46 protein-coding genes and 2 pseudogenes (2 of these 48 only partly in view) are annotated in these 57671 nt (G+C 72.1%); 28 read left to right on the forward strand and 20 right to left on the reverse strand.

The window, feature by feature from the left end; all coding sequences use genetic code 11:
* Nucleotides 1-360, forward strand: the 3' portion of a protein-coding gene (locus H293_RS0113130; RefSeq protein WP_020118348.1) for a TetR/AcrR family transcriptional regulator. It extends 225 nt beyond the left edge of the window; only the last 360 of its 585 coding nucleotides appear in the window; its start codon lies off the left edge, out of view; its stop codon occupies nt 358-360.
* Between the two features lie 5 nt (nt 361-365).
* Entirely contained in the window at nt 366-1562 is a 1197-nt protein-coding gene (locus H293_RS0113135) for a GDSL-type esterase/lipase family protein (protein ID WP_020118349.1), read from the forward strand.
* Between the two features lie 40 nt (nt 1563-1602).
* On the opposite strand, the gene H293_RS0113140 is transcribed toward H293_RS0113135, so the two are convergent.
* The gene (locus H293_RS0113140; RefSeq protein ID WP_028807807.1) at nt 1603-2406 is read right to left on the reverse strand and encodes a LysR family substrate-binding domain-containing protein; all 804 of its coding nucleotides are present in this window, start codon (nt 2404-2406) and stop codon (nt 1603-1605) included.
* A 58-nt stretch (nt 2407-2464) separates the two neighbouring features.
* Between H293_RS0113140 and H293_RS0113145 the strand changes: the two genes are divergently transcribed.
* Both H293_RS0113145 and H293_RS0113150 read left to right on the forward strand, forming a co-directional pair.
* The gene (locus tag H293_RS0113145; RefSeq protein WP_020118351.1) at nt 2465-2848 is read left to right on the forward strand and encodes a DUF5997 family protein; all 384 of its coding nucleotides are present in this window, start codon (nt 2465-2467) and stop codon (nt 2846-2848) included.
* A gap of 119 nt (nt 2849-2967) precedes the next feature.
* The gene (locus H293_RS0113150) at nt 2968-5139 is read left to right on the forward strand and encodes a TerD family protein (protein ID WP_020118352.1); all 2172 of its coding nucleotides are present in this window, start codon (nt 2968-2970) and stop codon (nt 5137-5139) included.
* A 229-nt stretch (nt 5140-5368) separates the two neighbouring features.
* Here the strand turns inward: H293_RS0113150 and H293_RS0113155 are convergent, their stop codons facing one another.
* Nucleotides 5369-6238, reverse strand: a complete 870-nt coding sequence (locus tag H293_RS0113155) for a fructosamine kinase family protein (RefSeq protein WP_020118353.1) — start codon at nt 6236-6238, stop codon at nt 5369-5371.
* Nucleotides 6239-6747: 509 nt separating this feature from the next.
* Between H293_RS0113155 and H293_RS0113160 the strand changes: the two genes are divergently transcribed.
* From H293_RS0113160 to H293_RS0113170, 4 genes and pseudogenes are all read left to right on the forward strand, one after another.
* A complete protein-coding gene (locus H293_RS0113160; protein WP_020118354.1) occupies nt 6748-7791 on the forward strand; it encodes an NAD-dependent epimerase/dehydratase family protein in 1044 nt (347 codons plus the stop codon).
* A 128-nt stretch (nt 7792-7919) separates the two neighbouring features.
* A complete protein-coding gene (locus H293_RS61390) occupies nt 7920-9815 on the forward strand; it encodes an NlpC/P60 family protein (protein WP_020118355.1) in 1896 nt (631 codons plus the stop codon).
* A 64-nt stretch (nt 9816-9879) separates the two neighbouring features.
* A pseudogene (locus H293_RS60070) lies at nt 9880-10089 on the forward strand (hypothetical protein); the annotation flags it as partial.
* A gap of 270 nt (nt 10090-10359) precedes the next feature.
* Entirely contained in the window at nt 10360-11130 is a 771-nt protein-coding gene (locus tag H293_RS0113170) for a helix-turn-helix transcriptional regulator (protein ID WP_028807808.1), read from the forward strand.
* On the opposite strand, the gene H293_RS0113175 is transcribed toward H293_RS0113170, so the two are convergent.
* From H293_RS0113175 to H293_RS0113200, 6 genes are all read right to left on the reverse strand, one after another.
* The gene (locus H293_RS0113175; protein WP_020118357.1) at nt 11105-12580 is read right to left on the reverse strand and encodes an MFS transporter; all 1476 of its coding nucleotides are present in this window, start codon (nt 12578-12580) and stop codon (nt 11105-11107) included. The two genes, H293_RS0113170 and H293_RS0113175, sit on opposite strands and share 26 nt — an antisense overlap.
* A gap of 107 nt (nt 12581-12687) precedes the next feature.
* The gene (locus tag H293_RS0113180) at nt 12688-14133 is read right to left on the reverse strand and encodes an alpha-amylase family protein (RefSeq protein ID WP_020118358.1); all 1446 of its coding nucleotides are present in this window, start codon (nt 14131-14133) and stop codon (nt 12688-12690) included.
* Between the two features lie 65 nt (nt 14134-14198).
* Complete coding sequence (locus tag H293_RS0113185; RefSeq protein WP_020118359.1) at nt 14199-17576, reverse strand: pyruvate carboxylase; 3378 nt, start codon at nt 17574-17576, stop codon at nt 14199-14201.
* 141 nt (nt 17577-17717) lie between these two features.
* Nucleotides 17718-18506, reverse strand: a complete 789-nt coding sequence (locus H293_RS0113190) for a DUF427 domain-containing protein (protein WP_020118360.1) — start codon at nt 18504-18506, stop codon at nt 17718-17720.
* Nucleotides 18507-18554: 48 nt separating this feature from the next.
* Nucleotides 18555-19751, reverse strand: coding sequence for a cysteine desulfurase-like protein (locus H293_RS0113195; RefSeq protein ID WP_020118361.1), 1197 nt, complete (start codon nt 19749-19751; stop codon nt 18555-18557).
* A gap of 43 nt (nt 19752-19794) precedes the next feature.
* On the reverse strand, nt 19795-20163 hold the full coding sequence (locus tag H293_RS0113200) for a MerR family transcriptional regulator (RefSeq protein WP_028807809.1): 369 nt from the start codon (nt 20161-20163) through the stop codon (nt 19795-19797).
* A 100-nt stretch (nt 20164-20263) separates the two neighbouring features.
* Here H293_RS0113200 and H293_RS0113205 point away from each other — a divergent pair, with 100 nt between their 5' ends.
* The 3 genes from H293_RS0113205 (at nt 20264) to H293_RS0113215 (ending at nt 23441) form a co-directional block, all read left to right on the forward strand.
* On the forward strand, nt 20264-21337 hold the full coding sequence (locus tag H293_RS0113205; RefSeq protein ID WP_020118363.1) for an alkene reductase: 1074 nt from the start codon (nt 20264-20266) through the stop codon (nt 21335-21337).
* Between the two features lie 74 nt (nt 21338-21411).
* Entirely contained in the window at nt 21412-22671 is a 1260-nt protein-coding gene (locus tag H293_RS0113210; protein ID WP_020118364.1) for a glycosyltransferase family 4 protein, read from the forward strand.
* Entirely contained in the window at nt 22668-23441 is a 774-nt protein-coding gene (locus tag H293_RS0113215; protein ID WP_020118365.1) for a hypothetical protein, read from the forward strand. The genes H293_RS0113210 and H293_RS0113215 overlap by 4 nt, the downstream gene beginning before the upstream one ends.
* A 19-nt stretch (nt 23442-23460) precedes the next feature.
* On the opposite strand, the gene H293_RS0113220 is transcribed toward H293_RS0113215, so the two are convergent.
* A complete protein-coding gene (locus H293_RS0113220; protein WP_020118366.1) occupies nt 23461-24618 on the reverse strand; it encodes a cytochrome P450 in 1158 nt (385 codons plus the stop codon).
* Nucleotides 24619-24739: 121 nt separating this feature from the next.
* Here H293_RS0113220 and H293_RS0113225 point away from each other — a divergent pair, with 121 nt between their 5' ends.
* From H293_RS0113225 to H293_RS0113240, 4 genes are all read left to right on the forward strand, one after another.
* On the forward strand, nt 24740-26110 hold the full coding sequence (locus tag H293_RS0113225; protein ID WP_020118367.1) for a hypothetical protein: 1371 nt from the start codon (nt 24740-24742) through the stop codon (nt 26108-26110).
* Nucleotides 26111-26159: 49 nt separating this feature from the next.
* Nucleotides 26160-27380 carry an AAA family ATPase gene (locus tag H293_RS0113230; protein WP_020118368.1) on the forward strand — a complete coding sequence of 407 codons (1221 nt, stop codon included), beginning with the start codon at nt 26160-26162 and terminating at the stop codon, nt 27378-27380.
* Between the two features lie 2 nt (nt 27381-27382).
* The gene (locus H293_RS0113235; protein ID WP_397895342.1) at nt 27383-28693 is read left to right on the forward strand and encodes a vWA domain-containing protein; all 1311 of its coding nucleotides are present in this window, start codon (nt 27383-27385) and stop codon (nt 28691-28693) included.
* 101 nt (nt 28694-28794) lie between these two features.
* Nucleotides 28795-29694 carry an amidohydrolase family protein gene (locus H293_RS0113240; RefSeq protein WP_028807811.1) on the forward strand — a complete coding sequence of 300 codons (900 nt, stop codon included), beginning with the start codon at nt 28795-28797 and terminating at the stop codon, nt 29692-29694.
* On the opposite strand, the gene H293_RS58410 is transcribed toward H293_RS0113240, so the two are convergent.
* Nucleotides 29678-29917 (reverse strand): GNAT family N-acetyltransferase, encoded by a 240-nt coding sequence (locus H293_RS58410; RefSeq protein ID WP_158694413.1) that lies wholly within the window; start codon nt 29915-29917, stop codon nt 29678-29680. The two genes, H293_RS0113240 and H293_RS58410, sit on opposite strands and share 17 nt — an antisense overlap.
* Here H293_RS58410 and H293_RS0113250 point away from each other — a divergent pair.
* Both H293_RS0113250 and H293_RS49440 read left to right on the forward strand, forming a co-directional pair.
* The gene (locus H293_RS0113250; RefSeq protein WP_020118371.1) at nt 29912-30439 is read left to right on the forward strand and encodes a CGNR zinc finger domain-containing protein; all 528 of its coding nucleotides are present in this window, start codon (nt 29912-29914) and stop codon (nt 30437-30439) included. The two genes, H293_RS58410 and H293_RS0113250, sit on opposite strands and share 6 nt — an antisense overlap.
* 114 nt (nt 30440-30553) lie before the next feature.
* Nucleotides 30554-30946 (forward strand): annotated as a pseudogene (locus H293_RS49440) (metal ABC transporter permease); the annotation flags it as partial.
* 9 nt (nt 30947-30955) lie between these two features.
* Here the strand turns inward: H293_RS49440 and H293_RS0113260 are convergent.
* The gene (locus tag H293_RS0113260) at nt 30956-31732 is read right to left on the reverse strand and encodes an AraC family transcriptional regulator (RefSeq protein WP_020118373.1); all 777 of its coding nucleotides are present in this window, start codon (nt 31730-31732) and stop codon (nt 30956-30958) included.
* 70 nt (nt 31733-31802) lie between these two features.
* Here H293_RS0113260 and H293_RS0113265 point away from each other — a divergent pair, with 70 nt between their 5' ends.
* The 5 genes from H293_RS0113265 (at nt 31803) to H293_RS0113285 (ending at nt 35918) form a co-directional block, all read left to right on the forward strand.
* Entirely contained in the window at nt 31803-32624 is an 822-nt protein-coding gene (locus tag H293_RS0113265; protein ID WP_020118374.1) for a phytanoyl-CoA dioxygenase family protein, read from the forward strand.
* Nucleotides 32625-32626: 2 nt separating this feature from the next.
* Nucleotides 32627-32908, forward strand: coding sequence for a hypothetical protein (locus H293_RS0113270; protein ID WP_199790159.1), 282 nt, complete (start codon nt 32627-32629; stop codon nt 32906-32908).
* 92 nt (nt 32909-33000) lie between these two features.
* On the forward strand, nt 33001-34755 hold the full coding sequence (locus H293_RS0113275; protein ID WP_020118376.1) for a SpoIIE family protein phosphatase: 1755 nt from the start codon (nt 33001-33003) through the stop codon (nt 34753-34755).
* Between the two features lie 219 nt (nt 34756-34974).
* Nucleotides 34975-35349, forward strand: a complete 375-nt coding sequence (locus H293_RS0113280) for a roadblock/LC7 domain-containing protein (protein WP_028807812.1) — start codon at nt 34975-34977, stop codon at nt 35347-35349.
* Nucleotides 35350-35504: 155 nt separating this feature from the next.
* The gene (locus H293_RS0113285; RefSeq protein ID WP_020118378.1) at nt 35505-35918 is read left to right on the forward strand and encodes an ArsR/SmtB family transcription factor; all 414 of its coding nucleotides are present in this window, start codon (nt 35505-35507) and stop codon (nt 35916-35918) included.
* On the opposite strand, the gene H293_RS0113290 is transcribed toward H293_RS0113285, so the two are convergent.
* The 3 genes from H293_RS0113290 to H293_RS0113300 are packed head-to-tail and all read right to left on the reverse strand — an operon-like array spanning nt 35884 to nt 38578.
* Complete coding sequence (locus H293_RS0113290) at nt 35884-36429, reverse strand: hypothetical protein (protein ID WP_020118379.1); 546 nt, start codon at nt 36427-36429, stop codon at nt 35884-35886. The genes H293_RS0113285 and H293_RS0113290 overlap by 35 nt on opposite strands.
* On the reverse strand, nt 36426-37886 hold the full coding sequence (locus H293_RS0113295; protein ID WP_106968305.1) for a sensor histidine kinase: 1461 nt from the start codon (nt 37884-37886) through the stop codon (nt 36426-36428). The genes H293_RS0113290 and H293_RS0113295 overlap by 4 nt, the downstream gene beginning before the upstream one ends.
* Nucleotides 37883-38578, reverse strand: coding sequence for a response regulator transcription factor (locus H293_RS0113300; protein ID WP_020118381.1), 696 nt, complete (start codon nt 38576-38578; stop codon nt 37883-37885). Before H293_RS0113300 ends, H293_RS0113295 begins: the two co-directional genes overlap by 4 nt.
* Before the next feature lie 98 nt (nt 38579-38676).
* Between H293_RS0113300 and H293_RS0113305 the strand changes: the two genes are divergently transcribed.
* Both H293_RS0113305 and H293_RS0113310 read left to right on the forward strand, forming a co-directional pair.
* Nucleotides 38677-39531 (forward strand): DUF3152 domain-containing protein, encoded by an 855-nt coding sequence (locus tag H293_RS0113305; RefSeq protein ID WP_106968306.1) that lies wholly within the window; start codon nt 38677-38679, stop codon nt 39529-39531.
* Between the two features lie 64 nt (nt 39532-39595).
* Entirely contained in the window at nt 39596-42955 is a 3360-nt protein-coding gene (locus H293_RS0113310; RefSeq protein ID WP_020118383.1) for a S8 family serine peptidase, read from the forward strand.
* A gap of 81 nt (nt 42956-43036) precedes the next feature.
* Here the strand turns inward: H293_RS0113310 and H293_RS0113315 are convergent, their stop codons facing one another.
* Entirely contained in the window at nt 43037-43468 is a 432-nt protein-coding gene (locus H293_RS0113315) for an ArsI/CadI family heavy metal resistance metalloenzyme (protein WP_020118384.1), read from the reverse strand.
* 89 nt (nt 43469-43557) lie between these two features.
* Here H293_RS0113315 and H293_RS0113320 point away from each other — a divergent pair, with 89 nt between their 5' ends.
* From H293_RS0113320 to H293_RS0113330, 3 genes are all read left to right on the forward strand, one after another.
* Nucleotides 43558-43935, forward strand: a complete 378-nt coding sequence (locus tag H293_RS0113320; RefSeq protein ID WP_028807814.1) for an ArsR/SmtB family transcription factor — start codon at nt 43558-43560, stop codon at nt 43933-43935.
* Between the two features lie 411 nt (nt 43936-44346).
* On the forward strand, nt 44347-45246 hold the full coding sequence (locus tag H293_RS0113325; protein WP_028807815.1) for a S1 family peptidase: 900 nt from the start codon (nt 44347-44349) through the stop codon (nt 45244-45246).
* Between the two features lie 122 nt (nt 45247-45368).
* Nucleotides 45369-47867: a SpoIIE family protein phosphatase gene (locus H293_RS0113330; protein WP_259294464.1), complete on the forward strand. Its 2499-nt coding sequence runs from the start codon at nt 45369-45371 to the stop codon at nt 47865-47867.
* A 19-nt stretch (nt 47868-47886) separates the two neighbouring features.
* On the opposite strand, the gene H293_RS0113335 is transcribed toward H293_RS0113330, so the two are convergent.
* The 5 genes from H293_RS0113335 to H293_RS0113355 form a co-directional block, all read right to left on the reverse strand.
* On the reverse strand, nt 47887-49047 hold the full coding sequence (locus tag H293_RS0113335) for a substrate-binding domain-containing protein (RefSeq protein WP_020118388.1): 1161 nt from the start codon (nt 49045-49047) through the stop codon (nt 47887-47889).
* Between the two features lie 56 nt (nt 49048-49103).
* Nucleotides 49104-50210, reverse strand: a complete 1107-nt coding sequence (locus tag H293_RS0113340; RefSeq protein WP_020118389.1) for an ABC transporter permease — start codon at nt 50208-50210, stop codon at nt 49104-49106.
* Nucleotides 50207-51754, reverse strand: a complete 1548-nt coding sequence (locus H293_RS0113345) for a sugar ABC transporter ATP-binding protein (protein WP_028807816.1) — start codon at nt 51752-51754, stop codon at nt 50207-50209. Before H293_RS0113345 ends, H293_RS0113340 begins: the two co-directional genes overlap by 4 nt.
* 135 nt (nt 51755-51889) lie before the next feature.
* Entirely contained in the window at nt 51890-54766 is a 2877-nt protein-coding gene (locus H293_RS0113350) for a SpoIIE family protein phosphatase (protein ID WP_020118391.1), read from the reverse strand.
* Between the two features lie 129 nt (nt 54767-54895).
* Nucleotides 54896-55864 carry a cyclase family protein gene (locus H293_RS0113355; RefSeq protein ID WP_028807817.1) on the reverse strand — a complete coding sequence of 323 codons (969 nt, stop codon included), beginning with the start codon at nt 55862-55864 and terminating at the stop codon, nt 54896-54898.
* A gap of 1267 nt (nt 55865-57131) precedes the next feature.
* Between H293_RS0113355 and H293_RS0113360 the strand changes: the two genes are divergently transcribed.
* Nucleotides 57132-57671: the 5' portion of a beta-ketoacyl-[acyl-carrier-protein] synthase family protein gene (locus H293_RS0113360; protein WP_028807818.1), read on the forward strand. It continues 645 nt past the right edge of the window; 540 of the gene's 1185 nt are visible here — the first part of the coding sequence; its start codon is at nt 57132-57134; its stop codon lies off the right edge, out of view.

Below are 57671 nucleotides of genomic sequence, written 5' to 3' on the forward strand. Positions count from 1 at the left end.
CGGGCCGGCAAGGACGCCCTGACCGCCTTCGCGAACGTCTACCGCGACTACGCCCACGCCCACCCGGGCCGGGCCGCGGCCGCCCGGATGAGGCTCGACCCCGAGACCGCGGCCGCCAGCGCGGGCCTGCGGCTGGCGCAGATGATGCGCGCCATCCTGCGCGGCTACGACCTGCCGGAACCCGATCAGACCCATGCCGTACGGCTGCTGGGCAGCACCTTCCACGGCTACGCGAGCCTGGAGGGGGCAGGCGGGTTCAGCCACAGCTCTCCCGACTCCGGGGAGTCCTGGACACGGATCCTGGACGCCCTCGACACGCTGTTGCGCAACTGGCCCGCCCCTGACCGCCCGACAGGCTGAGGAACATGCACGACTGGATCACCACCCCCGTCACCGCCGACCTGCTGCGCGGCGCCCTCGACGTGGAGCACACCGAGCGCGGGGTCCTGCCGCACCGGCTGCCGGCCCGGGCACGCGCCCAGAACACCGACGACCAGCTCGCCATGGCCGAGTCCCAGCCCTCCGGCGTACGGCTGGTCTTCCGCACCCGGGCCACCGCGGTGGAGCTGGACACCCTGCCGACCAAGCGGGCCTACGTCGGTGCGCCGCCCCGGCCCGACGGGATGTACGACCTGGTCGTCGACGGCCGCCCGGCCGGCCAGGGCAGTGTGCGCGACGGCAACGTCATCACCGTCGACATGACCGCGGGGACGTCCGAGCTCCGGCCGGGACCTCCCGGGACCGTCCGTTTCGACGGGCTGTCCGGCGAGGTCAAGGACGTCGAGATATGGCTGCCGCACAACGAGACCATCGAGCTGATCGCCCTGCGCACCGACGCGCCCGTCGAGCCCGCGCCCCACGGTGACCGCCGCGTCTGGCTGCACCACGGCAGCTCCATCAGCCACGGCTCCGACGCGGCGAGCCCGACGGGCATCTGGCCCGCGGTCGCCGCGACACTGGGCGGTGTGGAGCTGATCAACCTGGGTCTCGCCGGGAGCGCGCTCCTCGACCCGTTCACCGCGCGGGCGCTGCGGGACTCCCCCGCCGACCTCATCAGCGTCAAGATCGGCATCAACATCGTCAACCACGACCTGATGCGGCTGCGCGCCTTCGGTCCGGCCGTCCACGGCTTCCTCGACACGATCCGCGAGGGCCAACCGGACACGCCCCTGCTGGTCGTGTCGCCCATCCTGTGCCCGATGCACGAGGACACCCCGGGGCCCTGCTTCCCGGACGTGGGTGAGCTCGGTGAGGGCCGGCTGCGGTTCAGGACGCTGGGTGACCCGGCGGAACGCGCGAGCGGGAAGCTGACCCTTCAGGTGATCCGGGAGGAACTGGCCAGGATCGTGAAGCAGCGGGCCGCCGAGGATCCGCACCTGCACTACCTCGACGGGCGCGAGCTGTACGGCGAGGACGACTCGGCGGAGTCGCCGCTGCCGGACGACCTGCATCCGGACGCGGCGACGCATCGACGGATGGGGGAACGGTTCGCGAGGATCGCTTTCGGAACGGACGGTGTGTTCGCCGACGACTCCGAAGACGCGGGCGGGTCCAGCGGCTGAGCCGGCACGCCGCGTATGCCGGCCATGAGGGCTCCGGGCGCTACCCCCTGCGCTTGGGCTTGCCCCGTCGAGCCCCCGCGCCCTTGGAGCCGCCGGACCCACCGGACCGGCCGGACCCCCCACGGACCCCCTTGCCCGCGCCGGAAGTTCCCCGCGCCGTGCCCTTCCCGGCGCCCGCCGGCTTGCGTCCGCCGCCCTTCTCGGGCCGTTGGCCGCGCTCCGGCTCGGCCTTGGTGCGGCCCCGCGAGCTGTTGACGGTCCGCCCCCGGACGATGCCGATGAAGTCCTCGACCATGTCCGTCGTCGCGTCCTCCCGCCAGGCCAGGGCGATCTCGGACTGTGGGGCGTCGGTGAGCGGGCGGTAGGTGAGGTCGCGGCGGTGGTGGAGACGGGCCAGGGACTGGGGGACGACGAGGACGCCGATATTCGCCGCCACGAGCTCGATCGCGTCCGCCGTGGTGGCCGGGCGTTCGAAGGCCGGTTCGCCGGGCGGCCGTTCCCAGCCGATGACGTCGTCGAGGGGGTGGACGACGACCTCGTCCGCCAGGTCCTCCACGGTCACTTCCTCCACCGCGGTCATCACGTGGTCCTTGGGGACCACGACGACCGAGGTCTCGGCGTAGAGGGGGATCGCGCTGAACACCGTACGGTCGACCGGCAGCCGTACCAGACCGGCGTCCGCACCGCCGTCGCGCAACACGTCGGAGGCCTCCGCGGGAGCCACCTGGACGAGCTCCAGGCGGATGCCGGGGAAGCGCTCGGTCCAGATCCGCACCCACTTGGCGGGCGTCACCCCGGGAACGTACGCGAGCCGGAAGGAGGGGGGTTCTGGCGAGTCTGTCACGCGGCAAGGTTACCCACTGTGGTCGGAGGCCTCGTGCGCGGCCGATACTCTGGACTCCATGACGTCGCACCAGAACACCCAGACGATGAAGCCCGCGACCGCGGCGAAGAAACTGGGTGTGTACCTCCCCGCCACCCCCGCAGAGTTCCAGGAGGGTGTCGTCACGCGCGCCGAGCTGAACGAGCTCCAGGCGAACCCGCCCCAGTGGTTGCAGGACCTGCGACGCACCGGCCCGCACCCCCGTCCGGTCGTCGCGGCCCGGCTGGGCGTCTCCATCGCCGGTCTCGCGCGCGGCGGGGTCACCGAGCCGCTCACCACCGAGCAGATCGAGGCGCTGCGGGACGAGAGTCCCGAGTGGCTGGAGAAGGAGCGCGCCACGCAGGCGGAGGTCCGCAAGGAGGCGGCGCGCATCAAGGAGAAGAAGCAGGGCGAGGAGTCCTGACCCCGGGCCCGCACCAGCCCGGGGCCCGCACTGACTAATCCCCTGGGCCCGCACCAACCACCCCCAGGGCCCCGAAAACTCCGGTGCGCCGAGTCGAACACCTCTGCGACCATTCCGGCATGGTCCACCGTCTCGATTCCCTGGTCATTCGGCATGCCCTCCGGCTGCCCGCTCCCGCGGGCCCCGCCGGTGAGGGCGACGTCGCGGCGCGGCAGTTCGACGCCGCGCTGATGTCCGTCGGCTTCAAGCTGTCGGCGGACGCGCTGAGGACATTGTCGGAGCTGTCCGGGAGCACGGTCGTCGACACCGCCGTGCGCACGCTCGCCACCGTCCGTGAGATGGCCGGCGACCATGTGCGGCACAACGTCTACTTCAAGGACTTCCCGGCCAACGTCCCGGACACCTTCGAGTTCTGGATGCGCTGCGTGCGCGAGGCCCTGGAGGACGGCAAGGCCCGCTCCGGCGTCCTCGCCCAGCTGCGCAACGGCGTGGTCAACCTGCTCACGCTGCCGTCGTACGGCACCTACCGGCACACCTACGACGAGATGCTGGCGGCGCACGACGAGCTGACGGCCGCGGTCGGCGACCGGCTCACCGTCCTGCACCTGGGCGCCTCCCTGCAGGACGAGGTCAGCGCCCTGTACCTGGCGCTGGCCGGCAGCACCACGCCGCTCGGGGACGAGCACCTGGCCGATCTCAAGGTGCTCGCCGAGCACTGCGCGGACGGTCCCCAGCCCGAGACGATCCCGGTGCGGGAGAACCGCGCCGTCGTCAACGAGGCCCGGCTGAAGGCGGGTTCGAGCCTGCTGCTGGACACCGTGACCGACGTGCTGCGGCTGGCCTGCGCGTTGTCGGGCGGGGACGTGAGCCTTCAGGAGCCGACCCGGTTCCAGAAGCTCTCCCGGCCGGTCCGCCGCGCCCTGCTCGCGGGTCTGGACGAAGTCGTCGCCGAGGTTCCCGCCAAACTCGCCGACGTCCTCGCGCACCGCGAGGCCTTCAAGCGGCTCGGTGAGCGTCTGCACCCGCACGAGTACCCCCAGTGGCCGCGCGCGGCCGAGGTGTTCGCCGTGGCCCGGGGCGAGAAGAAGGCGTACACCTTCGAGGGCCGCCTGGAGGCACTGCTCGGCGCGGACGACGTCACCGGGGCGGCGGAACTGCTCAAGTCCGCGCCCGGCAGGCTGTTCCGTGCGCTGGACCGGCTGCTGCGCACCGCGCGCACGCGGGAGGAGCGGAACGCCGTGGTGGCCGTCGTCGAGGCGGTCGCTCCCGAGGTCTCCGGGCGGGTCGTCCTGTCGGTGCGTGAGTACCTGCAGAACCGGGCCGCGGAGACGGGCCGCAAGCGGGTGTTCGTCAACCGTGCCGGCCGAGCGCACGTCGCCGACGACACGCGTGGAGTCGTACCGGAGGCGGAACGGGAACGTCTGATCGCCGCGCTGGACGCGGAGATCGGCCGACGACTCCCGTCCCCGGAGCGGCTGTTGGTCGACCCCGACGTCCTCGGCGTGGCGCTTCCGCTCAGCGGGCGGGCGACCTCGGCCGGGCTCGGGGTGCTGCCCCGCGGCTCCGTCTCGCCGGTCGACGGGGAGCTGCTGCGCTTCTTCGTGTACTGGAAGCAGACGCAGCGGGTCACCGACTACGACCTGTCGGCGCTGCTGCTGGACGCGGACTACGAGACGGTGTCCTGGCTGTCGTACACCAATCTCCGCGAGGTGGAGGGCGAGCACTCGGGTGACATCACCAACGCCCCGGACGGTGCCTCGGAGTTCATCAACCTGCGGCTCGGAGCGGTGCGGGGTACGTACATCGTGCCGCAGGTCAACATCTACTCCGGGGAGAAGTTCGAGGAGGCCGAGGAGTCGTTCTTCGGGTTCATGCTGCGCGAGGGGGAACAGCGGGGCCGGCCCTTCGAGGCGCGTACCGTGCGGATGAAGTCGGAGCTGCGTGGTCCCGGCCGGGTTGCGCTGCCGCTGGCGTTCCGGCGTGCGCAGGACGGGAGTTGGCACGCCAAGTGGCTGCACCTCTACCTGAAGGGGCAGCCGGCGTACAACCGCGTGGAGGACAACCAGGTGTCGGTGGCGACGCTGGTGCGCGGCATCGTCGAGCGCGAACAGCTCACGGTCGGCTATCTGACCTCGCTGATGGCGAACGGCGGTACGGACGTGGCGACTTGGGACGCCGAGTCCGTGCCGGACGTGCCCGTGACCTACATCGGTCTGGAGCGGCCCGAGGGGCTGCACCCGGACTCGGTGGTCATCACCCCGGAAAATCTGCGCGACCTGATCCCCGAGTGACTGTTACGGTTGCGCGTGGCGAGGCCATGGAAGGGCTTCCTTCTCAACTCGATGAGCCCCCATGGGGCTTGGATCTCCAGTCCTTCCGCTTTCCTCGCCCTCGACGTCCCGCACGAGGCCATGAAGGAGCTTCCTTCTCACCGGTTTCAAAACCGGCTTTCCTAGAGCTCCAGTTCCTTCGCTCTCCTCGTCGTCGACGTCACCCGGCAGGCGGCCCGGACCGGTGGACTCACCGTTCCAGGGCCGCCTTCGCCGTGCTGAGCGCCTGTTCCGCGTACCCCCGCCCGAACAGCACGGCGTGCACCAGCAGCGGGAACATCTGGTGCAGCCCGATGCGGTGGGACCAGCCGTCGGCGAGCGGCGCCGCGCTCTCGTAGCCGCGCAGCACCTCGTCCAGGTGGGGGCAGCCGAAGAGATGGAGCATCGCGAGGTCGGTCTCGCGATGGCCGCCGTGCGCGGCCGGGTCGATCAGCCAGGCGTGGCCGTCGGCGCCCCACAGCACGTTGCCGTTCCACAGGTCGCCGTGCAGCCGGGCCGGGGGCTCGGCCGGGCCCGCGAGACCGGGCAGCCGCGCGCAGAGCCGTTCGATCACCTCGGCCTCCGGGAGCGTGATCGTGCCGTCGTCCACCGCGCGCCGCAGATACGGCAGCACCCGGTGCTCGGCGTACCACTGCGACCACTCGACGCCCTCGACGTTGCGCATCGGCGCCCGCCCGATGTACGCCTCCCGGGGACCGCCGGGCGGTGCCGAACCGAAGGCGGGCGCGCCGGCGAGGTGCAGTCCGGCCAGCGCCCGGCCCAGATCGAGTGCCGCCTCCCGGTTCGGCCGCCCCCTCGCGATCAGGTCGGTGACCAGCCAGGGGCCGTCCTGACCGTGCCCGGTCGGCACCCGGACCGTGCCGGCCTCGGCCAGCCAGCGCAGTCCCGCCGCCTCCGCCCGGGCCTCCTCGGCGCTGTCGGCGCGCTTCACCATCACCGTCCGGCCGTCGTCGAGGGCCACCTCGGCCAGCGCACCGGACACCGCGCGCTCCTCCGTAGCCGTACGGCCGGTGAGCCGCGCCGCCGCCGCACCCGGGCCGTCGCCGCCGTCCTCGTACACCCGCGCCTCCCTGGTACCTCACGTCACCGTCTTCGCCCCAGCGTTCCAAAAGAGTCTCGTGCACAGCCTCTGTGAAGACTCCCAGCCATGTCTTGACATACGGAAGAAGCGATCCGTAGCTTGGCCGATCATTTAGATAACCCGATCCGCAGGGTCCGTCACAGCGGCGCCAGCTCCACCCTGCCGGTGAACCTGCCACCCACTTGATCGGCGAGCCAACGGACACGGTCGACCTGGTCGCCTTTCCCGTCTCGGGGGCGTGAACGTGGACGGTGTGGTCCTGCGAGGGTTCGTCCTGGTAGAGGTCCCGGGAATTGACCGTCAGCGTGAGGTAGGGGCGCTTCCGCGAGATCGCTTCCAGCCCGGCTTCGGGAACCGCAGGCCACGGAACCATAGGACGTCACTTACGGAGACCTGTGTGAGGGGAGACGGCCGTCCGTGCCGGATGACCCTCCCGCCGAAGATCCTCCGGTGCTTCAATATCACCCCCTGCGTGGAGGAGCGAGGGCATGGGCAGAGTCCTGGTGACCGGTGGCAGCGGTTTCGTCGGCAGCCATCTGGTGCGGCGGCTGCTGGAGCGGGGTTACGAGGTGCATGCCACCGTGCGCAGTCTCACGAACCCGGCGAAGGTGCGCCCGCTGCGGGACATGCAGGACCAATTCCCCGGCCGGCTCGCCCTGTTCGAGGCGGACCTCCTCAAGGAGCGCTCCTTCGACGAGGCCATGGCGGGCTGCCGCGTGGTCTTCCATGTGGCCTCGCCCTTCTTCATGCCGGAGAAGATCAAGGACGGCCAGAAGGACATGGTCGACCCGGCCCTGACCGGCACCCGCAACGTCCTGGCCGGCATCGAGCGCACGCCGACGGTGGAGCGGCTGGTGTTCACCTCCACGGTCGGTGCGATCTTCGGCGACTACTCCGACGTGCGGGGCATGGCCGGGCAGGTCCTGTCCGAGGAGTACTTCAACACCAGCAGTACGGTGGAGAACAACCCGTACCACTACGCCAAGACGGTCGCCGAGCGCGCCGCCTGGGACGCGGAGTCCGCTCAGGACCGCTGGCGCATGGTCTCCGTCAACCCCGGCCTGATCCTGGGCCCTTCGCTCGCGCCCGCCTCCGAGTCCGGCAGCCTCTTCCTCCTGGAGGAGCTGTTCAAGGGCTACCTCTTCTACGGCGCCCCGGACTTCAGCTTCACCACGGTCGACGTCCGTGACGTGGCCGACGCGCACATCGCGGCGGCGGAGAAGCCCGACGCGAAGGGGCGTTACATCCTGGCCGCGGAGACGATGACGTCGTTCCACGAGATGTCCCGCATCATCCGCACCCGGTACCCCCGCGGCCTGCGCATCCCGCGCACCGCGCTCCCCCACTGGCCGGTGCGCGTCCTGGGCCCCGCCTTCGGGCTCACCCAGGACTACATCCGCAAGCACCTCGGCATCCGCTTCCGCGTGGACAACAGCCGCAGCGTGAACGAACTGGGCCTCGTCTACCGCCCGGTCGAGGAGACGGTCCTCGACCACTACGAGGCATGGCGCGCTCAGCAGGGCAAACGCTGATTCTCACCGCGGGCGGCGGCCCGTACGCGACGAAGGTCACAGTTACATCTCACACTTTTCACACTTCAATCTTCACGTGAGCCTCACAAGTTGGCTAAGTTGACGGCGAGCAGCACGACGGAAGGGGCATGACTTTCATGGCGCCGGATCGAACATCGCGCAATGGAGGGTTCAGCCTCCCGGCCAAGCGCAACTCCGCCCTCGCCACGGCCGCCATGGCCTCCGCGGCCCTCCTCTCGCAGACCGGGAACGCCGCGGCCGACGAGGGGCCGAGCCATGACGAGGTGAGCCGACGGGTCACCAACCTCTACGACCGGGCCGAGACCGACTCCGGCACCTACAACGCCACGCGCGCGGCGGGAACGGCGTCGAGCACCCGTGGCCGCACCGGTTCGTCTTCGTCGACCGGCGGTGGGAGCAGGGCAGGCGGCGAGCCCGCTCTCGATGACATCGCCCGGCAGTGGTACGGCATGGCCCGCGCGAAGATCGGCCCCACGGTCGAGGCGGTCCTGCCCGCCGACCGCGTCGTGGCCCGCCGCGCCGAGCCACGGCGCCAGCGGCCCGCGGGCGCCCCCACGGCACGCGAACCGAAGCCGGCCGCCGAACGGCCCGAGCTGACCGCCAGACCGATGCTCGCCCTGCCCAGCGCACCGGAGCCAACCCCGGCCGCCCTCCCCGCCGCGCAGGCCCAGACGCCCTCATGGGCCTCGGAACCGGCCTCGCAGGACCTCACCGGCACCGGCGAGATCCCCACCGTGCGTGCCGCGCAACCGGTCACGGGGGTCCCGGAGTACACCCCCTACACCCCTCAGCCCGTCACCGGTGTCCCGGAGTACGCGCCGCAGCTCCTGACCGTGGGGCCCGAGTACCACCCGCAATCCCCCGGCACCGCGATCCCCGCATACAGCACGCAACCCGACACCGGCCTCTCGGGTTACACCTCGCCCACCACCACCGGCTTCCCCGAGTACAGCGCGCAGGCCGGTACCGGAGTCCCGGAGTACGCCCCCCAGCTCCTCACCGGTGCTCCCGAGTTCGCGCCGCAGCTCCCCACCGGTGTGCCTGAGTACGCACCACAACCAGGCACCGCAATACCGACGTACAGCCCGCGAGCCGACGCCGGCCTCCCGGACAACACCGCGCGCACCACCGCCGGCATCCCCGAGTACACCTCGCGACCCGGCACGGGATTCCCCGACCACACCGGGCAACTCGGCGCCGTCCTGCCCGAGTACACCGCGCAGACCGGGCAGACCGGGCAGACCGGGCAGACCACCACCGGCTTCGCGGACTACAGCGGTCAACTCGGCACCGGGCTACCGGAGTACGCCGCGCCGGCCGCCACAGGGTTCCCCGAGTACTCCGCACAGAACACCGCAGGCTTCCCGGAGTACGCCGCGCAACCGACCGCGGGACAACCCGAGTACTCCGCCCTGACCGCCCCCCTCGCGACGATCGCACCCCCGCCGGTCGACACCACCCGAACCGCCCCGACCGCCCCGGCCCCGACGCAGGGCATCCCTGCCATCCCGGCCCCCCGCACTCCCGAGCAGGCCTGGCAGACGCCCCAGCCGGCGCCGACCCCGGCCCCCGCCGCACCCTTGACCCTGGCCCCCGCTCTCCCCGTCACCGATCCCGAACTCCCCACCCCCGACCCCGGTTACGACTCCAAGGTCATCCAGGTTCTCGCCTTCGCCCGTTCCCAGATCGGCAAGCCGTGCGTCTGGGGCGCGGCGGGCCCCGGGTCGTACGACAACTCCGGCCTCACGCAGGCCGCCTGGAAGGTCGCAGGCGTCTCGCTCCCCCGCACCTGCGTCGGTCAGGCGAGCACCGGCACGGCGGTACCGCTGTACGCGATGCAACCCGGTGACCTCGTCTTCTTCCACGACGACTTCAGCCACGTGGGCCTGTGCACCGGCAACGGCATGATGATCCACGCGCCGGGCCCGGGAGCGTCCATCCGCGAGGAGTCGATCTACCCGACCGGTGAGTCGATCATCCGAGGCGCGATACGACCCGCCTGACCCGCCCCCCCGCCTGGGCCCCGGGCAGCTCCATGGCGTGCCGCTGAGGTACCGGGTGCGGCGGGTGCCCATCGGGCTCGACGACCGGCCGGTGACCGTCCTGTCCGGGCAGGCCGTCGCGACCGGCGACCAAGCGGGCGCCTGGGCCCGCCAGGTGGCGGACGGCGTCGAGCGGCCGGCCGCCACCCTGACGGTCGCCGAGGCCGGGGAGCGTGTGCCGAGGATCTTCACGGTCGAACCGGCGACCGCCGTGGACCGGATCGTGATCGACACGAGCGGGCTGCCCGCCACCCGGTGTTCAGCCCGGCGCCCGGGTCCGGAGGCGCCGACCAGTAGGGGCCACGGCTTCGTGCGGGCCGCCGGTCCCCCGTGCCGGCGGCCCGCACGCGTCGCGGCCGGCGCTGCCGTCCCGCGGGGAGACAGGCGTATCCGACGGGCCGCCCTCCCCCCACTGCGGCCCGCCGGAGCTTCAATGTGCTGGAGTACATGCGAGAACGTCGATGTTGCTCGGATGAAGTGTGGGTCAGCGAGGTACTGGGCCGGTATGGGTACAACTGCGTATGAGCGGATGCTGTCGGTCGCCGTGGCCGCGCTCCACGAACGCGCCCCCGAGCGGCTGTGGCCCCTGCTCGCGGCCGAACTGCCGGTGCTGTGCGGGGGCGACGCCCTGATCTACAAGCTGGACGACTGGAACGAGCACGAGGGCACGCTGGGGCTGTCCCCCGGAGCCGACGCGGAGTTCACCTCGCTCGGCGACGAGGAGACGGGACTGCTGCGCGCGGGCTACCCGTTGGCCGGGCACTACGCGGGCAGAACGGACCGGACGCCGGTCACGGCCCGCCGGGTGGCCGGCCGATCCTGGTCGGGGAGCCCGACCGCGCGGCTGCTCGACGACCTGCTCGACGTCGATCACGTGCTGGGGATTCCGCTGCCGCAGTCGACCACCCCGATCACCGGGTGCATGGTGTACCGCTCCGGGCGGGACTTCACCGACGACGAGCTGCGTCTGGCCGAGCAGGTGCAACCGCTGCTGGCCGCCGTCGAGCAGCAACGGCAGCTCCTGCGGCGGCTCAACGCCCCGTCCGAGGAGGCGGCCGACCTGGCGCTCACGCCCCGGGAGACGACCGTGCTGCTCCTGCTCGGTGACGCCCTGACCGCTGTGTCGATAGGCCGCAGACTCGGGATATCCGAGCGGACGGTCCACAAGCACATCGCGAACATCTACCGGAAGCTCGGCACGCACGACCGCGTCAGCACGGTGCTGCACGCCCAGCGGCTCGGCCTCGTCCCTACGGCATCGGCGGCCCGCCCTTGAGGCGTTCCAGGTCGGAGGGGCGGACCTGGATGACCACGACGGCGATGAGCGCGGCGAGCACCGCGAAGACCGCGGCCACGACGAAGGCGGCCGAGACACCCGCGGTCAGGACCTCGTCGCCCCAGGAACCCGGAAGCACACCGGTACGGGCGAACAGCCGGCGCTCCACCGGGGTGGCCTGGGCGAGGAACAGGGGGACCTGCTTCTCCGCCTCGTTGGTGCTGGCCGTGCCGAACATGGTGACCAGGATGGACAGGCCGAGCGAACCGCCCACCTGCTGCGTGGCGTTGAGCAGCCCGGAGGCCGCGCCGGTCTCCGGGTTGGGCACGTTGGAGAGCGCCATCAGGGTCAGCGACACGAACTCCATGCCCATGCCGAGGCCGAAGACGAGCATCGGCCCGAGGACACTGCCCGCGTAGGTGGAGTGGACGTCGGTCAGGGTCAGCCAGGCCAGCCCCGATGCCGCGAGGATCGCGCCGCCCACCATGAAGGGTTTGGGCCCGTAGACGGGCAGGAACCGCGAGGCGAGACCGGCGCCGACCGCGATGACCGCGCTGACCGGCAGGAACGCGAACCCGGTCGCCAGCGGGCTGAAGTTCAGGACGTTCTGCGTGAAGAGGGTCAGGAAGAAGAACATGCCGAAGATCGCGGCCGCGAGGCACAGCATGATGCCGTAGGTGCCCGCGCGGTTGCGGTCGGCGAACATGTGCAGCGGGGTGATGGGCTGCCGGGACCGCTTCTCGATCAGCACGAACACCACGAGGAGGACGACCGCGGCGGCGAACGAGGCCAGCGTGAACGCGTCCCGCCAGCCTTCCTGGGCGGCCCGGATGAAGCCGTACACCAGCAGCACCATGCCCGCGGTGGCGGTCAGCGCGCCGGCGATGTCGAAGTGGCCGGGATGCCGCTCGGACTCGCGGATCCAGCGGGGCGTGGCGAGTGCGATGAGCAGTCCGATGGGGACGTTGACGAACAGCACCCACCGCCAGTTCAGCCACTCGACGAGGACCCCGCCGGCCAGCAGCCCGATCGCGCCGCCGCCCGCCGAGACCGCGGCGAAGACGCCGAAGGCCCGGTTGCGCTCGGGGCCTTCGCGGAAGGTCGTACTGACCAGGGAGAGGGCGGTCGGGGAGGCGATGGCCCCGCCGACGCCCTGGAGGGCACGGGCGGCGAGGAGTTGGGCCTCGTTCTGGGCGAGTCCGCCGAGCAGTGAGGCGAGCACGAACAGCAGCACTCCGCAGATGAACATGCGGCGTCTGCCGAGGATGTCGCCGGTCCTGCCGCCGAGCAGCAGCAACCCGCCGAAGGTGAGGGTGTACGCGTTGACCACCCAGGCCAGGCTCGTGGTGGAGAAGTCCAGGGAGCGCTGGATGTCCGGGAGCGCGATGTTCACGATGGTGATGTCGAGCACCACCATGAGCTGGCAGGACGCGATGACCAGCAGTGCCATGGCGTTTCCGCCCCCGCCGGAGTCCGGTGGGGTGGTCCGTGATGCAGAACTCGCCTGCGGGTCTGTGCTCATGGTCTCCGTACGACGGTACGCCCGAGCCCTGGCCCTCACCACTGGAGGACGTGGCACCCCCATGCCTCCAGGGACACGAACAGACCGGAGTCGGTCAGTTCGTCTCCGTCACGGTCGTACACCGCCCCGGTGAGCAGGTCGGTCGCACGGCAGGCGCGGCCCCTCAGGTCGTCCCAGGGCAGCGGCAGCCTCGCCCCGGCGGGGCGGTCCGAATCGTTCACGACGACCAGGTGGCGGGCCTCGGCGTGCGTCCAGGTCCAGGCGAGCAGGTGCTGGTGGGTGCGGTCGTCGGGCAGGCCCGTCGGAGTCAGCGGCCGCCAGTCCCCCCGGCGCACGGAGGCGGCGGCGGGGAGCAGGCGCGCGTAGAAGTCGCGCAGCGGCTCGTCGACCGGCTCCCGGGGACGGCGCGTCAGGAACACGGGGGGACGCACCCGCCGCCCCTCGAACTGGCCCTCGTGCCAGAGCGTGGCGCCGGGCAGCGTCGCGACGGTGACCGCCGCCGCCCGTCCCCGGTCGCCCGGCAGGGTGGCGGCGGCCCGCGGTTCGTCGTGGTTCTCCAGGAAGCGGACGAGACCGCGCTGGTGGGCGGGGTCGGCGCCCAGGTGGGCGCGGACGGAGTCGGCGTCCTCGTGCAGCAGGCGGTCGTGGAGGCGCTTGTCGTAGCAGTGGTCGAAACCCTGCTGCAGGAGGGGCTGTTCGCGGTCCCAGTAGACCTCGGCGACGAAGAGGAGCTCGGGGTGGCGAGCCCTGACGCGCGGGATGACGTACGGCCAGAAGTCCTCGGCGGGGGCCGGGCCCGCCCGGTCTCCCCAGGCTTTTTCGAAGATGTCGTTCATCAGCAGCATGGCCATGTCGCAGCGCACGCCGTCGGCCTGGTCGCCGATCGACACGAGGGTCGCGACGGTCGCCTCCCGGAGTGCGTGGCTGAAGGCGTTCAGCTGCACGACGTCGGGCCAGGGCGGGAAGTACGGGTCGCGGCCGCGGGCGTAGATCCCCGCCCCGGCTTCGATGAAGTCGGCCGGGGCGCGGGCCAGGTCGTCGACGGTGCCGTGGACGAGCCGGTCGGGGTGCGAGGTGAGCCAGGGGTGGTCGGGGGCCACGTGGTTGGGCACGTGGTCGAGGATCAACCGCACTCCGCGCGCGGCCAGTTGAGCACGGGCGGCGGCCAGTCCGTCCGGACCGCCGAGACGGGCGTCCACGACGTAGTCGCGTACGCAGTACGGCGATCCGGCGATGTCCGCCCCGGTGACGTCGGGCAGGGTTTCGCGGAAGGAGGCCACGAGCCCGGGGTCGCGCAGGGCGATCTCCCGGCCGGCCGGGCTGCGCTCCCACACGCCCATCAGCCACACGGTGTCGATACCGGGGAGCGCGACGGAGTCCCAGACCTCGCCGGGCACGTCGCCGAGGGTGACGGGACGGCCGTAGCGGTGACTCAACTCGCCCAGCCAGACAAGGGTGTTGATCTCGTACAGCACAGTCACGACAAGGGCTCCTCCCGGCCACCGGTCGCCCGCGGGGGACTCCCCGCGGGCGAACGCGTTCCGGCTCAGGCGATCTCGACCAGCAGGTCACCGCCCTCCACCTGCTGGATCTTGTTGATGGCGAGACGGGAGACCCGGCCGGCCTTCGCGGCGGTGATCGACGCCTCCATCTTCATGGCCTCGATGGTGGCGACGGTGGCCCCGGCCGCCACCTCGTCGCCCTCGGAGACCGCGAGCGTGACCACTCCGGCGAACGGCGCGGCGACATGGCCGGTGTTGGAGCGGTCGGCCTTCTCCGTGGCCGGGATGTCCGAGGAGACGGCGGCATCGCGGATCTGGATGGGCCGCAACTGGCCGTTGAGCGTGGACATCACCGTGCGCATGCCCCGCTCGTCGGCCTCGCCGATCGCCTCCAGCGCGATGAGGAGCCGAACACCGGGTTCCAGGTCGACGGCGTACTCCTTGCCCGGGCGAAGGCCGTAGAAGAAGTCCTTGCTGTCCAGGACGCTGGTGTCGCCGTAGGACTGGCGGTGCGTCTCGAACTCGCGGGTCGGGGCGGGGAACAGGAGCCGGTTGAGGGTCGAGCGGCGGTCCTTCTCCAGGCCCTCGCGGTCCTCGGCGTTCAGCTCCTGGACGGGCTTGGCGTCGGCGCGGCCCTGCAACGCCTTGCTGCGGAAGGGCTCGGGCCAGCCGCCGGGCGGGGTGCCGAGCTCGCCGCGCAGGAAGCCGATCACGGAGTCGGGGATGTCGAAGCGGTCCGGGGTCTCCTCGAACTCCTTGGGGGTGACCCCGGCGCCGACCAGGTGCAGGGCGAGATCGCCGACCACCTTGGAGGACGGGGTGACCTTCACCAGGTGGCCGAGGATCCGGTCGGCGGCCGCGTACATGGCCTCGATGTCCTCGAAGCGGTCGCCGAGGCCGAGCGCCACGGCCTGGGTGCGCAGGTTGGAGAGCTGGCCGCCGGGGATCTCGTGGTCGTAGACGCGGCCGGTCGGGGAGGCGAGGCCCGCCTCGAAGGGGGCGTACACGCGGCGGACGCTTTCCCAGTACGGCTCCAGGTCGCCGACGGCCCGCAGGTCAAGGCCGGTCGGCCGGTCCGAGTGGTCGGTCGCGGCGACGATCGCGGAGAGGGAGGGCTGCGAGGTCGTACCGGCCATGGACGCCACGGCTCCGTCCACGGCGTCGGCGCCCGCCTGGATCGCGGCCAGATAGGTGGCGAGCTGGCCGCCCGCGGTGTCGTGGGTGTGGATGTGCACCGGCAGGTCGAACTCGCGGCGCAGCGCCGAGACGAGCTTGGCGGCGGCGGGGGCGCGCAGCAGGCCCGCCATGTCCTTCACGGCCAGGACGTGGGCGCCCGCGTCCACGATCTGCTCGGCGAGGCGCAGGTAGTAGTCGAGCGTGTACAGGCGCTCGTTCGGGTCGGAGAGGTCCGAGGTGTAGCAGAGGGCCACCTCGGCGATCGACGTGCCGGTGGCGCGTACGGCCTCGATGGCGGGGCGCATCTGGCTGACGTCGTTGAGGGCGTCGAAGATGCGGAAGATGTCGATGCCGGTCTCGGCGGCCTCCTGCACGAAGGCGTCGGTGACCTCGGTCGGGTACGGGGTGTAACCGACGGTGTTGCGGCCGCGCAGCAGCATCTGGAGACAGATGTTGGGGACGGCCTCGCGCAGGGCGGCAAGCCGCTCCCAGGGGTCCTCGGCGAGGAAGCGCAGGGCGACGTCGTAGGTGGCACCGCCCCAGCACTCCAGGGAGAGGAGTTCGGGCAGGGTGCGGGCGACGGCCGGGGCGACGGCGAGCATGTCCTTGGTGCGCACGCGTGTGGCCAGCAGCGACTGGTGGGCGTCGCGGAAAGTGGTGTCGGTGACGCCGATGGTCGGCGACTCGCGCAGCCAGCGGGCGAAGCCCTCGGGGCCGAGCTGGGTGAGCTTCTGCTTGGAGCCCGCGCGTGGCTCCGCCGCGGTGTCCACCCGGGGCAGCTTGGAGACGGGGTCGATCAGGTCGGGCCGCTCGCCGTGCGGCTTGTTGACCGTCACGTCGGCCAGATAGGTGAGCAACTTCGTGCCGCGGTCTGCGGAGTGACGGGCCGTCAGCAGATGGGGTCGCTGCTCGATGAACGACGTGGTGACGTTGCCCGCCTGGAAGTCCGGGTCGTCGAGGACGGCCTGGAGGAAGGGGATGTTGGTGGCCACACCGCGGATGCGGAACTCGGCGACGGCACGCCGGGCCCGGTTGACCGCGGTGGTGAAGTCCCGGCCCCGGCAGCTGAGCTTGACCAGCATCGAGTCGAAGTGGGCGCTGATCTCCGTACCGGCGTGGGTGGTGCCGCCGTCGAGGCGGATACCGGAGCCGCCGGGCGAGCGGTAGGCGCTGATGCGGCCGGTGTCCGGGCGGAAGCCGTTGGCGGGGTCCTCGGTGGTGATACGGCACTGGAGGGCCGCGCCGTGCAGCCGGACCGCCTCCTGGGAGAGCCCGAGGTCGGCGAGGGTTGCTCCGGCGGCGATGCGCAGCTGGGCCTGGACGAGGTCGACGTCGGTGACCTCCTCGGTGACCGTGTGCTCGACCTGGATGCGCGGGTTCATCTCGATGAAGACGTGGTTGCCGTCGCGGTCGAGGAGAAACTCGACGGTGCCCGCGTTGCGGTAGCCGATCTCGCGGGCGAAGCGGACGGCGTCGGCGCAGATCCGGTCGCGCAGCTCGGGGTCGAGGTTGGGCGCGGGCGCGAGCTCGATCACCTTCTGGTGGCGGCGCTGCACCGAGCAGTCGCGTTCGTACAGATGGATGACGTTGCCCTGCCCGTCGGCGAGGATCTGCACCTCGATGTGGCGGGGCTCGACGACGGCCTTCTCCAGGAAGACGGTGGAGTCGCCGAAGGCGGAGGCCGCCTCGCGCGCGGCCGCCTCGATGGACTCCCGCAGCTGGGCGGGGTCCTCGACCCGGCGCATACCGCGCCCGCCACCGCCCGCGACGGCCTTCACGAACAGCGGGAAGCCGACGTCGTCGGCCGCCCTGACCAGCTCGTCCACGTCGTCGGACGGCGCCGAGGAGCCGAGCACCGGTACACCGGCAGCGCGGGCCGCGGCGACCGCGCGGGCCTTGTTGCCGGTCAGTTCGAGGATGTCGGCGCTGGGGCCGACGAAGGTGATGCCCGCCTCCTCGCAGGCGCGCGCGAGCTCGGGGTTCTCCGAGAGGAAGCCGTAGCCGGGGTAGACGGCGTCGGCGCCTGACAGGCGGGCGGCGCGGATGATCTCCTCGACGGAGAGATAGGCCCGCACGGGATGGCCCGGTTCGCCGATCTCGTAGGCCTCGTCGGCTTTGAGTCGGTGCAGTGAGTTGCGGTCCTCGTGGGGGAAGACGGCGACCGTCCTCGCGCCCACCTCATAACCCGCGCGAAACGCCCGGATCGCGATCTCACCACGGTTGGCGACCAGTACCTTGCGGAGCATTCCCGTTCCCTTCGGCCTGCCGTTGACGCCCCCATGGTCGCGGCAAAGACCGCCTGTGGCCATGAGAGTCAGGTCACGTGTCGCGGACGGTTTGGGGATGATCCGCGCAGGTACGGCGGCGACGACGGCCCGCGGCCCCGGTCACTTCACGGTTGCGGTGAAGGGGGTCACCGGCCGCTCCAGGCGCTCCCCGTCCACGGTGATGTCGACGGCCTCGTTGAAGAAGGCGAGCAGCCCCTTGACGGCACCCACGGCGGGGAGCGGGTCGGGGTAGCTCCAGACGATGTTCGCGTGGCCGCCCACCGACCAGTACGCGGCGGTGCCCTTGTAGGGGCAGCCGGTGTGGTGGTCGGTGGCGTCGAGGAGGTCGAGGCGGACGTCCTCGCGCGGGATGTAGTACCGCGTGGGCAGCCCGGTCTCGAAGAGCAGGACGGGACGACGGGTGTCGGCGACGACGGTCCCGTCGATCTCGACCTGGACATGGCGGCCGCTGGGCATGGCGTCGACGCGTTTGTGCGGGTCACGGGGGTGGACGAAGATCTCTTCCTCCTCCTCGTACCAGTGGTCGAGGCCGGTCCCCCAGCGCCGGAACCACGCGAAGGCGATGTGGTCGGCGAGGTCGGCGGCCGGGAAGGTCCAGGCGGCGTTCTCGACGAGCTCGCCGTCGACCTCCAGGTCGTAGAAGACCTGGGATCCGGTGTGGGTGCCGGTCGCCGGGTTCTTCGCGGGGCGCAGCAGGTCCTCGCGGACGTCGGCACGCGGGAAGGCGTACAGCGGTACCGGCACGTCGGGCTCCCAGACGAGGACGGGGTGCCGGCTGTCGACGACCGTGACGTCCCCCTTGCGCCCGCGCACCCAGCGTTCGCTGGGCTCCCACAGCAGGCCTTCCGGGGTGGTCCGTACGTCTCGTGCGGTGGGGAACGTGGTCATGAACGGCTCTCCCTTCACCTCTTCGCGAAGTTCACCTCTTCGGGAGGCTCACCTCTTCAGGAAGTCTGTCAGTCCCGTCAGGAGACGGTCGACGTCGTCCAGGTCGTTGTAGGGGGCGAGGCCGACACGCAGGCCGCCGGTGTCGCCGAGGCCGAGGTGGCGGGATGCCTCGATGGCGTAGAAGGAGCCGGCCGGGGCCTGCACGCCACGCTCGGCGAGGAACGCGTACGCGTCGGCCGTGCTGTGGTTCTCGAAGGTGAGCAGGACCGTCGGGGTGCGGTCGGCGGCCCGGGAGTGGACGGTGACACCGTCGAGCGCGGCCAGCCCCTCGTCGATCCGGGCGCGCAGGACGTGTTCGTGGGCTTCGAGAGCGGCGAAACCGGCGGCCAGCCGCTCCCGCCGGCTGCCGGTGGAGTCCGCGTCCAGCCGCTCGGCGAGGAAGTCGACCGCCGCCGCCGTGCCGGCGAGGAACTCGTAGGGCAGCGTGCCCAGTTCGAAGCGCTCCGGGACGGCGTCGGTGGAGGGCAGGAGCTTGTCCGGGCGCAGGGTTTCCAGCAACTCCGGGCGGGCGGCGAGGACTCCGTGGTGCGGGCCGAGGAACTTGTAGGGGGAGCACACGAAGAAGTCGGCGCCGAGCGTCTCCAGGTCCACGAGGGAGTGGGCCGCGTGGTGGACGCCGTCCACGTACACGAGTGCGCCGACCTCGTGGGCCGCCCGGACGATCGCGGGAATGTCGGGGCGCGTGCCGATCAGGTTGGAGGCGGCCGTGACGGCGACGAGCCGGGTGCGGTCGGACAGTACGGCCCGGACGGCGTCGACCGTCAACTCCCCCGTCCCCGGGTCGAATTCGGCCCACCGCACGGTGGCGCCCGACTGGATCCAGGGGCGGATGTTGGCGTCGTGGTCGAGGCGGGTGACGACCACCTCGTCGCCGGGCGACCACTTCTTGGCGAGCGTGCGCGAGAAGTCGTAGGTGAGCTGGGTGGCGCTGCGGCCGAAGACGATGCCCGCCGGGTCCGCCCCCAGCAGGTCGGCCATGGCCCGGCGGGCCCCGGTGACGATCCGCTCGGCGTTGCGCTCCCCCAGCGTGATCCGTCCCCGGTTCGACAGGGGCTGCGCCAGGGCGTCGGCGATGGCCCGGACGACCGGCTCGGGGGTCTGGGTGCCGCCGGGGCCGTCGAAGTGGGCGGTGCCGGCGGCGAGAGCCGGGAAGTGGGAGCGGAGGGCGGCGATGTCGTACGTCACGTGCGGGCTCCTTGGTCCGGCCTGTTGCGGTGATCCCAGCCTGTCACGCCGTCCGGAGGGTCTCCCGGTGGGCCCGGTTCACGGCCATCAGTGCGTCGAGGGAGTCCCGGGTGCGGATCAGGTCCGCGATGTGCGCGGAGAGCCGGTCGCGCTCCTCGGCCATCCGCGCGAGCGCGGCGTCGGACGTCTCCTCGCTGGGTGACTCGACGCAGGGCAGGAGCTCGGCGATCGTCCGGCTGGACAGTCCGGCCGCGTACATCCGCTGGAGGAAGACCACGCGCTCGACCGCGCTCTCCGTGTAGTGCCGCTGCCCGCTCCCGCTGCGCGTGCTGGTGAGCAGGTCCTGCTCCTCGTAGTAGCGCAGGGCCCGGACGCTGACCCCGGCCCGTGCCGACAACTCCCCGATGCGCACGTGTTCCTCCCTGACGGCCTTGACCCTCACGTAGACGTCAGGTTTTAGCGTAACCGCGTGCCCGGGACACGGGTACGACGGATCACGAAGGAGATGTGACGTGACGACGCTTTTCACCGGTTTCCGGCTCGGCGGACTCCAGCTGCCCAACCGGGTGGTCATGGCCCCGATGACCCGGGTGCGGGCCGCCGAGGGCGGTCTGGCGACTTCGTCGATGGCGCGCTACTACGCCCAGCGGGCCACGGCCGGGCTGATCGTCACCGAGGGGGTGCAGCCGAGCCTGATCGGTCAGTCCAATCCGGGCACACCGGGGCTGCACACCGATGAGCAGGTGGCCTCGTGGCGCCAGGTGACCGGGGCCGTGCACACCAACGGGGGCCGGATCTTCGCGCAGATCATGCACGGCGGGCGGGTCTCGCACCCGGACACCAACGGGCTGCGGCCCGTCGGGCCCTCGGCCGTCCCGGCCACCGGCGAGGTGTTCACTCCCACCGGACCGCAGCCCGCACCGGTTCCGCGGGCGTTGGACACAGCGGAGGTGCCCGAGCATGCCGCGTCATACGCCGAGGCCGCGCGCCGCGCCGTCGACGCCGGGTTCGACGGGGTGGAACTGCACGGCGCCAACGGCTACTTGATCTCGCAGTTCCTGTCCTCCAACGCCAATCTGCGCACGGACCGTTACGGCGGTTCGGTGGCCGGCCGGATCCGGTTCGCCGTCGAGGCGGCCGCCGCGACTGTGGACGCCGTGGGCGCGGAGCGGACCGGGATCCGGCTCTCACCGGGCGGCGGCTTCTGGGGAGTCGAGGAGTCGGACGTCCCCGAGCTGTACACCGCGCTCCTGACCGAGCTGGCCGGGCTGGGGCTTGCCTACGTCCATCTGGAGGCCACCGCCCCCGAGGAGACGCTGCTCGAGCTGCGCCGGGCCTGGCCGGGCGCGCTCGTCATGAACCCGGTGCTGCCGATGGGCGCCAAGCAGACCGGTCGCTCCGAGGCCGACCACTGGCTGGGGCTCGGCGCCGATCTCATCGGCTTCGGCCGCGCCTTCATCGCCAACCCCGACCTGGTCGAACGGCTGCGCACCGACCTGCCGATCGCCCCCGCCGACGAGGCCACGTACTTCCAGGGCGGCGACAACGGCTATCTGACGTATCCCGCATACCAGTACACGGCATGACGTCCCGGTGGCGAGGACACCACGAATGGGTAACGGGGGTCAACCGTAGGCGATGGCGGGTGGTCTAGCCCGGCATGAAGATCTCTTTCCTGCTCCACAACGCCTACGCGATCGGAGGCACGATCACCACCACGTTCAACCTGGCCCAGGCCCTGGCGGAACGGCACGAAGTGGAGATCGTCTCCGTGCTGCGGCACCGGGAGCTGCCCAACTTCGTGCTGGATCCCCGGGTTTCGCTGCGGCCGCTGGTCGATCTGAGACAGGAGAAGGATCACCCGTTGCACCAGAGACCGGCGCGGGTGTACCCGCGCTCGGAGTACCGGTACGGGCAGTACAGCGAACTGACCGACCAGCGCATAGCGGAGGCCCTCGCCACCATCGACGCGGACGCGGTGATAGGCACCCGCCCCGGGCTCAACGTGCATCTCGCCGACCAGGCGCCATCCCAGGTGGCCCGCATCGGCCAGGAGCACCTCACGCTCGACAACCACTCGCCCCGGCTGCGCACCGCGCTGCGCCGGGCCTACCGCGGGCTCGACGTGCTCACCACGGTCACCGAGGCGGACGCGGCCGCCTACCGGCGCCGGATGCGGCTGCCCGGGGTACGGGTGGAGGCACTGCCCAACAGCGTGCCGGACCCCGTGCTGCCGGCCGCGGACGGCTCCGCCAAGGTGGTCGTCGCGGCCGGACGGCTGGTTCCGGTGAAGCGGTACGACCTTCTCGTCGAGGCCTTCGCCGCGGTCGCCGCCCGGCATCCGGACTGGCAGCTGCGCATCTACGGCAAGGGCGAGGAGCAGGACCGGCTGCGGCGGCTCATCACCGACCTGGGCCTGTGGAACAACGTCTTCCTGATGGGGGCCGCGGCCCCGATGGAGGCGGAGTGGGTGAAGGGCTCGATCGGGGCGGCCACCTCCGACTTCGAGCCCTTCGGCATGACGATCGTCGAGGCGATGCGCTGCGGGCTGCCCGTGGTGAGCACCGACTGCCCGCACGGGCCCGCCGAGATCATCGCGGACCGGGTCGACGGCCGGCTGGTGCCGGTCGGGGAGCGGGACGCGCTGGCCGCCGCTCTGCTGGAACTGGTCGGGGACGACGAGCTGCGCCGCCGTATGGGCCGGGTGGCCCTGGAGAACGCGCGCCGGTTCGCTCCCGGTCCCGTGGTCGAGCAGGCCGAGCGGCTCGTCACGGAGGCCGTGTCGGCGCGGCGGGCGGGCCGGCGGGTCGTGCGGCAGCGCCAGGGCGGAACGCTGACCGCCCGCGGCTCCGCCGCCAGGGACACCGCGCTGATCGCGGCGAGCGGCGCGCTGCGCCTCGTACGGAAGGGACGGTCATGACCACGCCACGCGCCGGATGCGCCATCGACGCGGAGGGCCGGATCACCTTCGCGCTGCCCGCGGGCCACGGGCAGGGACTGCTGCTGCGGCTGCGTCCGAAGAAGGGGCAGCCCGAGGAGACCCTGCACGTCCTCGACCTGGACTCCGCCGGCGAAGGGCGGACGGAGGCCGTACTGGGTGCGGAACCCGTGCTCGCGGAGGGGCGGTGGGACGTGTATCTGCTGGACGGGTCCGAGCGCACGCGTCTGCGTCCGGGCCCCCGTGACCTGCGGACCCTGGTCGACGGACATCCGCGTGAGCGGCGCGGGCCGCTGGCCGTGCGGGTCCCCTATGTCACCAAGGACGGCTACCTCGCGGTGCGGACCTGGCTGCGGCCCGCGCACGCGGAGGCCGGCCGCGTCGACATCACGGGTGGGACGCTGACGGTCGCGGCCCGGCTGCACGGCGCCTCGCTACTGGACGGCGCCGAGGTGCGGCTGCGGCTGCGAGGGGGCGAGGGGGCCGTGCGCACGGTGGAGCCCCTGGTCGCGGAGGACGGCCGGAGCTTCTCGTTCACGGTCGACGACGAGAGCCTGGACACCGGCATCTGGGACATGTTCGTACGACCCGCTCCCGGAGCCCCGATGATCCGGATCGCCCGCCTCCTGGACGACGTGGCGGACCGCAAGCATGTCCACGTCTACCCCGGTGCCACGGCCGGCGAAGTCGTCGTGCGCCCGTACTACACGGTCGACAACGACCTGTCCCTGGAGGTGAAGCGGACCGGCTGAGCGTCACTCCCGCCGCGGATCAGCCCCAGAGCACGTGCAGGGTGGGTGGCTTGCGGAAGACCAGGCCGTGCGGGGCGGTCGGGTGGTCCGGGTCGAGGCGGAGGGCGGGGAGCCGGTCGAGCAGGTGCCGTAGGGCGATGCGGGTCTCCAGACGGGCCAGGTGGGCGGCGAGACAGTAGTGCGGGCCGTGCGCGAAGGCCAGCTGGAGGCGGGCGTTCGGACGGCGGACGTCGAAGCGGTCGGGGTCGGGGAAGACCGCGGGGTCCCGGTTGGCGCCGGTCAGGGAGACGGTGACGAGGTCGCCCCGGCGGATCGCAGCCGGGCCGAGGGTGAGGTCACGGGTGGCGTAGCGGTCCACGACGGCCGCGCCGGGTTCGAGGCGCAGCGACTCCTCGATCGCGTTGTCCAGCAGTGCGAAGTCGGCCTGGACCAGCGCGAGTTGGTCGGGGTGCCGGAGGAGGTGCAGCAGCGCGTTGGTGATCATCGCCTCGGTGGTCTCTATGCCGCCGAACATCAGCACGGCGGCGTTGGAGGCGACCTCCGGCAGCGCCAGCCGGCCGGCGGCTGAGGCCAGGAGCGAGGAGTCGGCCCCCTGCGCGACGGTGGCCTCGACCGCTCGCCGCAGCTGTACGTACGCCTCCGGGCCCGCGGGTCCCGCCGCACGGCCCTCCGTGATGTCCGAGACCGAGCGCACGATGGCGTCGTACCAGGCGAGCACCGTGTCCGTGCCGGCGTCCACCAGTCCGAGCGCCTCGGTGACGACGGCGACGGCGAGCGGGCCGGCGAAGGCGCGGCGCAGTTCGGCGGCCCCCGCCGGTTCGAGCCCGGTGACGAGCCGGTCGGTCTCCCGCTCGATGAACTCGGCGAATCCGTCCCGCACCGCACGGGGACGGAAGGGCTCGGTGAACGGCTCGCGGTGGCGGGTGTGTTCGTCGCCGTCCAGGGAGAGCATGCTGGGGCCGACGATCCGGGCGGTCGAGAAGCGGGGGTCGTCGACGGTGAAGGTCTCGGCGTCCCGCATCACGTCGAGCGCGAGATCGCGCCGGGTCACCAGCCAGCCGTTCAGCTCGGGCAGCCAGGACACGGGTTCGTGCGCGCGGAGCTCGGCCAGGCGCGGGTGCGGGTCACCGGCGAGTTCGGCCGGCGTGGTGGCCGCGCCGAGCGGGAATGCGATCACGCCCCAGGCTAACCCGGTGGAAAACCGATGGAAGGTGCGGGCGGAGCGGCCTACGCTGCTCCACGATGACGACTCACACTCCTGAACGATTGGGGGTCCCGTCCGCGCAAGGTGAGCGCTGATGCTCCCTTCGACCGCGAACGAGGACATCCGTACCTCCTTCTGGCCGCGCGTGCGCGAGTTCGCCGTGCCGGCCTCCATGATCGAGACCGCGACCGCCCGTCGCCTCGCCGGTGACTGGTCGGGGGCGTGTGCCGCCGCGGGCTTCGACGTCGATCTCCACCTCCGTGCGGTGGCGCGCGATCACGGCCGGGAGCTGGCGTCCCGGGTCCGGTCCGATCTCCGCGCCCTCGCTCCCGACCTGCTGCGCTGGCACATGCCGAGGATCGCTCCTGACGGGCTGCTGCGGCCCGGGGTGACACTGACCCTGGCGCGGTACGAGGCCGTCGAGGGCCCGGTACATCTCGTGGCCAGGACCGCGCCCGCCTGGGCGGATGCCGGGCAGCGGATCAGCCTCGCCCTGTGGTCCCGCTCCACCGCCGACGCCGTACGGCATCCGCACCCGCGTCCGAACCGACGGTTCCGCCTGGACCTGCACCGGCATCTGTGGGATGCGGGCCGCGCCGGGGAGCTGCGGGGGCGGTCGGGGGTCGGTGAGCCCTCCTTCGGGTCGGCCAGCCGTCAACCGCCCCTGGCCGCAGCAGAGTTGGCCGTACCTCCCGACTGTGCCGTCGACCGGTGGGCGGCCGAGGCGCGGATACTGCTCGGTGCCGAAGGCCGGGCCGACGGTTGCCTGTCGGTGCGGTGGGGCGGACGGCACCGGCTGGTGCTGGAGCTCGCCGCGGACGACGACCTGATCCGTCCCGTGCCGACGCCCTCGGCCGATGTCGTCTCCGCGCTTCCCGTCCTGCCCGACGCGGCGACCTGGGTGCTGCCCGATCTCCAGCTGCTGCGCGCCGGGGCGATCGAGGCGGATCGACTGCACCCCTTGGTCGCCGCCGCTTTGGCACCTGACCGCACGGCCACCGGACCGCCCCGCGCCCCCGACCGGGCGGGAACACCGCGTCTGGTGGAGTGCCGGGGAGCCCGTCACCGGATCGGCCTGGTCGACGGGGTGCTGGCCCCGCTGGACCACGACCCGGACGAGATCCGGCGGGAGGAACTGCTGGTCGCGCTGACCGGCACCCCGCTCCCCTGCCTCCAGGTGATCGACGAGGCACACCGCCGTCCGCACTGTCTGGACGGCGTCCGCGAACGTCTCGCGCACGGCGACACCGCCGGCGCGCTGGCCGTCGTGGAAGGACTGCTCGGGCCCGAGGCGCTGCTGCGCACCGGCCCCCTCCGGGACGCACTGGAGGCGGCCGCGCTACGCCGTATCACCTACGGCCTGTTCAGGGCGGGCCTTATGGGACCCGGGCCCGTCTGGTTCCGCCCGCGTCCGAGCGGACGCGATTCACGGAACCGGCGTACCCATCCCCGGCACGCGACCTGAGTCCCAACCCCCTCCTCCTGGCCCACTCCTAGCCCATAGGTGATCACTCATGCCCATGACCGCCCCTGCCCCCGTCTCCCAACTCGACATCGCCGCCGACCTGTTGACCCTCCTGCGCGACTCCACCACCGAACCGCGCCCCGACTCCCAGCTGGAGGCCCTCACCCTGGCCGTCGCCGCGGATCTGCCCGTGTTGCTGTGGGGTGAGCCGGGCATCGGCAAGACCGCGGCCCTGACCCAGCTCGCCACGGCCCTGGACCTGCCGCTGACCACGGTGATCGCCAGCGTGCACGAGCCGTCCGACTTCTCGGGGCTGCCCGTGGTCGGGGACGATCCCGCGACCCAGGGCGTTCCGATGGCCCCGCCGGACTGGGCGGTGCGGCTGGTGCGGACCGGCCGGGGGCTGCTGTTCCTGGACGAGTTGTCCACGGCGCCGCCCGCCGTCCAGGCCGCGCTGCTCAGGCTCGTCCTGGAGCGGCGGATCGGCGCCCTCCGACTGCCGCCCGGGGTACGGATCGTGGCCGCCGCCAACCCCCGGTCCTCGGCGGCCGACGGCTGGGAACTGAGCCCGCCGCTGGCCAACCGGTTCGTCCACCTCCAGTGGACCCACGACCACGAGGTCGTCGTCCGCGGTCTCGGCGGGACCTGGCCCCGGGCCACCCTGCCGCGGCTCGATCCGCGGAAACTGCCGGAGGCCGTGGCGTTCGCCCGCCGCGCGGTGTGCGGACTGCTCGCCGCGCGGCCCACGCTCGTGCACCGGCTGCCCACCAACGAGACCCGGCGGGGCGGTCCCTGGCCGTCGCCGCGGAGCTGGGACATGACGCTGTCCCTGGTCGCCTTCGCGACCGCGGCCGGTTCCGCGCGGGACGTGCTCTCCCTGCTGGTCCGGGGGACGGTGGGCGACGGCCCGGGGCTGGAGCTGCTGGCGAGCCTGGACCGGCTGGACCTCCCGGACCCGGAGGACGTGCTGGCCGACCCCGCGGGGGCCGTCCTGCCCGAGCGGGGCGACCTGCGGCAGGCCGTGCTCGACGGTGTGGTCGCGGCCGTACGCGCGCGTCCGGACCGTAGCCGCTGGGACTCGGCGTGGGCGGTGCTGGTCCGGGCGCTGGAGACCGGGGCCCCGGACCTGGTGGTCGTGCCCGCGACCACGCTCGCCTCGCTGCGGCAGCAGGACTGGGACGTGCCGGCCACGATCGAGCGGCTCGCCGGGACGGTGGCACTGTCGCGGCGGGCGGACCGGGCGGCGGTCGCCTCCAAGGGCCGACGATGACCATGAACACGGCCGAAGGGCTGAACACCAACACGTCCGAAGCGAAGAGCGCCCACCCGCCCGAAGAGGGGGGCCGCCTGGACCGCGACAAGCTGTTCGCCGCCCGTCTCCACGCCGCCCGGGCCCGCCCGTACCTCGCCACCGCGCTGTTCGCCCTGCACACCGTCGAGTCGAAGCGGGTGCCGACGATGGCCGTCGACCGGCACTGGCGGTGCTATGTCTCGCCGGCGTTCGTGGACCGGATGCCGGTGGAGGAGCTGGCGGGCGTGTGGGTGCACGAGGTGTCCCACCTGCTGCGCGACCACCACGGGCGCGGTGACCGGGTCGCCCGGGAGCGCGGGCTGACCGGGGTCGGGGACCGGCTGCGGATGAACATCGCCGCGGACTGCGAGATCAACGACGACGTGTACGGCGACGGACTGGTGCAGCCCGAAGGCGCCGTGCGGCCCGGGCAGTTGCGGCTGTCCGAGGGGCAGCTCATGGAGGAGTACCTGAGCGGGATCAGCCTCGGTGCGCTCACCCTCGACCTGTCCTGGCTGGACTGCGGCAGCGGTGCCGACGGTCTGGAGCGCGCGTGGGACCTGGGCCCCGACGGGGCGCACGGGCTGAGCGAGCAGGAGCGCGACGCGGTCCGCTTCCGCGTGGCGCAGGGCATCAGGGCGCGTCCGGGGAGCACCCCGCAGGGCTGGCAGCGGTGGGCGGAGGAGGCGTTCCATCCGCCGCAGCCGTGGCGGGACCTGCTGGGCGCGGCGCTTCGCTCAGCGGTCTCCGGTTCCGGCTCGGGCGACGACTACAGCTACGGCCGTCCGTCGCGGCGCTCGGCGGGAGTGCCCGGCGCGGTCCTGCCGAGCCTGCGGCGCCGCCCTCCCCGGGTCTGCGTGATCATCGACACCTCCGGCTCGGTCAGCGACGGCGAACTGGGCAGCGCGCTCCTGGAGGTCGCCGCGATCTCCCGTGCCGTGGGCGGCCGCCGGGACCTGGTCCACGTCCTCCCGTGCGACGCGGCGGCCGGGGTCGTGCGTCCGCTGTGCCGGGCCGAGGGCATCCCGCTGGTCGGCGGCGGGGGCACCGACCTGCGCACGGGCTTCGAGAAGGCGCTGCGCTCGCGCCCCCGGCCGGACGTCGTCGTGGCCCTGACCGACGGGCAGACACCCTGGCCGGCCGCGCAGCCCTCATGCCGTACCGTCGTCGGTCTGTTCCCCCGGCCGGGAAGGGGCCGGGCACGACGCGAGAACAATCCCGAGTACGAACCGGACTCACCGCCCGCGTGGGCCCGCGTGGTGGAGATCGGCTCGGCATCGGGAACTCGCTGAGCCGGACACCCCCGCGGGGTGGACGTGGGGGCGGTGGACCGCGAGATCATGGGGGTCCGCGGAGTCCGGAGCACATCGCGGGCCCGGGTGGGAGGAGCGCCATGACCAATGTCGACGTGCACCAGCATCTGTGGAGCCCGTCGCTGGTGACGGCCTTGAGGGCGCGCCGCGAGCCGCCGTACCTGGACGGCTGGACGCTGCACCTGGACGGTGAGCCGCCCTACGACCTGCCGCCCGCCGACCACGACGTGGCCCTGCGCTCGGAACTCGCCGCCACCGACGGCCTCGGCCTCGCGCTCGTCTCCCTCTCGGCGCCGATCGGCGTGGAGTGGCTGCCCGGGGCCGAGGCGCGGCCCCTGCTCGACGCCTATCACGAGGGCGCGGCCGCGCTGCCCGAGCCGTTCGGGGCGTGGGCCGCCGCCTGTGTGCGGGACATCGATGCCAGGGCGACGGCCGGTCACCTCGACCAGGGGTTCGTCGGCCTCCAGCTGCCCGCCAACGCCCTTGCGGACGCGGCCGGTTACGCCCGGTGCGCACCTCTGCTGGATCTGCTGGAGGAGCGCGACCTGCCGCTGTTCGTGCACCCCGGGCCCGCGGCCGGTGGGTCCGAGGGGCCCGGCTGGTGGCCCGCGATGGTGCCCTACGTCCAGCAGATGCATGCCGCCTGGTTCGCCTTCCGCGCCTACGGCCGCCCCCGCCACCCACGGCTGCGGGTCTGCTTCGCGCTGCTGGCCGGGCTCGCGCCGCTGCACGGGGAGCGGTTCGCCGCGCGCGGGGGTGGCGGGAGCCGGCCGGACCCGTCGGTGTTCGTCGAGACGTCCTCGTACGGGCCGCGCGCGGTCGAGTCCGTCGTGCGCGCCCTGGGCGTGGAAGCCGTGGTCCAGGGCTCGGACCGGCCGTACGCGGAGCCGCCGCAGCACCCCGGCCACGGGCTCGGCGGAGCGGCGGCCTACGCCTTCCGGATCGCCAACCCCCGGCGACTGCTCACCGGGAAGGAATGACGGCGCGGTGAAGCGGCGCGTTCTCGACCGGAGCGCGCAGCTCCACCCGGGAGACGTGGTGGTCCCGGAACCAGCCGAGCAGGCCCCTGACGACCGTACGACCGTGGCCGTGCCGCCGGCGCTCCGGACCGGTGACGACTCCGACGACGCGCCTGCCGTACGGCAGCTGCCCTTCCGATGCCTTGTCCCGTGCCGACCCGGTTGATGTAATGCCTTTGTGCATCTCAACCCTTACGGCGAGGACCCCGTGAACCTGGCCGCGGATCTGGCCAACCGGCGTCCGGCCGACGTCACGGAGCTCGCGGACCGCTGCCGCGCCGCCGGGGTGGCGCCGGACGGCCCGGTCACCCCGCGGGACCTGGCCCGCACCGGTGAGGTGCTGGACGCGTGGGAGAAGGTCGTCGACGCCTCGGACGAGGAGGAGCGCGCCGGACTGCTCAACCGCATGCTGGCGGCGGCCGCCGCGTATCCGCGGATGACCAACCACGCGGGGGCCGGCTGGCATCTGCACTACCGCGACGAGGGACAGCCGCTCGGCGACGTGCTGCACGCCCTGATCTCCGTGGGCACCGCCCTGCACCTGGCGGGACGCGGTATGCACCGGCTGCGGCGCTGCGAGGTGTCGGAGTGCGCCACGATCTTCGCGGACACCACCCGCACCGGCCGCCGACGGTACTGCTCCCACCGCTGCGCCAACCGCGACGCGGTCCGCCGCCACCGTGCCCGTACCGCGTCCTCGGACTAGCCGCGAGGCTCGGACCAGGGGAAAGTCAATTGTTGGCAACGGTTTTCACATAGCGCCCGCCAGAGCTGTTTACGACAATCATTTCCATCCCGCGTGTGGGGGTCATCAGAACCGCGACCGCTCGCCTTCGCCGGCGCGGACCCCGACGTCGCCGAGGCCCGCGGGGTCGCGGTGCGCGGGCCCTCCTTCGCCTTCATGATCGTGCTCGGCATGGCGGTCGCCCTGTCCGTGCAGGTCGTGGGCGCCCTGCTGATGCTCTCCCTGCTGATCACCCCGGCCGCGGCCGCCGCCCGCGTCACCGCGTCCCCGGTTCTGCTGCCGCTGCTCAGCGTGGTCTTCGCGCTGACGTCGATCGAGGGCGGCATCCTGCTGGCCCTGGGCAGCAGCATCCCGATCAGCCCGTACGTCACGACGCTCTCGTTCGTCCTCCACGCCGGTTGCGCCGCGGTCGGCAGACACCGGCCCCGGCGCTGGGGCGCCCGGCGTACGGTCCCGGCACCCGCCTGAGCCCCGGCTCTATCCGTGCCGCTCCCGCACGGCCCGCGGCGAGGCGCCCAGCTCCTTGCGGCAGGTCTTGTTGAAGGCCTGGAGGTCGGGGATGCCGACGGTCGCCGCGATCGCCGGGATGGCCAGCGTCGAGGCGATGAGCAGGTGCCGGGCGCGTTCCATGCGACGACGCCGGATGTAGGCGACGACGGTGTGACCGGTGTCCTCGCGGAACAGCCGGGTCAGGTGGGTGTGCGAGACCCCGGCGGCACGGGCGATGCCGGGGACGGTCAGCGGGCCGGCCAGGTGCTCCTCGATGTGGGCGACCGCCGTGCGCAGCGCGGGGTGCCGGGCCCGGTCCTCGCCGGCGCCGGCCAGGCCGGTCGTGCGCCACAGCACCGTCCACAGCTCGGCGGAGGCTCGGGCCGGGGACTGCGCGCTCGCCGCGACCGTCTGCCGCAGCAGCCCGGTCAGCACCGCCGCGTCCGCGCCGGCGTCCTGCATCACCGGGACCCGGCGCCGCTCGCCCCCGCCCGGCAGCCGGAAGTGGGCGTACAGGTGCTCGCAGCGCGTGGCGTCGTAGTGGAAGTGCACCTCGGTGTCGGGCGGGACGAGGCTCACATGGCCGGGGCGGATCGGGTGCCGGGAGCCGCCGAGCTCCAGGGCGCCCGAGTAGCCGTAGAGATGGAGCTGCCACAGGCGCGGGAGGCGGAACACGTCGTGGGGGCCCGCCGAGCCGTGTACGCCGACGCCCGCGTTCTCCACGTGCGGGGGCAGGTCGAGGGCCAGGTCGACATGGCGGGTCATGGTGGAAAATTACCAGTGGTCGTCGATTACAGCCCACGACCATCCGGGTGGTTGTTCCTACGGTTGCCGTATGTCAACCACACGACAGCTGCTGAACTCCGCCCAGGTGGCACGGTTCGTGGCCCACGGCTTTCTGCGCCTGGACGGCATCGTGCCCCCGGAGATGAACGAGGAGGCGCTCGCGGTCTTCGCCGCCGGGCCGCCCTCCGTGCCGTACGGCACTCCCGTGCCGAAGGCGTTCCCCGAGGGTTCCTTCGCCCGCCGGCTCGTCGAACTGCCCGCCGTCGCGGGGGCGTTGGAGAGCCTGGTGGGCCCGGATCCGACCGTCGACCACCATTTCGTGCACATCCGTGAGCCGCGTGAGGGCAGCGCGCAGCCGCTGCACGGGGACGCCGTGATCGATCTGCGGCCCGACGCGTTCGACGTCCAGCTCATGTACTACCCGCAGGAGGTCACCGCCGAGATGGGCGGCACGCTGATCGTGCCCGGCAGCCATCTGCGCCGCACCAACGAGTCCGACACCGGCCGCTACCAGAACCTGCGCGGCCAGACCCGGCTGACCTGCCCGGCCGGCACGGTCGTGCTGCTGCACCACGGGATCTGGCACGGCGGGCGGCGCAACGACAGCGACATCGTCCGCCACATGTACAAGATCCGCTTCAACCCGACCGTGCCGCAGGTGCGGCTGTGGGACACGGCGGACCTGGACGCGCCCGCCGTCCGGGAGGAACTGGGACGCGGTTTCCCGTGGTACGAGCAGGCCACCGGCCGGCTGGAGATCCTCAACCGGATCAGGCTGTGGCGGGCCCTGACCGGTGATCCCGCGTTCGACATCGAGTACTGGGCCACCCGTATCGCCAACCGGCCCGCCGCCCGAAGGAGCCAGCCGTGACCATGTCCACCACCGTGCGCCAGCAGGTTCTCGTCCTGTACCTGGACACCTCAGCGCTCGACTCGCGGGTCGTCGGCTGGGCCCGTTACGACGGCACGGGCGCCACCCGTCCCACGACCGGGGACAGCGACGAGCCGCCGTACGAGACGGGCGTCGCCGCCCTGGAGGACGGCTGGCGGCTCTTCCAGGCCGCGCAGCTCGTCCCGCCGTATCCGGGGATGGAACACGAGACGTCGTTCCTCAAGCACGAGTTCTTCTTCGAGAAGCTGGTGAGCGGCGGATGAGACACAGCTCATAGCCGTGACACCTCGAAATGTGGTCCAATACTCCATAAGTATGACGAAACGGACTCCGGATCTTCGAGGAATCACTCCAGATGACCCACCCCCGCCTGTCCGCGCGCTCCGCCCCCTTGTCCTCGGGGACGCTGCGCGAGCTGTCGGAAGCGGCCCGGGCGGCGGGGACGGGGGAGGTGCTGGACGAGTTGTGGACGGCCAGCCGGTTCCTGGACGGGACACCGGCGGCCGTCGCGGTCCTGGACACCGACCTGCACTATCTGTACCTCAACGACACTCTGGCCGAGTTCAACGGGCTGCCCGTCGACGAGCACCTCGGCCGTCCCATGCCGGAGGTGATCCCCGGCTCCGGGCCCTCGGCGGAGGTGGCCCGCGAAGTACTCCGTACCGGACGGCCGCAGACGGTCGTGTTCGACGGCCGGGTGCCCGACCACACGGTGGACGTGCCGCGCTGGTGGCTCGGCGCCTTCCACCGGCTCGACGGTGAGGACGGCGAGATCCTCGGGGTCGCCGCCGTCGTCATGGAGGTCACCGAGGACATCCGCCGGCGCGAGTCGCTCAGCCGGGCCCAGGAGCGTCTTGAGCTCCTGGAGGAGACCGCCACCCGGGTCGGTGGCACGCTCGACGCGGCCGAGGCCTGCCGGGCCCTGACCGACCTGCTGGTGCCGCGGTTCGCCGACTACGCCGCCGTGGACGTGCTCGACCCCGAGGGCACGCGCAGGGCCCCGGCCGCCCCCGTCCCGGTGCGGCTGCGGCGCATGGCGGTGGCCGCCGCTCCCAGTGTGCCCGAGCCGGTCACCCCGGCGACCAGAAGCGGCGAGGTGATCTTCCACCAGGCCAGTTCGTCGATGTCCCAGGTGCTGACCGCGCACAAGCCCATGGTGCTCAACCGGCCCGACGACGACACCCTGCGCATGCTCGCCCCCACGCGACAGCGGCTGGAGCGCTACCGCGCCATGGAGCTGCACTCCGTGGCCTACCTGCCCCTCATGGTCGGCGGCGAGCCCGTCGGAGCGGTCATGCTCGGCCGCAGGGCGCACTCCCCCGAGTTCATGCCGGACGACGTCGAGCTGCTGGAACTGCTGACCGCGCGGGCCGCGACCGGCATCGGGCACGCCCTGCGCTACACCCACGAGCACGAGACCGCGCTGGAGATGCAGCGCGCCTTCCTGGCCACCCCGCACATGCAGGGGCCGGGCGTGGAGATCGCCAGCCGTTATCTGCCCGCCGGGCGGGGCGCCGAGGTGGGCGGTGACTGGTTCGACTCCGTCGCGCTGCCCTCCGGGCGCACCCTGCTCGTGGTCGGGGACGTCATGGGGCACGGAGTGCGGGCCGCCGCGGCCATGAGCGAGTACCGCTCGCTGCTGCGTGCGCTGGCCCTGCAGGGGCTCGCCCCCGACCGGTTGCTCACCGAGGCGGACCGCACCGCCCACGCGCTCGACCTGGACCGCGTCGCCACCTGTGTGCTGGCCCTCCTGGACCCCGCCGCCGGACACGCGGTCCTGGCCACGGCCGGCCATGTCCCGCCCCTGCTGGTCCGGCCCGGCACCCTCCCCGAGCTCGCGGACCTGCCGGTCGGACCCCCACTGGGCACGGGTTCCGGCGGATACGAGAGCCGGCACTGCCCGATGCCGCCGGGCACCCTGTTGCTGGCCTACACCGACGGGCTCGTGGAGCGGCGCCGCGAGGACATCGACACCAGCCTCGCCGCACTGGCCGGCACTCCCATCGCGGCCGGGCATCCGCTGCCGGACATCCTGAACACCGTCCTCGACCGGCTGACCCCCGCCAAGTCCGAGGACGACGTCACGCTCCTGGCGGCCCGCACCCTGTAGGCACCCAGGAAGCGCGGAGTCCGCTCCAGGCGTCATCTTCGGCCCCTGGAAGGCCAGTTGTGACCCTCGGGCGGTCCTGTCGGTATGGCGTTCGGTCAACGGGAGGCAGTCCCGAAGACCCCCGTGCCCGGTCCCCCGCTCCGCGCATACGGTCCCGGAATCCGGCGGACGGGCCCGGCCACGGGTCCGCCGCGATCCACAGACACAAGGGGAGGCACCGTGGCGAGTGTGGAAGTGTCGCTGAAGGAGATGATGGCCGGAACCGAGGGGGCGGTGGCGGCCGCGGTCGTCGACTACACCAGCGGAATGGCCCTGGGCACTCTGGGCGGCGGCAAGGACCTGGACCCGACGGTCGCGGCGGCCGGCAACACCGACGTCATCCGCGCCAAGGTCCGCACCATGGAACAGCTGGGCCTCAAGAGCGACATCGAGGACATCCTGATCACGCTGGAGAACCAGTACCACCTCATCCGCCTGGTGACCGGCCGCACCGGCAACGGGCTGTTCCTCTACCTGGTCCTCGACAAGGCCCGCTCGAACCTGGCGATGGCCCGGCATCAACTCAAGCGCGTGGAGGAGCAGCTGGAGATCTAGAGCGGCTTCCGGCCGGGACGCCGTGCGCCCACGATGTGAAGACTTCTTCAAGTCACCACATCCACATGAGCCCAATCCGTGGCCGCACGGCGTCCCCGCCCAGCAGGATCGGCACCGACGACCCCGTACCGTCCGGCAGGGAGCGAGCGCCGCCCATGCACGTCCCCCTCTACCAGGCCAAGGCGGACTTCTTCCGCATGCTCGGCCACCCCGTGCGCATCCGCGTACTGGAACTGCTCCAGCACGGGCCCGTGCCGGTCCGCGACCTGCTCGCCGACATCGACATCGAGCCCTCCAGCCTCTCCCAGCAGCTGGCCGTGCTGCGGCGCTCGGGCATCGTGGTGTCCACCCGCGAGGGCTCCACGGTGAGTTACGCCCTCGCCGGCGGTGACGTCGCCGAACTCCTGCGGGCGGCCCGCCGCATCCTCACGGAACTGCTGGCGGGCCAGAACCAGCTCCTGAGCCAGCTCCGGCAGGCCGACACCACCGAGGGGGAAACCCGCGCGGCGGAAACTCCCGTGGCAGGAAGACTCCTCAGCGATCGGGGCAGCCCTCGTCCGACCCTCTGACCCGCCGTCCGGAGCCGTCGGTCACCTCCGCGGTGACGGCGTCGACCGACGGGCGGGTGAGGCGGTACGCGGCCGCGGCCGTGCAGATCATCTGCCGCACCCCGGTGTCGCTCAAGGTGTCGATGCCCGGGGGGAGTTCGATCGTCATCGTGCTCCCCTCGACGGTCACCGTCGGCGCGTCCGACGAGGGCTTGCCGGGCTCGTCGGGGGTGTCTGCGGGAAGGGGTGCGGAGGTTGCCGGGCCCGGTACCTCGGTGAACAGGCCGCCCAGGCGCCCCTCCCCCTCCAGCGGACCGGCCATCAGCAGCCGCAGCGCAGCCCCGGGATCACCGGGCAGTTCGGTCGTGCGGGGCGTCGCGACGAGGGCGCCGCTCTTGTCGACGAAGTAGACCGGCGTCTGCGGGAGGGTCCCGCTCGCGGGCCCGCCGGCCTCCACCACCCCGGTCGCGGGGATCCCGCAGGAGGTGAGCGCGAGGAGCGCCAGCAGCGGGACGCGGCGCAGGGCCTTCATGACGGGTTCTCCTCGGGCGATTCGTCCCGCCGCAGCGGAAGATCTACGGTGAAGACGGCGCCGCCCGCCGGGTGGTTGGCCGCGTGGACGGTGCCGCCGTGGATGCGGACGTTCTCGGCGGTGATGGCGAGGCCGAGGCCGCTGCCCTCGGAGCGGATCCGGGCGGTGTCCGACTTGTAGAACCGCTCGAAGACATGGGGCAGGACGTCGTACGGGATGCCGGGGCCGCTGTCCCGCACCTCGATGACGGCCACCGCGGCGCCGGCGCCCAGGCGCACCTGTACCGGACGGTCGCCGTGCTTGAGCGCGTTGCCGACCAGGTTGGCGACGACCACGTCGAGGCGGCGCGGGTCGACGCGTCCGCGGACGGCGTCCGGTGGGGGCAGGTCGGTCGCCACCGTGTCGGTCCAGCCGCGGGAGGCGAGGGTGCGGCGGATCGACTCGGCGAGGTCGATCTCGTCCAGGTGCAGCACCGCCGCGCCCGCGTCGAAGCGGGAGATCTCCATCAGGTCGTCGACGAGACGGGCGAGTTTGACGGTCTCCTCGCTGATGAGCCGGACCGCGGTGGCCGTGTCCGGGTCCAGTCGGGCGGCGTCCTCGTCGAGGACGTCGGTGACCGCGGACATGGCGGCGAGCGGGGTGCGCAGTTCGTGCGAGACGTCGGCGGCGAAACGGCGGGCCCGGGACTCCATCTCGCGCAGCTCGGCGACCGACGCCTCCAGCGCGGCGGCCGTCTCGTTGAACGTGTGGGACAGGTCCGCGAGTTCGTCCGAGCCGTTGACCGCGAGCCGGGTGTCCAGGCGCCCTTCGGCGATCCTGCGGGTGGCGAGCCGCAGCTTGCGCACCGGCACCAGCACCCCGCGGGCGGCGAGGAGCGCGAGCACGACCGCGAGCGCGAGGGCCGCGACCATGGCCCGTTCGACCGCGGTGACCAGGGCGTCGACGTACGCCTGTTCCGTGGTCTGCGGCACGACGAGGAACACCTGGACCCCGGTGACCGTGGCGGCGGTGCCCCGGCCGCCGAAGAGGATCGACATGCCGACGACGAGGGAGGTGCGGCCCTGGTCGCGCACCCGTTGGAAGACGGTGGCCCGGCTGGATCCGACCGCCTCCCGCAGGGCGGGGGTCACTTCGGTGAAGGGGTCTCCCGGGGCGGAGGAGCCGCTGAGGTCCCCGTAGGTCACCAGCACCCGCCAGCTGCCCTGCGACTCGGTGGCGGCCGTGTCCTGCGCGAACTTCCGCAGCGCCGATTCGTCGGGCGGCACGGCGAGTTCGGCGGCGTGCTGGTTGAGCTGGGCGCGCAGTTGTCTGATGGTGGCGTCCTGGCTCTGCTGGAGCACTCCGGTGCGCGCCTCCCGGAAGGTGAGGGCTCCGGTCGTGATGGCCGCGACGGCGGCGACGAGCCCGAAGGCCACCACCAGGCGGGCGCGCAGGCCCCGCAGCCGGCGTCTCCTCACGGCGCCGAGAAGCGGTAGCCGAAACCGCGCACGGTGTGGATGTAGCGGGGTGCGCGCGGCGGCTCGGACATCTTGGTGCGCAGTCGTTTGACGCAGGCGTCCACCAGGCGGGCGTCACCGTGGTAGTCGTGCTCCCAGACCGCCTCCAGGAGTTGCTGGCGGGTGAACACCTGGCCCGGTGAGGCGGAGAGGGTGAGCAGGAGCCGCAGCTCGGAGGGGGCGAGGGCGATCGGCTCGCCGTTCAGCGCGACCGTCAGGCCGGCCCGGTCGACGGCGAGGTCGCCGTAGGTGTCGATCTTCGGCAGGCCCTCGGCGCCGGGCGAGCCCCCCGCCGCCCGGCGCAGGACGGCGCGTATGCGGGCGTCGAGCACCCGGGCCAGAACGGGTTTGACGACGTAGTCGTCGGCGCCCGCCTCCAGACCGACGACGATGTCCACCTCGTCACCCCGTGCCGTCGCCATGATGATCGGCAGGGTCTGGTCGACGGCGCGTTTGCCCCGGCACACCTCCAGGCCGGTCATGCCGGGCAGCATCAGATCGAGGACAACGATGTCCGGCCGGAAGGCCCGCAGCCGGTCCATCCCCTCCTCGCCGGTCGCGGTGGCGTCGACGTCGTGGTTCTGGCGGCGCAGGGCCAGGGCGACACCCTCCCGCACGGCGGGGTCGTCCTCGATCAGCAGTACACGTGACATGCGCACAGTATCCACACGGCCGAGACCACGAGGAGGGTTATCGGTTCGTTACCTTCCGGGCCAGGTCCGATCACATGGCGATCACATCGTGAACGACCGTGACAGCGCACAAACGAAACCCCGCCGGCCGCCGTCGCCGGAAGCGCTCCGAGCGGAGCGTCAAGCACCAACTGATGGGCGGACTGGCCGCGTTGGCCGCCTTCGCGGCCGTCGGTGGCGCGGTGGTGGCGTGGCTGCCGTCCGACTCGGCACCAACGTCCGCGGCACTCAAGCCCGTTGAGAGTCCGAAGCCTCAAGGGACCGCCGGGGCACCGGAGCGGGAAGAGACCTCCGAGTCACCGGAGCCGGAAGAGTCCGGTGCGCCCTCCGGCCCCGCCACGACCCCGCTCCCCCGGAGCGGTCCGGGGACCTTCGTCACCGCACCCGGCGGGAGCGGACGGGTCGGCAGGGGCACGCCGCTGCGCTACCGGGTCGAGGTGGAGAAGGGCATCACGATCACCCCCGAGGACGTCGCCGCACAGGTGGAGCGGACCCTGTCCGACCCGCGCGGCTGGACGGCCGACGGCCACTCGGCGTTCCAGCGGGTGTCCGGCGGCCCCACCGACTTCGTGGTCCGCCTCGCCACCCCGGCGACCGTCGACCGGATCTGCGCCGAGGGCGGCCTCGACACCGGCGGCAAGGTCAACTGCAGCGTGAACCACCAGGTGATGGTCAACCTCAGGCGCTGGGTCCTGGCCACCGAGTTCTACCGCAAGGACGTCGTCGGGTACCGCTCGCTGATCGTCAACCACGAGGTGGGCCACTTCCTCGGCCACGGGCATGTGACCTGCCCCGGCGAGGGGCAGCCGGCCCCCGCGATGATGCAGCAGATCAAGGGCCTGCTCGGCTGCGTCCCCAATGTCTGGCCGTACGACAGCGACGGCCGTCTCCTCACGGGCCCCTCCGCCCCGTGACCCATTGATCCCCCAACTGTCAGGAGTTCAGATGGAGTTACGCCTACCCCACCGACATGCGGCCATGGCCGCGGGGGTGGCTTCCGCCGCCCTGGTCCTCGCCGGGCTGCCGGCCGGTGCGGGAGCCGTCGACCACGTCCCCGCCGGGAGCGCCCGTACGGCCTCAGCGGTGAAGACGGTCACGCTCGTCACCGGTGACCGAGTCCTCGTGGACTCCACCGGCCAGGTCTCCGGGGTGGAGCGGGCGCAGGGCCGCAAGGGCATGCCGTTCACGGTCCGGGTCGTCGCCGGGCACACCCGGGTCGTCCCCGGTGACGCCGAAATACTGCTGGCCGAGGGCAAGTTGGACCCGCGGCTCTTCGACGTCACCCAGCTGGTCAAGGACGGCTACGACGACGCGCGCCGCTCCGACCTGCCGCTGATCGTCACGTTCCGCGGCAAGAAGGCGCCCTCGACCACTCCCTTCACCGAGGCCGGGGCCCGGATGGGCCGTCAGCTGCCCGTCGCCAACGGCCGGGCGATGCGCTCCGCGAAGAAGCGCGGGACCGGGTTCTGGAAGGCCGTGACCCACAAGTCCCCGCAGGGCGCGGCGGCGTTCACCGCCGAGGCCGGCGTGGAGAAGCTGTGGCTCGACGGGAAGCGCCGGGCCTCGCTCGACAAGAGCGTCCCGCAGATCGGCGCACCGGCCGCCTGGGCCGCGGGCTTCGACGGCACCGGCACCAAGGTCGCCGTCCTGGACACCGGAATCGACACCGGCCATCCCGACCTGGCGGGCAAGGTGGTCGCCGAGCAGGACTTCAGCGGCACCGGCACCACCACCACCGACAAGTTCGGGCACGGCACCCATGTCGCGTCCACCGTGGCGGGCAGTGGCGCGAAGTCGGACGGGAAGTACAAGGGGGTCGCGCCGGGCGCGCGGCTCCTCAACGGCAAGGTCCTCGACGACCAGGGCGGCGGCACCGACTCCGGGATCATCGCCGGCATGGAGTGGGCGGTGGCCCAGGGCGCGGACGTCGTCAATCTCAGCCTCGGCGGGCCCGACTTCCCCGACGTCGACCCGATGGAGGAGGCCGTCAACCGGCTCTCGGCGGAGTCCGGCACCCTCTTCGTCATCGCCGCCGGCAACGACGGCGAGTCCGGCGAGTCGACCGTCGGCTCGCCCGGCAGCGCGGCCTCCGCGCTCACCGTCGGTGCGGTCGACGGGTCCGACGCGCTCGCCGACTTCTCCAGCCGCGGTCCGCGGGTCAGCGACGGCGGGGTCAAGCCCGACCTGACCGCGCCGGGCGTCGCCATCACGGCCGCGTCCGCCGCCGGCAGCTTGCTGCCGCAGTGGTACCCGTCCGACATCCCCGGGTACCACACGATCGAGGGCACCTCCATGGCCACCCCGCATGTCGCGGGCGCGGCCGCACTCCTCGCCCAGCAGCACCCCGACTGGAGCGGTGAGCGCCTCAAGGCGGTGCTGACCGGTTCCGCGAAGCCGGGCGCGTACAGCTCCTACCAGCAGGGCACCGGACGGGTCGACGTGGTCCGGGCACTGGACGAGAACGTCGTCACCGAGCAGGGTCCTGTCGACTTCGGCGTCCAGCAGTGGCCGCACGACGACGACAAGGCGCGGACCAAGCGGCTCACCTACCGCAACCTCGGCACCGAGCCGGTCACCCTGGACCTGTCGGTGGACGCCCGCGCGGTGGACGGCAAGCCCGCCGCCGACGGCATGTTCACCGTCTCGCCGCAGCGGATCACCGTCCCGGCGGGCGGCGAGGCGAGTGCCCAGGTCACCGCGGACACCCGCGCCGGCACCGCGGACGGCAGCTTCGGCGGCTCGGTGACGGCCGCCTCCGCCGACGGCAAGGTGCGGGTGCGGTCCGCCGTGGGCGTGGTCCGCGAGGTGGAGTCGTACGACCTGACGCTCAAGCACCTCGACGAGCAGGGCGCGGCGACGGGCGACGCCGTGACCTCCGTGGCGGGTCTCGTCGGCACCTTCTACGCCGACTACGCAGACGAGCAGGACGGCGAGCTGACGGTACGTCTGCCCAAGGCCGACTACGTCCTGACCGGGGTGATCCATCCGGCGCTCTCCGCCTCCCGGCACGCCGTACTGGTCCAGCCCAGGCTGCGGCTGGACAAGGACATGACCATCACTGTCGACGCCCGGCAGGCGGAGCCGGTCGACATCACCGTGCCGGACCCGACGGCCGTGAACAACGACGCCGTGGTCGCGATCGGCTACGGGCGGGGCGAGGGCCGGGACGACGCCTCCCTGCAATTCCTGCTGCCCACCTTCGAGGGTTCCCGGTTCGGGCGGCTGGGCTCCGACGAGCCCGTGGAGGGGCTCAACTCCCTGTACTCCGGGGGGTGGACCGGCAAGGACAAGCAGGGCGGGCCGGTCGACTACCACCTGGGCTGGTACCGGAAGGACACCCTGGACGGCTTCACCGCGAACGTCGGGCGCAAGCAGCTGGCCAAGGTGGACCTCCAGGTCGGTGCGGCGGTCGAGGGCCGGCGCGTCCAGGCCGAGGTGACCGCGCATCTGCCCGACGGCCGGCTGGTGAGCGGCTTCACCGACATGCGCGGGGACCTGCCGTACCGGAGCACCGAGTACATCCTCGACAACGGCGTGAAGTGGTCGGTGCGCACCTGGCAGCGCTGGGGCGAGGGCCCGGATGCCCCCTTCGAGGGCTTCCTGATGCGGATGCCGAGGACCTGGAAGGCCGGTCACACCTACCGCGAGCGGTTCGGCGTGGGCGTCTTCGGACCGGTCCTGAACGGTCCCGGCGACCTCGGACCGGCCAGGGGCTTCCCGGGTGCCGGCCGCGACGGGAACACCCTCAGGGCCTACCTGCCGCTGTTCGGCGACGGCTCCGGGCACTGGGGCCTCAGCGACGCCGCGACGATGACGACGAAGCTGGAGGCGAACGGCAAGGAGATCCCCGACGACCACGGCGTCCCGCCGACCCTCGACGTCACGGAGTACACGCTGCCCGCCGAGGACACCGCGTACAAGCTGACCGTGGACAACTCCCGTGACCGGGCCGTGTATCCGCTCAGCACCCGCGTCCACGCGGAGTGGACCTTCCGCTCGGCGAAGACCCCCGCGGGCGAGTTCGCGGCCGTGCCGCTGTCGACGGTCCGCTTCAGTCCCGACCTCACCCTCGCCAGCACGGCGAAGGCGGGCCGGCGTTTCGAGGTGCCCTTCACGGTCGAGGGCGCGGCCGCGGGGCAGCGCCCGGCGAAGCTCGCCTTCCAGGTGTCGTACGACGAAGGAAGGACCTGGCAGCCCGCCAAGGCCGTCGGTGGTACGCACCTGTCGCTCAAGCACCCGGCGACGGCGGGCTCCGTCTCCCTGCGCGCGGAGCTGACCGACCGGGCGGGCAACACCCTGACCCAGACGATCGAAAGGGCCTACCTGACCACCCCGTGAACCCTCCGTGTACGCACCTCTGCCCGGGACGGCCTCGCCGCCGTCCCGGGCAGAGGTCCGTCTGCGACGGCGGAGAGCCGGTCAGCATCCGCAGGCAGTGGTGGAGCAGCAGGCGTCCGAGGAGGCGTCGGCCTTCTCCAGGGTGTCGGCGTCGGCCTTGACCACGTACACCTCCCACGGCTCCTTGCCCGGACCGTGCACCCACACCTTGTCCTGCAGGGCATAGCAGCAGGAGGTGTCGTTCTCCTCGAACGTGGCCAGGCCCGCCTCTTTCAGCCGGGTGGTCGCGGCGTTGACGTCCTCGGTGCCGGCGACCTCGACACCGAGGTGGTCCAGGCGGGTCTCCTCGCCGCTCTCGCCCTCGATGAGGACCAGCTTCAGCGGGGGCTCGGTGACGGCGAAGTTGGCATACCCCTCGCGCCGCTTGGCGGGCTCGGTGCCGAAAAGCTTGGAGTAGAAGGCGATCGAGCCTTCCAGATCGGCGACGCGCAGGGCCAGCTGGACTCGGGACATGGCGGTCTCCCCTTCGGGACGATGCTGTATCGACAGATGTCGATACAGTCGAGGTTGCCACCTGGATAGACAGACGTCAACATAGAGACATGTCGAAACAAGCTGATCTGCCGTTGCTCGGCCAGGACGAGGCGTGCTGCGCCCCGATGGTGCGCGAGCCACTGGGCGAAGCGGACGCGGCCCAGCTCTCGCGGATGTTCAAGGCCTTGTCGGACCCGATCCGGCTGCGGCTGCTGTCCCTGATCGCCTCCCACGAGGGCGGGGAGGCGTGCGTGTGCGACCTGACCGACCCGTTCGACGTCTCCCAGCCGACCATCTCCCACCACCTGAAGGTGCTGCGCGAGGCCGGGCTGGTCGGTTCCGAACGACGGGGGACGTGGGTGTACTACTGGGTGCTCCCCGAGGCGCTGGGCAGGCTGTCCGCCCTCCTCGACACTCCGGGCGTCCCGGAGAAGGCCTCCGCGTGAGGGCCTTCGCCCCTCTCGCCTCCGTCCCTCTCGCGCGGCGGGATCCAGGCGAGTGAGCTGACCCGCGACATCGGGGTGCGGCTGCCGGCCAACTCCCTGGCGGACCCTGCGTCGGGGACTTCCCCCAGTTCCGCAGGGGAGACCAGGTCCGGGCGACGGCACGGACTACGCGTGCACCGGCAAATCATGAGTCACAGTTACCCCAAGCCGAAGACCGGTTCATCGGCCCAAGGCCCTCTACCCGCACCGGGTTCAGCCGGGCACACTGAAGCGTCGGCCACGCGGCGCGGGCACGTCTCATCCTTCGCACCCGCACAGCGCGCCACAGCAGGGAAGCAGCAGGGAAGCACGCCACGCCCGGCGACCGCACAGGCGTGCGCCGAATCCGACCTATCGCTCCGGGGGGCCTCAGTGAGCAGAGCACGCCGTACCGACATCAGACGGCCACGGCTGATCGCCTCGGTGATGAGCTTGCTGGTGGTGACCGCTCTCGCCGTGTCCGACACCGGCGCGGCGGCGGCGCCCCCACCTGGCTCCGCACCCTCCACCGCCTCGGTGTCCGGCGCGGCCTCGGCCGTGGCGTCCCTGGGTGTGGCCGGGACGACCTGGGCCGTCGAGGGGCGCACCGGAAGGCTGCGGGTCTCCGCGGACTCGACGGTCGCGGACCCGGACCTGTCCAGAATCCGGCAGGTCACCGGGCGATTCCCGGGCGCCGCGACCGTCGAACGGCTCGACGGCAGGCTGCGCACCCTCGTGTCGGGCGGCGACGGCATCCACGCCTCCGCCTGGCGCTGTTCGGCGGGGGTCAACGTGCGCGGCGGCTCCTCGTACTACTTCGTGACGGCCGGTCACTGCACCGAGACCCTGCCCACCTGGTACACCAACTCCGCCCTGACCACCACGATCGGCCCCACCACCAGCACCAGCTTCCCCGGCGACGACTTCGGTGTCGTCCGGTACGCCAACCCGGCCGTACCGCATCCCGGCACCATCGGAACCGTAGACGTCACCGGGACCGCGACCGCCTACGTCGGCCAGAGCGTCTGCCGCCGGGGAGCGACCACCGGGGTGCGGTGCGGCACGGTCACCGCGCTGAGCGCGACCGTCAACTACGGCGACGGAAGCACCGTCTCCGGATTGATCCGCACCAACATCTGCGCCGAGCCGGGCGACAGCGGCGGCCCGCTCTACGCCGGCGACAAGGTCGTCGGAATCCTCTCCGGCGGCTCCGGGAACTGCACCACCGGAGGAACCACCTACTACCAGCCGATCCAGGAGGCACTGAACGCGTTCGGGTTGTCCGTCTACTGACGGGACGCGCGGGATCCGGCTCCGCTGGGCAGGGCCACGGCCCACCCCCAGAGAGGTGCGAATGACCCTAAACTGGGAAAAGCACTCCACGGATGATCGAGGGCAGCGTGTCGGTCAACGGTATGGCATCGAGCTCATACCCGCTCAGCGCCGCGGGTGTCAGCGAAGCGCCCGAGCGCGACGACGCATTGGTGCGGGCCGTGGTCCATGCCGTGGAGGTCACCGGGGCGCACACCGGAAGCGTGTTCCTGCTCTCCGGCGACCACCGCTCGCTCGTCGTGGCCGCGTCCTGCGGGACACCGCCCTCACTGCTCAGCGGGTGGCGTCGGATCCCGGTCAACAGCCGTATGCCGGTGGCGGAGGCGTGCCGCTCCGGGCGCATGGTCCACCTGGCCGGCGCGGAGGAGACGATGCGGCGCTTCCCCCAGCTCTCGATCGCCCTGCCCTACCCGTTCGGCTCCGCATCGGTCCCCGTCCGGGCGGGCGAGCGGACCTTCGGCGCCATCGCCGTGGTGTGGACGCCCAGGCCGGACGGGACCGGACTGTCGAGGGCGCAGCGCGGGCGGTTGCGCTCCGCCGCCGACCGGCTGGGCACCGCCCTCGCCGGACTGCGGGCCCGCGGCACGCTCGGTGAGTACGACGAGCGGACGGCTCCGGTACTGGTCCCGCTGCCGTCCGCTCCGGCGATCCGGGTGGGCCTGTTCGACTGGAACCTCGGCACCGGCGCCCTCACTGCCGACGACGAGCTGTGCGCCATCTTCGGGATTGCGCCCCGCGCGTTCGACGGTCGGGCGGCCACACTGGCGGCCTGCATCGAGCCGGCGGATCTGCCCGGTCTCGGGTCCGCCGCCCGCGCCGCGGTCGAGGAAGGACACCTGCTGGCGCACCACCTACGCATCCTGGACGGCCGCGGTGGACACCGCGTCGTCGAGCTGTGGGGCCGGGTACCGGAGAGCCCCGACGACTCGGAGGCCGCTTGCCACCTGGTCGGCGCCGTGCTGGACTCCGGGAGCGGCATGGCCGCCGTGGCGGCGATCGAGCGGCTCGCGGACGGTTTCTTCGCGCTCTCTCCCGACGGGCGCCTCTCCTACGCCAACCACAGCCTGGAGGATCTGCTGCGGGTCCGCCAGGACGAACTGCTAGGCCGGCGCCCCTGGGACATCCTGCCTTGGCTGGCCGATCCCGTGTACGAGGACCGCTACCGGGCCGCCGCCGTCTCCCAGCAACCGGTCTCCTTCCTGGTCCGCCGCCCGCCGGACGAGTGGCTGGTCTTCTCCCTCCACCCGGGCGCTCAGGGCATGACGGGATGGGCCTCGCGAGTACGGCAGCCCGTACCGGCCGGCACCGGACCCGGTGCACCGGTCACCGAGGAGGGGCCGCCCTTCTCCTCGGCGCCTGCGCCTGCGGCCCCCCGCGTGGGTTCCCTCTACCGGGTGCTCACGCTGGGCAGCGCCCTCACCGAGGCGGCCACCGCGGACGAGGTGTTCGATGCCGTCGCCGACCAGTTGCTGCCGGCCTTCGGCGGCCAGAAGCTGGCGATCGCCGTGGTGGAGGAACAGCGCCTGCACCTGCTCGCACAGCGCGGCTACTCGAAACGCTTTCTCGCCCGGTTCGAAGGCACCCCGCTGCACGCCCGGCTGCCCGTGACGGACGCGCTGACCTCCGGGGTCCCGCTGTTCATCGAGTCCCGGGAGCAGCTGCGCGAGAGCTACCCCGGGCTCATGGCGGGTCACACCAACTCCTGGGCGTTCCTGCCGCTGATCGCCTCGAACCACCCGGTCGGCGCCTGCATTCTCGGCTTCGACGACATCCACCGCTTCCCCGACGAGGAGCGCGGAGTCCTCACCGCGCTGGGCGGCCTGATCGGCCAGGCTCTGGCACGCGCCAGGCTCTACGACGCCGAGTTCGCCCTCGCCCGCGGCCTGCAGGACGCGCTGCTGCCGCACCGGCTGCCCACTCTGCCGGGGCTGCGCGTCACCGGGCGTTACCTTCCGGGCACCAGGGGGATGGACATCGGCGGCGACTGGTACGACGTCATCCGCACCGGCGACGAAGTCGCACTGATCGTCGGGGACGTGGAGGGGCACAACGTCCCCGCCGCGGCCGCCATGGGCCAACTGCGCAGCGCCATGCGGGCGTTCGTCGCCGCCGGCCACCGACCGACCGACGTCGTCGCCGGCACCAACCGGCTCCACATGGACCTCGACCCGGTGCTCCTCGCCAGCTGCTGCTACGCCCAGTTCCATCCCCGCTCGGGGATCGTGCGCATCGTCCGCGCGGGCCATCTCCCGCCCCTGCTGCGCCTGCCCGACGGGCACACCAAGGTCCTGGAGGTGCCCGGCGGCCCCCTGCTCGGCATCGACGCGACGGCACGCTTTCCGGAGTCGGAGCTGCGTCTCGCTCCCGGGTCGGTCCTGGCCCTCTATACGGACGGGTTGATCGAGAGGCGCGACTCGGACATCGGCTCCGACATCGAGCGACTCCAGGGGTCGCTGGCCCGGCTCGGCGGGGGCGGCCTGGACGATCTGGCCGACGGGCTGCTGCGGGATGTTTGCCACGCTTCCCCCGACAGGGCGGACGACATCGCGCTCCTGCTCACCGAGTACGCCCCGCCACGTTGACCGGTCCCCACCGCCACTGTCACGCGCCCCAGATCTTCCGGTACGCCTCCCGGTATCCCGCCGGATCCCAGGTCGTGGCGCCTTGGCTGTTGTCGGCCGTGCTGATGTGGATGGGGGCCACATACCCGCTGGCCGGACGGCCTGAGAAGGCGCGATTGAACTCGTCGACGATCTGCCAGCCCTGCAGGGACAGCGGCTCCGGCACGGTGGCCGCCTGGTACTGCTTGCTGTTGATGCGCTGGAAGGCGGAGGGGTCGCCGTCGCCGGCGCCGATGTTGAAGGGCGGGCCGGAACCATTCTTGCCGGCCGCGCGGAACGCCGGGGCGGCATCGGCGAAGTACAGGTCGTTGATGGCGACGGAGTGGGTCCATCTCTCCTGGAAGCGGGAAAGCAGTGAGGAGATCTCCCGGGGCGTGCGGCTGCCGGCATCCGGGATCGGGATGTTCTCGTACGCCAGCAGCTCTACCCCGGCGCAGGTGGCCAGCTCCTTCCTGATCAGGTCGGACTTGTACTTGGCGAACGGGACCGAGGCATCCGTGAAGACCACGGCCCCGGCTGTGCCGTCGGAGCTCGAGATGACCCACTGCGCACTGGCTCTGGCCACGTCCTCGACTTTGGTGGTGACGTTGCTGAAGAGCCTGGGGCGCCGGCTGGGGCCGGGGGAAGCGACCGCGTGCCAGCCGATGAGCGGGATGCCCGCCGCGTTCGCGCGGGCCACCTGCTGCGAGGTCGAGCCCGGGTCGAAGCCCCCGATGACGATGCCCGAGGGTCTGACGTCCACGGCCTCGCTCATCGCCGCCTGGATGCCGGCGGGGGTGCCGCCACCGTCGATCACCCGGACGTGCCAGCCGATGACGCGCGCGGCCTTCCGCACGCTGTCCGCGGCGCCCGCGACTCCGGGATTGGTCATGGTCTGGGCGACGTAGACGATGGTCTTGCCGGCCACCGCGGGGGGACCGCTGGTCGGTCCGTTCCAGGGGATGTCGGACCGCTCCGCCCGGCTGACGGCGGCCTGGGCCCTGGTCTGGGCCGCGGGGCAGCCGCTCGGACCCGAGGTGGAGTGCGCCGGGCCGCCCGACGAGCCGCGTTCACAGCCGGCCAGCACGAAGAGCGCGACCACCACGGCGGTGGCGGTGGACCGCGCGTTGCGGACGGTGGGAGTGTTGCGGTTGCGGTGCACGGAAGCTCCTTGCGGAGAATGCCGTCCGGGCGCTCCTGCGGTGCGCGCGGCGTGGGTCATGGAGGGCTGCCAGGCGTGCCGTCGTCCTGTGCCCCGGCGGGCGAATCGCGGGTGACGACCGCACCGGTGCGCAGTCGGCGACGAGCGGACCAGCCGGCCAGTCCGACGGCGAGGAGCAGGGTGCCGCCGTAGAACAACGGGACCGTCCAGAAGTCGCCGCCCATCTGGGCGATGCCGGTGAGGCCGACGGCGAGGACGGCGACGGCAACGAGGGTGCCCAGGGCGTTGGGGCGCCCGGGTTTGATGGCTGTGGAGCCGAGGAGGGCCCCGACGAAGGCGGGCAGCAGGTAATCGAGGCCGACGCTGGGATTGCCGATCTGCTGCTGGGCCGCGAGCAGCACTCCGTCGAAGCCGACGATCAGTCCCGACGCGGCGAAGGCGTAGACGGTGTACCTGCGGGTCGGGATGCCGACCAGGTCGGCGGCGCGCGGGTTCGACCCGATGACGTGCAGGTACCTGCCGAGCGGCAGCCGCTCCAGAACCACCCAGAGGGCGACCGCGAGGGCGAGCACGTAGAAGGCGGGAACCGGCAGGCCGAGGAACGTCGAGTCGTAGATGTCGGTGAAGGCGGCCGGGAGGCCTTGCGGGCCGGGGACGATCCGGCCGCCGCCGGTGACCCATCCGGTCACCGCGTACATCATGCTGCCGGTTCCGAGCGTGGCGATGAACGAATCGATCCGCCCGAATTCGACGACGACACCGTTGAGGACGCCCACCACACCCCCTCCGGCGATCACCGTGAGGCAGGCGAGCGGCCAGGGCCACCCCTCGCCCACGACGAGTTGCATCACCATAACGTGCGCCAGGCCGAGACCGTAGCCGATGGAGAGGTCGAACGCGCCGGTCACGATGGGGACCATCGCGGCGAGTGCGAGCACGGCCGGGATCGACTGGTTGGACAGGATCGAGTCGACGGTGTCCCGGGTGGGAAAGCTACGCGGCAGCGTGAGGGAGAAGATCAGGAAGAGCAGGGCGGTGAGGGTCAGAAGGCCGTAGGCGCCGATGAATTGCCCGCTCCGGCCGTGCGGTCGGGCGAGTCGCCTCGGTGGTCCCGAGCGACGCGGCCGTGGCGGGGGCGCAGCCGGAGAGGGGGAGCCGGTCACGGATTCGCCGCGGTTCCGGAGGAGGGCAGGGCCGAAGCCGCCCGCGTGAGCCCGGTGACCGTGAGGGCCGGGCCGGTCAGCTCGGTCGTCACGGATCCGCGGACGAAGACCAGGGCGCGCCGGCACACGCCCGCGACCTCCTCGAAGTCGCTGGAGATGAGGAGGACCGCGAGGCCGGCGGCGAGCGCCTCGTCGAGCAGGCGGTGGATCGCGGCTTTGGCACCGATGTCCACGCTCGCCGTCGGTTCCTCGAGGATCAGCAGGCGCAGAGCCGGCCGCAGCCACCGGCCGATCATGACCTTCTGCTGGTTCCCCCCGGACAGCGTGGCGATGGCGGCCTCGCTGTCGTCGGGACGCACCGAGAACCGTTCGATCAGGGTGCCGGCCTGGGCGCGTTCGCGGCGGGGGCTGATCCACCGCAGCGCCGACATGCCTCCCGCCCGGGGGTTGGCCAGGAGGTTCTCCCGGACGGTCAGCTCGGCGAGGCAGCCCTCCCGCTGTCTGTCACCGGGTACGAGGGCGACACCCCGTCCGACGGCGTCCGCGACCGTACGAGGACGGTACGGGCGACCGTCTAGAAGGGACCGTCCGCCGAGGAGGGGCCGGGCGCCCGCAAGGGCTCGGGCGAGGCCGATGTGTCCGGCGCCCGTGAGGCCGACCAGGCCGAGGACTTCCCCCCGCCGCAGCTCCAGACCGACCGGTCCCGCGTCGGGGGTGCGCACCCCGTCCAGGGTCAGGACGGCCGGGCCGCCGGCCGGGGTGGTGGCGGGGCGGTGATCGATCGGCCCCTCGCCGGTGATGGCGCGCACCAGGCGGGCAGGAGTGTGGCTCGTCGGCGAGCCGTGGCTGACCAGGCGTCCGTCGCGCAGCACGGCGAAGGTGTCGGCGACCTCGTACACCTCGTCCAGGCGATGGCTGACGTAGAGGATGCCGTGCCCCCGGTCGCGCAGGGTGTGCAGCACCCGGAACAACCGGGTGCAGTCCGCGGCGGGCAGGCGGGCGGTCGGCTCGTCGAGGACGATGAGGCTCGCCCGTGCCGCCAGGGCTCGTGCGACGGCGACAAGCGAACGCTCGGCAGGGGCGAGGCGGGAGATCGGCGTGTCGGGGTCGAGATGTCCGGCGACGGCCCGCAGGGCCTCGGTGCAGTGTTCTCGGGTGAGCCGCCAGGAGATCAGTCCGGCGCGGCGCGGATACCCGGCGCTCAGAGCGATGTTCTCGGCCACTGTCATCCACTCCACAAGGCCGAGATCCTGATGGATGAAGGACATGTGCCGGGAAGCGGCGCGGCTCCCGAGCGGGTGCCCGGCCACGGTGACCTGCCCCGAGTCGGCGTGGTGAACGCCGGCGAGCACCTTGATGAGCGTGGACTTGCCGGCCCCGTTGGGACCGAGGAGGGCGAGGACGCTGCCGGCGTGGACATCGAGGTCGATCCCGGCGAGCGCGAGGGTTCCCCCGAAGCTCTTGGCAAGTCCGCGGACACGGACCAGAGGTTCCGCCCCGAAGGGCGGCACCGCATGCGCAGAGGTGTCGTGGGCCTCGTGCACGGGCCTCTCCCGGGTCGGACCTGTCGTGTTCTTCCCGATGCGCATCAGTGATATTAGCGTCACATGTCGTACATTTTTAGACATCTGGCTGCTCTCTGTCACCCCAACGGAGCAGCGAATCGCCGGGCCGGCGCCTCAGACCCCCTCAAGCCCGCATTCGGCCCAGATGACCTTGCCCTGCTGGGTGTAGCGCGTGCCCCAGCTCTGCGTCAGCTGCGCGACGAGGAACAGGCCGCGGCCGCCCTCGTCGGTGCCGGCCGCTCGGCGCAGGTGCGGGGCGGTGTTGCTGGTGTCGGAGACCTCGCAGATCAGGGTGCGGTCGTGGAGCAGCCGTACCCGGATGGGCCCTGCGCCGTGGCGGATGGCGTTCGTGACCAGCTCGCTGAGCACCAGTTCGGCGGCGAACGCGGCCTCGTCGAGTCCCCAGTCGGTCAGTTGCCGGGTGGCGGAGGCGCGCACCTCGCTGACCAGGGCCGGATCGGCGGGCAGGTTCCAGGTGGCGATCCGCTGGGGGTCGAGGGCGTGGGTGCGGGCGACGAGCAGGGCGATGTCGTCGCACGGGTGGGCGGGGGCCACCGTGTCGAGTATCGCCTCGCAGGTCTCGTCGGGTGTGCCCTTCGCTTGGGCCAGGGTGGCGCGCAGCTGCTCGAGGACCACGTCGACGTCGCGGTGACGGTCCTCGATGAGCCCGTCGGTGTAGAGGACCAACTGGCTGTTCTCGGGGAGGTCGAGCTCGGCGGCTTCGAACGGCAGGCCGCCGAGGCCGAGCGGCGGTCCGGCGGGCAGGTCGGGGAACCACACGGTGCCGTCGGGGCGGACCAGAGCGGGCGGGGGATGGGCGGCCCGGGCCATGGTGCACCGCTGTGTGGTCGGGTCGTAGATGGCGTAGAGACAGGTCGCGCCGATGATGCCCGCGTCCACGGCGCCGGGGTCCTCCCGGTCCAGGCGTCCCACGAGTTTGTCGAGGTGGGTGAGGACCTCGTCCGGGGGGAAGTCGAGTTCGGCGAAACTGCGGGCGGCCGTGCGCAGCCGCCCCATGGTGGCGGCGGAGAGCATGCCGTGGCCGACGACGTCGCCGACGAAGAGCCCGATGCGGCTGCCGGACAGGGGTATGACGTCGTACCAGTCACCTCCCACGTCGGATTCGGCGGGCAGGTAGCGATGGGCGACCTCGACGGCGTCCTGGTCCGGCACACCGTGCGGGAGCAGGCTGCGTTGCAGGGCCAGGACCATGGCACGTTCGCGCGTGTAGCGCCGGGCGTTGTCGATGGACAGTGCGGCACGGGCGGCCAGTTCCCGGGCCAGCGACCGGTCGTCGTCCCCGAACGCCGGCGAGTCCTGCGCGCGGTAGAAGGCGGCCACGCCCAGGACCGCGCCGCGGGCGACCAGGGGCACCGCGATGAGGGAGTGGACGTGGCTCAGCAGCTGTGCGGAGTATTCGGGGTCCTGCGCGAACCAGCCCGCGGCAGCCTTCAGGTCCGGTTCGAGCACTGCCTGGCCGCTCGTCAGGCACCGCGACTGCGGCATCGTCGGACCGTAGTCGACCTGCTTGCCGACCGGGTGGAATGGACAGTCGTCATGGATGCCGTGGACCACCGTGCGGCGTAGGTCACTGCGGGGATCGGCGGACTCCTCGCCGCGGAGCACGGCTTCGGGCAGGTCGATGGTGACGAAGTCGGCCAGTTGCGGCACCGCCGACTCGGCGAGCTCCCTGGCGGTACTGCGCACATCCAGTGTGGTGCCTATGCGGACGCCGGCCTCGGACAGCAATTCCAGGCGGCGGCGCGCGGCCAGGGCGTAGGTCCCCACGTGCGGCTCCCCCACCATCATGAGCCCTCTCGCCGGGGGCGGGGAGCCGGAGTGCTCGTCCGTCGTGCCGTCGCCGGCCGTGACGCCCTCGACGCCCGGGGCGACAGGGCCGTGCTCCGTGCCGGGCAGATCCTCCGCCGGCGGGGTGATGCGGAGCTGCCCGGGCGCCACGTCGCGAACCGCTCTCAAGAACGTGAGGGAGGTGGCGACGGCAAGCTCGGCTGACAGGCCCAGCGGCTCGTGGACCTGACGCGGGAGGGCGAGGGGCTCGCGCGGTGAGGGACCGGGGACAACGGCCTCGACGGCGAAGCCCTGCACTCCGGAGGCACTCGCCATCGGCCGGCTCACGAGCGTGACCCGACGGCCGTCGGACAGGGACACGTCGACACGGGCCCGCTGCGCGTACGCGATCAGCTCGGCGGCCTTCTCCATGAGGATCGTCCGGTCGCGGGGGCTCATCTCCACGGCCAGTTCCCGCACCCCTACGCGGTGTCGAGGACCTGCGGCGGCCTCGGCTCCGCTGTCCAGGTACGCCTGCAGCAGAGCGCGCTCACGCGAGGAACTCTGCCCCAGCAGCCGCCGCTCGATGGTCTCGGCCGCCTTGCGTATCACGGTGTCCAGCGCCGGGTCCTCGGCGCTGCGCGGATAGCCGAAGCACAGGACGCCCTCGATGCGGCCGCTGAGCGGGTCGCGGACGGGAAGCGCGCGGCAGGCGCTGCCCTGGGAGCGCTCGGCGAAGTGCTCGGCACCGTAGACCCGGATGGGTCGGCGCTCGGCCAGGGCGAGACCGATGCCGTTGGTACCCGCGACCTTCTCGGCGAACACGAACCCGGGGGCAGTCTGGATGGCCGGGAGAACTCTGGCCAGCGACGCTTCTCCGAATCGGCGTAGGAGAACCGTCCCGCTCGCATCGGCGACGGAGATGTTCATCGCGCTGCCGGCGAACATGGCCTGCAGCCGGTCGAGCACCGGAACGGCCGCGCGGACGATCCGTCCGTCCGGTTCGAAGTCCTCCCGGAAGGGAAGGTCGGACTGGTCAGGCGACAGCCCCAGGGTCCGGCAACGCCGCCAGGAATCCAGGATCGACGCGCGCACGCCTGCCTCGACCGGCTCACCCTGCAGGAACCGCTCACGGAAACCGGCGGGCCCCGTGCCGCCTGGCGCACGCCCCGCCGGTATCGGGTCTTCGCCGGCCTGAACCACGCTCCGCCTCACTCGCGCCTTCGACAGTCAATTCTTATGAAATGTCTGGTATGGACGAGGATACGGGCATTGGAGGCGCGAGTCACCGTTCACAAGCCCCTCACACACGGTGACCGGGCCGGATCGGCGTCACAGGACCGCGACCGGGTTGACGGGCGAGCCCGTCCCGCCCGGGACGTTCAGCGGCGCCACGACGAGCATGAAGTCGTGGCGCCCCGCCGCCGCGGTCGCGGCGGACAGTGCCTCCAGGTCGAGGTTGTCCAGGAGTGGTATCCCCATCGCGGCCACGGCCAGGGCGTGGACCGGCGAGTGCACGCCGTCCACGGGTGAGGGCCGTACGTCACTGTCGCCGTCTCCGCCCAGCAGCGCGATGCCACGCTCGGCCAGCAGCGGCAGGGCGTCCACATGAAAGCCCGCGCTGGCCGTGTCGGGGTCCCAAGCGCCGAGTTCCTCGCGGCGCCGGACCTGTCCGGAGCGCAGCAGTACCGCGTCGCCATCGCCGATCGTCACATCGAGCGCCCTCTCCACCGCGACGATGTCCCTCGCGTGCACCGCTCGCCCCGGCTCCAACCAGGGGGACCCGAGGACGGCGGGCAGGTCGAGGAGCACTCCCCTCGTGACGAGGGCCCCGAGCGTCGACACCGCGCCGAAGCGGGCGCCAGCGGCATCGACGACCTCATGTGCCGTGCGGCCGTCGTAGAGCTGCCCCCGATAGGCGATGTGGCACAGCGCGTCGAGATGGGTGATGCCCTTGCCGTGGTAGTCGGCGGCGATGAAGTCCTTGTGGGTGGAGGGTTCCGGCGCCTCCACGTCACCGAGGTCGGTCATGTGGTGCAGGGCGGGCTTGCGGTTGCCCGGGCCCGGCCGGGTGTTCCACGGCAGTGCCAGCGGGACGACCGTCCCGGTCCGCACGCAGGCTGCGGCCCGCCGCACATGGTCCGCGGTGACCCGGTTCCAGGCACCGCGGTCGGCCGGGGACCAGCGACCCCATGTGCGAACCGCCTCGAAGAGTGCGTCGAACTCCCGACGGGAGACAGCGGGCCCGTTGCCGACGCCGGTCGGCGCGGGATTCGCGGCATCGGCGGAACTCGGACTCATCTGCACTCACCGCTCCCGGGCTGGAACGGCTCCGACGGCAGGACGTCACCGGACGCGACACGGATCGGGCTTACGGGGTGTGCGCCCGGCTGACGCCGTGACACGGAGAAGCACCGTCCTCGTGATCGGAAAACCAGCTTCGCACATTCACGGATGTTTTGGAGAGGTGTTCAGCCCAGGAAGCTCGCCAGTGGATCGCGGCTTTGCACTCGTCAGTGTGCGCGGCGGGTGGGGGAAGAAGCCGCACGCTGCCGTCGGCGACCAGTCGCAGGGACCAACACCGCAGGCGCGGGTATCACCGTGAGCCAGCAGAGGTCGGCCGTGTCGAAGTCTGCGCCGTGTTTGGCGCGCTTCTCTGCGCGGGGGTGGACAAGGTCGCGGTAGGTCCGTAGCAGGTCTGAGGTCATTTTTGCGTCTTTGCGGCTGTGCGCCCTGGAAGCGTCAGGGATTCGCGCGAGTCCTTCGCATGGGGTCACCCGGCAACTCGGCGATAGCGTCGCCGAGTTCGAGATCGGAGTAGAGCTCAGTTCGGCTGACCAGATAATCCGCCCGCAAATTCGCGGGCACTCTTCGACGCCGTCCTCGATCGCCTTGCGCGCGAACACCACGCTCCATGTTGACCGGGTGGGAGTCCGTGACTGCGATGTCCAGCATTGCCAGGACCCAGCGTGCCCAAAGTCTCGGCGGAGCCGTCGTCGGTGGACTCGCCTGCGCGGCGGCAGGCCATCGCGAGCGCGCCTCCGCCGGCGACCGGGTTCCGCACAGCCCCGCGGCCCCGTGCCGTGATCGTCGGCCGGTCGCGGGCGGGCTCGCGCAGGTCCGGTCGGGACCGCGACCGCTGTCGGGGCCCTTCCCCGGCCCATGAGTTCGACGTACTCCTCGCCCCGCTCCTCGCGTGCCGTACCAGGGGCACCACGGGCTCGACGAACTCGTACCACCGCGTTTACGGGTGCGGGACGCTACGGATCGGCACCACCGGGCTCCTCGTCGTGGAGGACAGTCAGGCCGTGGTGAGCCAGGTGGCATGTCAGGCAGGCGCGGCACCGCGCCGGTCCCCTCTGCGGCAGTGTGCGCCGTTTCACGCATCGCAGAACCTCCCCAAGTTGCCCAGATCACAGCGCAAACGCCCCGATGGCATCCATGCTCGAAACGGACGCTGAGTCCTGAACCGGTGCGCACTGTCGTGGATTTGGATGAATCGCTTCCAAGTGGCCTATGACACAGCGCCTGTGACAATTCCCCTCGTTCCCTGCAGAAAGGGCCAATCATGGCCGCTTACCTGTGCCCGCCTGCCGTGATACATGGCAAGCACGCCGTGCGGACCAGCCAGATCGTGGACGAAGTGCGCGGTCGGCACCCGAACGCGGCGTGGGCGCCGCGGATCGACGGCATCGCGGCCAGTACGGGCATCGAAACCCGTGGCTGGATGCTGCCGTTGGAGGCCGCCGTCGCGCCCGGCAGCGGAAGCGGCCTGCCGGCCGCCGGCATCGGGCCGGCCCGAGAGGCGCTGGCCGGTGACGGGTTCACCGAACAGGACGTGGATCGCGTGATCGCCGCCCTTGAGGCGATACCCGCGCCGCAGACCGTCCAGGAGCGCACCGCGCCGGCCTGGGCGGCAGTGCAGTCCTACGGTGAGCGTGCGGCGCGCGGGGCCCTGCAGATCGCCGGACTGGACGCCGCGGACGTCGACTGTCTGATCACCAGTCACTCCACCACCCCGGCGCTGCCAGGGCTGGACGTCTCCCTCGCCAACCGACTCCCGCTCCGGCGCGACGTGCTGCTGCTGCCGGCCACGCAATGGGCGTGC

Source organism: Streptomyces canus 299MFChir4.1 (assembly GCF_000383615.1).
Classification (GTDB): Bacteria; Actinomycetota; Actinomycetes; order Streptomycetales; family Streptomycetaceae; genus Streptomyces; species Streptomyces canus_C.

Coding starts and splice junctions, on each gene's coding strand:
- H293_RS0113320 (WP_028807814.1), top strand. CDS start 43,558: ATGTCGAAACAAGCTGATCTGCCGTTGCTCGGCCAGGACGAGGCGTGC.
- H293_RS0113355 (WP_028807817.1), bottom strand. CDS start 55,864: ATGAGTCCGAGTTCCGCCGATGCCGCGAATCCCGCGCCGACCGGCGTC.
- H293_RS0113160 (WP_020118354.1), top strand. CDS start 6,748: ATGGGCAGAGTCCTGGTGACCGGTGGCAGCGGTTTCGTCGGCAGCCAT.
- H293_RS0113260 (WP_020118373.1), bottom strand. CDS start 31,732: ATGACCCGCCATGTCGACCTGGCCCTCGACCTGCCCCCGCACGTGGAG.
- H293_RS0113225 (WP_020118367.1), top strand. CDS start 24,740: ATGCTCCCTTCGACCGCGAACGAGGACATCCGTACCTCCTTCTGGCCG.
- H293_RS0113310 (WP_020118383.1), top strand. CDS start 39,596: ATGGCCGCGGGGGTGGCTTCCGCCGCCCTGGTCCTCGCCGGGCTGCCG.
- H293_RS0113265 (WP_020118374.1), top strand. CDS start 31,803: ATGTCAACCACACGACAGCTGCTGAACTCCGCCCAGGTGGCACGGTTC.
- H293_RS0113270 (WP_199790159.1), top strand. CDS start 32,627: ATGTCCACCACCGTGCGCCAGCAGGTTCTCGTCCTGTACCTGGACACC.
- H293_RS61390 (WP_020118355.1), top strand. CDS start 7,920: ATGACTTTCATGGCGCCGGATCGAACATCGCGCAATGGAGGGTTCAGC.
- H293_RS0113230 (WP_020118368.1), top strand. CDS start 26,160: ATGCCCATGACCGCCCCTGCCCCCGTCTCCCAACTCGACATCGCCGCC.
- H293_RS0113315 (WP_020118384.1), bottom strand. CDS start 43,468: ATGTCCCGAGTCCAGCTGGCCCTGCGCGTCGCCGATCTGGAAGGCTCG.
- H293_RS0113190 (WP_020118360.1), bottom strand. CDS start 18,506: ATGACCACGTTCCCCACCGCACGAGACGTACGGACCACCCCGGAAGGC.
- H293_RS0113175 (WP_020118357.1), bottom strand. CDS start 12,580: ATGGCACTGCTGGTCATCGCGTCCTGCCAGCTCATGGTGGTGCTCGAC.
- H293_RS0113215 (WP_020118365.1), top strand. CDS start 22,668: ATGACCACGCCACGCGCCGGATGCGCCATCGACGCGGAGGGCCGGATC.
- H293_RS0113150 (WP_020118352.1), top strand. CDS start 2,968: ATGGTCCACCGTCTCGATTCCCTGGTCATTCGGCATGCCCTCCGGCTG.
- H293_RS0113145 (WP_020118351.1), top strand. CDS start 2,465: ATGACGTCGCACCAGAACACCCAGACGATGAAGCCCGCGACCGCGGCG.
- H293_RS0113170 (WP_028807808.1), top strand. CDS start 10,360: ATGGGTACAACTGCGTATGAGCGGATGCTGTCGGTCGCCGTGGCCGCG.
- H293_RS0113300 (WP_020118381.1), bottom strand. CDS start 38,578: ATGTCACGTGTACTGCTGATCGAGGACGACCCCGCCGTGCGGGAGGGT.
- H293_RS0113210 (WP_020118364.1), top strand. CDS start 21,412: ATGAAGATCTCTTTCCTGCTCCACAACGCCTACGCGATCGGAGGCACG.
- H293_RS0113240 (WP_028807811.1), top strand. CDS start 28,795: ATGACCAATGTCGACGTGCACCAGCATCTGTGGAGCCCGTCGCTGGTG.
- H293_RS0113285 (WP_020118378.1), top strand. CDS start 35,505: ATGCACGTCCCCCTCTACCAGGCCAAGGCGGACTTCTTCCGCATGCTC.
- H293_RS0113290 (WP_020118379.1), bottom strand. CDS start 36,429: ATGAAGGCCCTGCGCCGCGTCCCGCTGCTGGCGCTCCTCGCGCTCACC.
- H293_RS0113275 (WP_020118376.1), top strand. CDS start 33,001: ATGACCCACCCCCGCCTGTCCGCGCGCTCCGCCCCCTTGTCCTCGGGG.
- H293_RS0113235 (WP_397895342.1), top strand. CDS start 27,383: ATGAACACGGCCGAAGGGCTGAACACCAACACGTCCGAAGCGAAGAGC.
- H293_RS0113185 (WP_020118359.1), bottom strand. CDS start 17,576: ATGCTCCGCAAGGTACTGGTCGCCAACCGTGGTGAGATCGCGATCCGG.
- H293_RS0113330 (WP_259294464.1), top strand. CDS start 45,369: ATGGCATCGAGCTCATACCCGCTCAGCGCCGCGGGTGTCAGCGAAGCG.
- H293_RS0113135 (WP_020118349.1), top strand. CDS start 366: ATGCACGACTGGATCACCACCCCCGTCACCGCCGACCTGCTGCGCGGC.
- H293_RS58410 (WP_158694413.1), bottom strand. CDS start 29,917: ATGCACAAAGGCATTACATCAACCGGGTCGGCACGGGACAAGGCATCG.